A 51435-nucleotide genomic window follows, 5' to 3' on the forward strand; every position below is an offset into this window, starting at 1 on the left:
ATCGCGGTTTTAATTCTTCAAAGGGGGTGCCGCCGCGCGGCTGTACCGCATCGGCCAGAGGGTCGGTAAAAGAGAATGAATGTCCGTCGTACTGCCGCAGGACCGCCGCCGGCATCGCGGGCCGGCACGCCGCGTACAACGCCCGCGCATAAAAAAACGCCCGCTGCAAGCAGCGGGCGCGAATCCCAGTCAAGGAGGTGTCACACGAACTACGGGCTCAGGATAAGAGCATCGGCGGCGGCGAACAACGAAGCGATTGTGATATCGATATCGCACGTGCCTCGATGAGCTTGCGCGCGCGCCAGCCAACTCGTTCCCGATGAAAAAACGGCGCGCCGCCTGCGTGGCGGAGCGCCGTCGTGCTGCGTGTCGAGACGGACACCGGGCCGCGCCGGCCGGGCCGCCCCGCCGATCACGGTTCGTGACGCAGATACCCCTCCTTGCTCGGATCGCGCATCCGCCACGATACGATCAGCGAGATCGCGCACAGCGCGGTCACGTACCAGTAGAAGGTTTCCTCGCTGCCGATCGACTTGAACCACAACGCGACGTACTCGGCCGAACCGCCGAAGATCGCGTTCGCCACCGCATACGACAGGCCGACGCCCATCGCGCGCACTTCCGGCGGGAACATCTCGGCCTTGATGAGACCGCTGATCGACGTGTAGAAGCTGACGATCGCCAGCGCCACCGTGATCAGCACGAACGCGGCCACCGGGCTCGTCACGTCCTTCAGCGCATGCATCAGCGGCACCGTGCCGATCACCGCGAACGCACCGAACAGGATCATCGACGTGCGGCGGCCGATCTTGTCGGACAGCGCGCCGAACACCGGCTGCATCAGCATGTAGACGAGCAGCGCCACCGTCATCACGTTGCTGGCCGTCTTCGCATGCATGCCGGCCGTGTTCACGAGGTACTTCTGCATGTACGTCGTGAACGTATAGAAGATCAACGAGCCGCCGGCCGTGAAGCCGACCACCGTGAAGAACGCGCCCTTGTGCTGCCACACGCCGCGGATCGTGCCGGCGTCCTTCTTGTCGCGCGATGCGCTCGTCGACGTCTCGTCGAGCGATTTGCGCAGGTACAGCGAGATCAGCGCGGCCGCCGCGCCGACCACGAACGGAATGCGCCAGCCCCACGCCTTCAGTTCGCCGGCCGACAGCGTCTGCTGCAGGATCACGAGCACCAGCAGCGCACACAGCTGGCCGCCGATCAGCGTCACGTACTGGAACGACGCGAAGAAGCCGCGACGGCCCTTCAGCGCGACTTCACTCATGTAGGTCGCGCTCGTCCCGTACTCGCCGCCCACCGACAGCCCCTGGAACAGGCGCGCGACCAGCAGCAGCGCCGGCGCGAGCGCACCGATCTGCGCATAGGTCGGCAGCACCGCGATCACGAGCGACCCGCCGCACATCATCAGCACCGAGATCATCATCGCCGTGCGACGGCCGTGACGGTCGGCGATACGGCCGAACAGCCAGCCGCCGATCGGACGCATCAGGAAACCGGCCGCGAACACGCCGGCCGTGTTCAGCAGTTGCGTCGTCGTGTTGCCGCTCGGGAAGAACGCCGGCGCGAAGTACAGCGCGCAGAACGAGTAGATGTAGAAGTCGAACCACTCGACGAGGTTGCCCGACGAGGCGCCGACAATGGCGAACACGCGCCGCCGGGTGTCATGCGCGGACAGCGCAGCTTGGTCGGTCTGGACGTCCATGGATTGGTCTGTTCCTTTTAGTGCTTTCTGGGCGAGACGGCTGGAGCCGCCGCGTGCGGTCGCGCGTGGCACCGGTTCCGGCGCACGGCGCTACGGGATTTTAGCGAAATGTAAAGTAACGAGCGCTCCGGGTTCGTCCCGATGTAGAAAATTTTTCTCCCGCCTTGCGCGCGTCATATGAAAACGCCAGCCCTCCGGCTGGCGTCCGATGCAAACATTTTTCAAGCCGCGACGATCACACACGCACCTCGGGCGGCACGTAGCGGCACTCGTAGCGCTTGCGAACGGTACCGGCCTCGTCGACGCTTTCCAGGTACACGTCGAACTGCCAGAGCCGCGCCATGTGCTTGAGCACTTCGTCGCTGTCGTTGGACAGGTGGCGGTTGTCGGTCATGAAGTGACGCAGCGTGAGGCTACGGTCGCCGCGCGTGTTGACGGCCCACACCTGGATGTTCGGCTCGCGGTGATGGATGTCGTACTGCCGCGACAACGCCTGCCGCACGTACTGGTAGCCTGAATCGTCGTGGATCGCCGATACCTCGAGCGAATCGCGCATGTCGTCGTCGAGCACCGAGAAGAGCCGCATCTCGCGGATCAGGTTCGGCGACAGGTACTGCGCGATGAAACTCTCGTCCTTGAAGTTGCGCATCGCGTAGTGCATCGCCGGCAGCCACGGCGTGCCCGCGATCTCCGGAAACCACTTGTAGTCTTCCTCCGTCGGCGCTTCGCAGATCCTTCGGATGTCGCTCATCATCGAGAAACCGAGCGCATACGGGTTGATCCCGCTGTAGTACGGCTTCGTGACGGGCGGCTGGTAGACCACGTTGCTGTGCGAGTGCAGGAACTCCATCATGAAGCCGTCTTCCAGCTTCCCCTGGTTGTACAGCGTGTTGAGCAGCGTGTAGTGCCAGAACGTCGCCCAGCCTTCGTTCATCACCTGCGTTTGCCGCTGCGGGTAGAAATACTGGCCGATCTTGCGCACGATGCGGATCACTTCCCGCTCCCACGGTTCGAGCAGCGGCGCATTCTTCTCCGCGAAATACAGCAGGTTCTCCTGCGGCTCGGGCGGATAGCGGTCTTCCTGCTCTTCCATCAGCTCCGGCTTCTTGCCCGGCAGCGTGCGCCACAGTTCGTTCACCTGCGACTGCAGGTACGCCTCGCGCTCGCGCCGCAGCGCCGCTTCCTTCGACAGCGACGGTTTCTGCGGCCGCTTGTAGCGATCGACGCCGTAATTCATCAGCGCATGGCACGAGTCGAGCAGCTCCTCGACGCGGTCGAGCCCGTAACGCTCCTCGCATTCCGCGACGTAGTTCTTCGCGTACACGAGATAGTCGATGATCGCGTGCGCGTCGGTCCACAGCCGGAACAGGTAGTTGCCCTTGAAGAACGAGTTGTGCCCGTACGCCGCGTGCGCGATGACGAGCGCCTGCATCGTCATCGTGTTCTCTTCCATCAGATACGCGATGCACGGGTTCGAATTGATGACGATTTCGTAAGCCAGGCCCATCTGGCCGCGGCGATAGCTCTTCTCGGTCGCGAGGAAGTGCTTGCCGAACGACCAGTGACGGTAGTTGACGGGCATCCCGACCGACGCGTACGCATCCATCATCTGCTCGGCGCTGATCAGCTCGAGCTGGATCGGGTAGATGTCGAGCTCGTATTGTTCGGCGACCTGCGAGATGTGCGTGTCGTATTCCTCGAGCAATTCGAACGTCCAGTCGGACGGGCACGGCAGTGGCTTGCGTTCGGCAACGTTCATACGCGCTTCCTTTTGCCCGGAACCGGGCAAGTCGGCGGCCGGCGGCGGCGGTTCGGCCTGCCCGCGTTGCTGCGGTGCGGCAGGGCCGGCCGTGTCGTCGCCGGAAGGGCGCGGCTCGTAGCCGCGCGACTCGTTGTGCAGATGGCGGGTCGTCATGACATTTCCACCTGCTTTTCGAACAATTCGCGAAACACCGGGTAAATGTCCGCAGCCGATTCCACTTTTTTCATCGCGAGATGCGGTTGCGACAAGGCCAGTTGCGCGTATTCCAGCCACAGATTCTGCTCTTCCGGCGCGACCTGGATATACGCGAAGTAACGCGTCTTGGTGAGGATATCCTCTTCCAGGATTTTGCGACACTTGGGCGAATCGTCGGTCCAGTTGTCGCCGTCGGACGCCTGCGCGCCGTAGATGTTCCACTCGGTCGGCGAGTAGCGCTCGTCCATCACCTTGCGCATCAGTTCGAGCGCGCTCGACACGACCGTGCCGCCGCTTTCGGTCGAATGGAAGAAGGTATCCTCGTCGACTTCCTCGGCGCGCGTGTGGTGCCGGATGAACACGACTTCGATGCGCTCGTAGTTGCGCTTGAGGAACAGGTACAGCAGGATGAAGAAGCGCTTCGCGAGATCCTTGCGCTGCTCGTCCATCGAGCCCGACACGTCCATCAGGCAGAACATCACGGCCTGGCTCGACGGTTGCGGCTGCTTCACGCGGTTGATGTAGCGCAGGTCGAACGGATCGATGAACGGAATCCGCCAGATGCGCCCTTTCAGATGATGGATCTCGGCCTCGAGCGTCGCGATTTCCGCGCGGCGGTCTTCGGGGTCGTTCTTCAGCGCTTCCAGCTGCGCCTCGAGCTCGCGCAGCTCGTTGACGAGCGGCGAGCCGAGCGCGATGCGCCGGCCGAGCGCGCTGCGCAGCGAACGCACCACGTCGATGTTGTTCGGCGTGCCTTCCGCCGACCAGCCCGCGCGCACGTTTTTCCAGCTCGGCACGGTCAGCAGGTGCGTCTTCACGAGGCGCGGCAGTTCGAGATCGTCGAAGAAATACTGCATGAACTCGTCGCGCGACAGCTCGAACACGAAGTCGTCCTGCCCTTCGCCCTCGTTGCTCGCCTGGCTCCCGCCGCCGCCCGAGCCGCCCTGCGGACGCGGAATCTTGTCGCCGCGCACGTAGTCCTCGTTGCCGGGGTGCACGTACTCGCGACGCCCGCCCGGCGCGTGCCGGAAATTCGGCTCCGCGATGTCCTTGCGCGGGATCGTGATGCTCTGCGTGCTCTGGATATCCTTGATGCTACGGTCGCGCACCGCGTCGGACACGGCACGACGAATGTAGTTCTTGACGCGACGCAGAAAGCGTTCGCGATTGGCGATGCTCTTGTTCTTGCCGGCCAGCCTGCGGTCGATGATTTGATGAAGCACTCCCGGTCTCCCGCTCGAAAGTCGATCTGCCGGGGCACTCGCCGCGCATGCTGTCTGCCGTCATGCGGGCGGCGCCTCTGAAAGCGCCCGTACGGACTCGCCATACGGGCACGATACCGCGCGTGTCATGACGACTTGCGCACGCGCAGGTACCAGTCGCAAAGCAGCCTCACCTGCTTCGGCGTATAGCCCTTCGCGACCATCCGGTTCACAAAGTCCTCATGCTTGCGCTGCTCCTCCGCCGAGCCCTTCGCGTTGAACGAAATGACCGGCAACAGTTCCTCGGTATTCGAGAACATCTTCTTCTCGATCACGACGCGCAACTTCTCGTAGCTCGTCCACACCGGGTTCTTGCCGGCGTTCGCCGCCCGTGCGCGCAACACGAAGTTCACGATCTCGTTGCGGAAATCCTTCGGATTGCTGATCCCGGCCGGCTTCTCGATCTTCTCCAGCTCCGCGTTCAGCGCGGCCCGGTCGAAGCTCTCGCCCGTGTCGTGATCGCGGAATTCCTGGTCCTGGATCCAGAAGTCCGCATACGTGACGTAGCGATCGAAGATGTTCTGACCGTATTCCGAATACGACTCGAGGTAGGCCGTCTGAATCTCCTTGCCGATGAATTCCGCGTAGCGCGACGCGAGCACGTCCTTCACGAACGACAGGTACTTCTGCTCCGTTTCCGGCGGGAACTGCTCGCGTTCGATCTGCTGCTCGAGCACGTACATCAGATGCACCGGGTTCGCCGCGACCTCGCTCGTGTCGAAGTTGAACACGCGCGACAGGATCTTGAACGCGAAGCGCGTCGACACGCCCGTCATCCCTTCGTCCACGCCCGCGTAGTCGCGATACTCCTGGTACGACTTCGCCTTCGGATCGGTGTCCTTCAGGTTTTCGCCGTCGTACACCTGCATCTTCGAGAACAGGCTCGAATTCTCCGGCTCGTGCAGGCGCGACAGCACCGAGAACTGCGACATCATCTTCAGCGTGCCCGGCGCGCACACGGCCTCGGCCAGCGACGAATTGCGGATCAGCTTCTCGTAGATCTTGATCTCTTCCGACACGCGCAGGCAGTACGGCACCTTCACGACGAAGATCCGGTCGAGCAGTGCCTCGTTGTTGCGGTTGTTGCGGAAGGCCTTCCACTCCGACTCGTTCGAGTGCGCAAGAATCACGCCGTCGAACGGAATCGCGCCGAAACCTTCGGTACCCTTGAAGTTGCCTTCCTGCGTGGCGGTCAGCAGCGGGTGCAGCACCTTGATCGGCGCCTTGAACATTTCGACGAATTCGAGCAGGCCCTGGTTCGCGAGACACAGGCCGCCCGAGTAGCTGTACGCGTCGGCATCGTCCTGCGCGTACTGTTCGAGCTTGCGGATATCGACCTTGCCGACCAGCGACGAGATGTCCTGATTGTTCTCGTCGCCCGGCTCCGTCTTCGCGATGCCGACCTGCCGCAGGATCGACGGATAGCGGCGCACCACGCGGAACTGGCGAATGTCGCCGTTGTATTCGTGCAGGCGCTTCACGGCCCACGGACTCAGGATGCTTTTCAGGTAGCGGCGCGGAATGCCGTACTGTTCCTCGAGGATCGGACCATCCTCGTCGTAGTCGAACAGCCCGAGCGGCGATTCGTTGACGGGCGAACCCTTCAGCGAATAGAACGGCACGCGCTCCATCAGTTGCTTCAGGCGCTCGGCGATCGACGACTTGCCGCCGCCCACCGGGCCCAGCAGATAGAGGATCTGCTTCTTCTCTTCAAGGCCTTGCGCAGCGTGGCGGAAGTACGCCACCACCTGCTCGATCACCTCCTCCATTCCGTAGAACTCACGGAATGCCGGATACACCTTGATGACCTTGTTCGCGAAGATCCGCGACAGGCGCGGGTCGTTGCGGGTATCGATCTGTTCAGGTTCCCCGATTGCTGCCAGCATGCGTTCACCAGCCGTCGCGTACGCGGATGGATCGTTCTTGCAGAGCGCGAGATACTCCTCCAGCGAGAGCTCTTCCTCTCGCGTTTTTTCGAAGCGGTTCGCGAAGCTGCTGTAAATATCCATGCTACCTCCCTCGCCTGAGTCTGAAGACGGGCCTGCCTTCGTATGACTGCGCAGAAGCAAGCGCGTTCGAATTCATCCTAAACCCTTTCTTATTTTTTTTCACGAACTCTTCGTATGAAGTTCGTCATTCTCGACAACACCGCTTGGACAACGCATTTCGCCGTTTTACAATCGATCTCCCGGGCCGCAGAAACTGCATCCGCCGCGTCTCGTCGAACATCGAAACCTCTCGTGCGTTGGACACCTCCGACGTCGCCGCTTCCCCCCTTCATCCCTATACGCTCGAGCGAGCGCGTGCGATGACACGCCGCGCGCACCGTTACAAATTTTTTTCGCCGCCCCTTACGGACATACCCGTACGACGAACGCAGGAACGCGACGTGCACGCGGCGCTTCTCCGCGTGTCCGTCGGAGCGCGACACGCGACACGGATCGCGATGCGCGATCGATCGTCCGCGTTGTCACATTTCGTCCGTCGCGCAAACGACGACGCCCGCGCAGCGCGGGCGTCGTTCTTCACCTCTTCACCAAATGGGGATAGATACGCGGCGCGCGCGGATCAGAACGTCTCCCAGTCGTCGCCGCCGGCGGTCGCGGCCGCCGGCGCGGGGGCGGCCGATACGGCGGCAGGCTTGCGCGGCGGCACCGCGGCGCCCGCGCGTTTCGGCGCGGCCTCGCGTTCGACGCGCGCCGCAGCCGGTGCGGGCGCCGCCGGCGGCGTGGAAGATGCATGACGCGCTGCAACCGCAACGGCGGTGCCCGCGCGTGCCGCTTCGTCGTCGAGCTGGAATACCGCCGCCGTTTCGCGCAGGCGCGTCGCCTGTTCGTCGAGCGCTTGCGCGGCGGCCGCGGCTTCCTCGACGAGCGCGGCATTCTGCTGCGTGACCTCGTCCATTTGCGCGACCGCGCGCGCCACCTGGTCGATCCCGCCGCTCTGTTCCTCGGAGGCCGCCGCGATCTCGCCCATGATGTCCGTCACGCGCTGGACCGCGCCGATCACGTCGCTCATCGTGCGCCCGGCTTCGTCGACCAGTGTGGAGCCCGTCCGGATGCGCTCCACCGACGCGTCGATCAGCGCCTTGATTTCCTTCGCCGCGCTCGACGAACGCTGCGCGAGGCTGCGCACTTCGCCCGCGACGACCGCGAAGCCGCGGCCTTCCTCGCCCGCCCGCGCGGCTTCGACCGCCGCATTCAGCGCAAGAATGTTGGTCTGGAACGCGATTCCCTCGATGATCGCGATGATGTCCGCGATTTTCGCCGAACTGTCGTTGATTTCGCCCATCGTGCCGACCACCTGGCCGACCACCGTATTCCCCTTGTTTGCAATTTCGGACGCATTCGCGGCCAGCGAGCTTGCCTGGCGCGCATTGTCCGCGTTCTGCTTCACGGTGCCCGTCAGTTGCTCCATGCTCGACGCGGTTTCCTGCAGCGCAGCCGCCTGTTCCTCCGTGCGCGACGACAGGTCGATGTTACCGGCCGCGATCTGGCGGGCCGCGGTCGCGATCGACTCGCTGCCGCCGCGCACGGTGCGCACCGTATCGACGAGTCCGCGCTGCATCCGCCCGAGCCCTTCCAGCAACTGGCCCATCTCGTCGCGCCGGTTCACGACGATCGGCCGGCGCAGGTCGCCTGCGGCGATCGCGTCGAAATGCGACAGCGCGTCGGCAATCGGGCGTCCGATCGCGCGGCTCAGCGTCAGCCACGACAGCACCGCGGCGCCGATGCCGGCCAGCAGCACGACGATCGACAGCATGCGCATCGTCTCGAACACCGACTCCGCCCGATCGAAGCCCGCCTGCGCATCGGTGAACTGGAAGTTGCGCAGCGCTTCGCCGGCCACGGCCAAATCGTTGAAGCGTGCCTGAAGCTGCTTCGCACCCTCGCCGATCCGGTCGTGATCGCCGGCCCCGATCGCACTCGCGAACGCGTCGCAACTGTCCTGCAGCGCCTTGCGCCGGGCGGCGACGTCCTGTGCGAGCCGATCCTCGTCGGCGCCGCGCGGCAGGGCGAGGTATTTCTGCCACCACGCGTCCGACTGCGTACGCATCGCGCGGCTGCGCTCCACGGCCGCCGCCGAGTCGGGTGTGCCGGCCAGCAACGCGGCCCGGTCGAGTGCGAGGCGCTCGCGCGCGGCGAACATTTCGGCGACCGCCACGTCGACCGCGCTCGGCATCTGGTTCGTGAAAATTTCGCGCGTCGAATCATTCGAACGCGTCATCCCGTACAGACCGAGCACGCCGGTGACACCCAGCAGTACCGCCAGAAACGCCATCGTCAAACCGATGCGCGCACGAATCGTCAGGTTCCTGAACACCATCATCCACCCTGTGTTGCGTCGTCATGAACGGGCCCGGCCCGTTGGCTCGAAGCATTGCTTCACTCGGTGCATTTACGACCGTGTGACGCATAACTTGATGGTTTTGCCGCCATTATTTCGAATTATTCGTCTGTTTATTACAGATTACTGAATAATTGACGCAATTCGGGTCGGGACGGAGAAACAGCAGGAAAGAGATGTCGGCAGCCGATGCACTGCCCACCGCGCGACCGCGCCGCCTCGTACGGCTGGCCGGCCACGCGGTGGCGTCGGAAACCGGTGATCCGGCCCTAGTCGGCCAGCTCGGCGCGTGTCGGAATCGACGGCTGCGCGCCCGCGCGCGTGACCGACAGCGCCGCCGCCCGTTGCGCGAAGCGGATGGCCGTGTCGACGTCCGCGCCGGCCGCAAGTCGCGCGGAGAAGCCGCCGATGAAGGTGTCGCCGGCCGCCGTCGTGTCGACGGCCTGCACGAGCGGCGCCGGATAGTGGCGCGCGGTGCCGTCGGCCGTCAGCGCGAGCACGCCGCGCGCGCCGAGCGTGACCAGCACGTTGCGCGCGCCGCCGGCCTGGAGCGCCCGTGCGGCGGTTTCGGCTTCCACGGGGTCGCGCACGGGCAACCCGGTCAGCGCAGCCGCCTCGACTTCATTCGGAATCAGGTAGTCGACGAGCGGCAGCCAGCCGTCCGGCAGCGGCGCGACGGCCGGGGCCGGATTGAGCACCACCGTGCGGCCGAGCCGGCGCCCGGCCGACAGTGCCGCGAACACCGCGGCCGGTGGCGTCTCGAGCTGGCAGATCAGCACGTCGGCCGCCGCCAGCGCGGCTTCGTGCCGCGCAATCGTGTCGGTCGTGACCTCGCCGTTGCCGCCTGCAACGATCACGATCGCGTTCTGGCTCGCATCGTCGACGACGATCAGCGCGACGCCGGTCGACGCCGACGCGCTCGTCGCGAGCCCCGTGCAGTCGATTCCCTCGGCCTCGAGGCCCGCGCGCAGCGCCGTGCCGTGCGCATCCGCGCCGACGCATCCGATCATCGCGACCTGCGCGCCGAGCCGGGCGGCGGCGACGGCCTGGTTGCCGCCCTTGCCGCCCGCCGCTTGCGCAAACGCATGCCCGGCGAGCGTTTCGCCCGGCAGCGGCAGCCGCGGCGCCCGCACGACGAGATCCATGTTGAGGCTGCCGACCACCGTCACGCGGCCGGCGCCCTTTGCCGTCGCCGTCATGCGCGGCCGCCCGGTGCGGCCGGTTCGCGATAGACCGCCGTCGATTCGCGCAGCACGAGGCGCGGCGACACGACGCGGCGACGGCTCGGCACGGCACGGCGGCCGAACCGCCGCCGATCCGTTCGATCAGCGTCTGCGCGGCCATTTCGCCGAGCGCGCGCACCGATTGGCCCACCGTCGACAGCGCCGGATACGTGTAGCGGGAAAACTCGATGTCGTCGAAGCCGATGATCGAACAGTCGTCGGGCACCCGCAGCCCGCGCTCGGCCGCCGCGCGCAGCGCGCCGACGCCCATCAGGTCGTTGCCCGCGAAGATCGCGCTCGGCCGCACCGATTCGAACAGCCGCGACGCCGCGTGATAGCCGCCCAGGCACGAGAAATCGCTTTCGGCGATCGCGCCCGGCACGATGTCGACGCCGCGCTCGGCCATCGCGCGGATGAAGCCGTGCACGCGCATCGCGCTGACGGCGGTGTCGGTCGGCCCGGTGATGCAGCCGATCTTCGCGTGCCCGAGTTCGAGCAGGTGGCGCGTCGCCAGATACGCGCCGCGCTCGTGGTCGATCTGCACGAGATCGGCCGCGAGCCCCTCGATGTTGCGGTCGACGACGACGAGCGGCGCGTGCGTGTCGGCCAGCGTCTGCGCGAGCACCGCATCCTCGCCCGCCGACGCGACGATCAGTCCGTCGATGCGCTTTTCCTGCAACACGCGCAGGTAGTTGCGCTGCTTCACGGGATCGTCGTCCGAATTGCAGAAGAACACGCAATAGCCGTTGGCCGCGCACTGATCCTCGATGCCGCGCGCAAGCTCCGCGAAGTACGGATTCGTGCTGTTCGGCACGACAAGGCCGATCGTTGCCGTCGCCCGCGCCTTCAGCGAGCGCGCCACGGCCGATGGCACGTAGTTCAGCTCGCGGATCGCGCCCTCGACCTTCGCACGCACATCCGCGGACACCGGCCGCGAATTGTTCACCACGTGCGAGACGGTCGTAAACGACACGCCCGCCATGGCCGCCACATCCTTGATCGTCGCCATTTCCCGTTTCTCTCTGGTCTGTTATGTCTGTCTTGCTACCGCGCGCGTGCGCGCCGGCTGCGATACGTATCGAGCACGACCGCCACCACGATCACCGCGCCCGTGATGATCCGTTTGGTCGGCTCGTTCGCACCGATCTGCGCCAGCCCCGCGGCCAGCACGGAGATGATCAACACGCCGAAGAACGTGCTGATCACCGAGCCGCGCCCGCCCATCAGGCTCGTGCCGCCGATCACGACGGCGGCGATGACCTGCAGTTCGAGGCCCGCGCCCGCGTTCGGATCGGCCGCCTCGAGCCGCGAAATCTGGAACAGCGACGCCAGGCCCGCGAGCGCGCCCATCAGTGCGAATACGAGGATTTTATACGGCCTCGGGTTAACCCCTGCAAGTCGCACCGCTTCCTCGTTCGTGCCGATGCCGACCAGATAGCGCCCGAACACGGTGCGCGTGAGGACGAACTGGGCCGCGATCATCACCGCGACCGCGATCAGGAATGCCGGCGAGATGCCGAGCGCGATCGGGTTCGACAGGAAATCGAACGCGTCGCCGATATACGCGGTGCGCGAATTCGTCAGCTGGTACGCGAGGCCGCGCGCGGCTTCCAGCACGCCGAGCGACACGATGAACGACGGAATCCGCCAGCCGACCGTGACCGCGCCGGTCAGCGTGCCCGTCGCGGTCGCGACCGCGATCCCGATCAGCGCGGCGGGCAGCGGCCCCCACTGCCATTTCAGCGCGGCGACGCTGACCATCGACGCGGCGAGCGCGAGCACCGAGCCGACCGACAGGTCGATCCCGGCGATGATCAGCACGAAGGTCATCCCGACCGACATCACGACGAGATCGGGAATCTGGTTCGCGATCGTGCTGAACGTGTCGTAGGTCAGGAAATGCGAGCTCAGTACCGAGAACAGCGCGATCATCGCGGCCAGCGCGCCGGCGAGCCCGAGATAGTTCGACAGGCCGAGCCGGGTGCCGGACAGCGTGCGCGCGCGGCGCCCCGTCACGTCCTGCTGCGCGCCTGCGTCGGTCGGGGATACGGGAGGCTGGGTCATTGCTGTCGTCCTGTCGTCGAAGTGCCCGGAGCGGCGCCGCGCGCCTGCTCCGTGTCGGGATGCCGCATCGCCTCGGCCGGCGTCTCGCGGCCGAAGCCGGCGAACGCCGCGGCCAGCAGCGCATCCTGGGTCCAGTTGCCGCGCTCGAACACGGCGGTCATGCGGCCGGCCGACATCACGCCGATCCGGTCGCAGATCAGCATCAGCTCGCGCAGGTCGCTCGATACGACCACCAGCGCGCGGCCTTCGCGCGCGAGCGCGCCCATCAAAGTGTAGATCTCGAATTTGGCGCCGACGTCGATCCCGCGCGTCGGCTCGTCGAACAGCAGCACGCCCATGTCGCGCGCGAGCCAGCGGCCGATCACGACCTTCTGCTGATTGCCGCCCGACAATTCGCCGACCGGCTGCGCCGCCCCGTTCGTACGAATCCGCAGCGCGTCGATCTGCTGCTCGGCGAGCGCCGTTTCGCGTGCGGAATCGACGATGCCGCCGCGCGCGAGCCGCTCGAGCTGGCCGAGCGACACGTTCGCGGTGATCGACTGCGACAGCAGCAGCCCTTCGCCCTTGCGATCCTCGGTGATCAGCGCGATGCCCAGCTTCACCGCATCGACGGGCGACGCGATCCGCGCCGGCTTCAGCGGCTGGCCGACCGCGATCGTCCCGGCATCCGGTGTATCGGCGCCGTAGATCAGCCGCAGCAGCTCCGTGCGCCCCGCGCCGATCAGCCCCGAGATGCCGAAGATTTCGCCCGCGCGCACCTCGAGCGACACGTCGCGCACGGCCGTGCCGCGCGTGAGGCCCGATACGGCGAGCCGCGGCGCGCCGAAACGGCGCTCGCCGAGATCGATGTGCTCGCCGACCTCGCGCCCGACCATCAGCGTGACCAGCCCGTCGGACGTCGTCGCCGCCATGTCGCCAGCATGCACGAGCCGGCCGTCGCGCAGCACCGCGACGCGCTCGGCGACGCGTGCGAGCTCTTCGAGCCGGTGCGAGATGTAGACGATCGCGACGCCGCGCGCCTTCAGCCGGTCGATCTGCTCGAACAGCAGCTCGACTTCGCGCGCGGTCAGCATCGCGGTCGGCTCGTCGAGAATCAGTACGCGACAGTCGCCGATCAGGTTGCGCGCGATCTCGACCATCTGCTGATGGCCGATGCCGAGCGCGCCGACCGGCGTATCGGGATCGACCGCGTCGAGCCCGACCTGCGCCATCGCCGCGCGTGCGTCATCGCGCAACCGCGCGCGATCGATGATCCCGAAGCGCCGCGGCAGGCGGTTCAGGAACAGGTTTTCGGCGACGCTCAGCGTCGGCAGCAGGTTCAGTTCCTGCATCACCATGCGCACGCCGAGCGCCTCGGCCTGCGTACGGCTCGCGGGCGCATAGGCCTGGCCGCCGAGCTGCATCGTGCCGGCGGTCGGGTCGACGAGCCCGCCGATGATCTTCGACAGCGTGCTCTTGCCGGCGCCGTTCTCGCCCGTCAGCGCGAGCGCCTGGCCCGCGTCGAGCGTGAGCGTGACGTCGGCGAGCACGGGTTCGGCATAGGTCTTGCCGATGCCGGATACGGACAGCACGGGATGGGCTGAACGGGAGGGTTGGAAGGTCGGTTCCATCGCGATCCTGGTTGCGGCCGCGCGCCCGGGGCGCGCGGGTATGACGCTCACAAGTGCATGTGCATGCAGTGGCCGTGATCGCGCTCACACCGGATAACGGCCGCCGCGCCGGATTCTTGAGCGCGGCGGCCGGACCGGTGCGGCGTCTTACTTCGTCACGAGGTCCACCGGCGTCTCGACCACGCCGGACATGTCGGCCTGCTTGCGATGCTCGGCGATCGCCTTGAGCGCCGTGTCGATGCCGAACACGGCCTGCTTCGCCGCGTACTGGTCGGCGGTCGCAAGCACGCGGCCGTCCTTCAGCATCGGCTTGATCGCGTTGATGTTGTCGTAGCCGACCACGAACACCTTGCCCTGCTTGCCAGCCGCGCGCACGGCGGACACGGCGCCGATCGCCATGTTGTCGTTGCCGCACAGCAGCGCCTTCAGGTTCGGGTATTCGTTGAGCATCGCGGCGGCCACCGCATTGCCCTTGTCGATCTCCCATTCGCCCGACTGCACCGACACGACCTTCATTCCGCCCGCCTTCATCGCGTCCTCGAAGCCGGCCGTGCGTTGCTGCGCGTTGGTCGTCGTCGACACGCCTTCGACGATGCCGACCTGGTCGCCCGCCTTCAGCCGCTTCGCGAGGTAATCGCCGATCTTGCGCGCGCCCTTGCGGTTGTCCGGGCCGACGAACGGCACGTTCAGGTTCTTCGACTTCAGCACGTCGGGATCGAGCCGGTTGTCGATGTTCACGACGATGATGCCGGCGTCGACCGCCTTCTTCACGACCGGCACGAGCGCCTTCGAATCGGCCGGCGCGAGCACGATCGCGTCGACCTTCGAGACGATCATCTGCTCGACGATGCGGATCTGGTTCGCGGTGTCGGTCTCGTCCTTGATGCCGTTGGTGACCAGGTCGAACTGGTTCGCGTTGTGTTTCTGGTATTCCTTCGCGCCCGTTTCCATGGTCAGGAAGAACTCGTTGGCGAGCGACTTCATCACGAGCGCGACCTTCGGCTTGGCCGCGGATTGCGCGTGGACGGCCGGTGCGGCGGCCACCGCGACGGCGGCGAGCGCGGCGGTCAGGAAGCGACGGCGAAAGCGGACATTCATACACATCTCCTGGCGACTGGCCCGAAGGGCCGATTGTTGTTTGACTGTTGTTTTAATGTGAGCAAACGTTTGCGCCACACTACCCGGGCAATGGCCATCGATGCTGCTGTCGGTACCGCGGAATGGAAGCGAGGCAGACGGCCGACTGCCTGGCGCGTGCTGTCGTCGACGCGCCGCCGCCGGCGGGACGCCGGCGGGGTGGAGGCTATGCTGTACCGATTCGCTTCGGCGCGCAACCTGTCTGATCAATATTTAAGGGTTTATTCGGAGCGCGCGAGCGTACTTCACGACGCGCAAAAGCGACACTCGCGATGCCGGCGGCGGTTCGCCGAAGCGCTGCGCAGGTTCGGCGTGGCCGGTCGTTCTTGTTTTTATGTCGGCACGGAAAGGCAGGTCGATCGTCGCCTGATGCGACGCACCCGATCGGGCGCCTCCGCTGACGCTTCAAGCGCGACGGCGAAAATCCGCCACCGGTGCAGCGTACGGCAAGGTATGCGTGGCGCATGTCGCGTGCCGTCCGCGGCATCTGCCCGGACGGCGCGCGCCACGCGGGGGTCAAACGGCTTCGCGCAACAGCCCCGCGATTTCCGCCTCGTTCAGGTGCGGCGCGAACATTTCGATCAGCCGGTACGCATACGCGCGCAGGAACGCGCCCTTGCGCAGCCCGACCCGCGTCGTGCTCGCCTCGAACAGGTGCTGCGTGTCGAGCGCGACGAGCCCCGTGTCGCGCTGCGGATCGTAGGCCATCGCCGCGACCACGCCGATCCCCATCCCGAGTTCGACGTAGGTCTTGATCACGTCCGCGTCGATCGCGGTCAGCACGACGTCGGGCACGGCGCCCGCCTGAGCGAACGCCTGGTCGATGTGCGAGCGGCCCGTGAAGTCCTGGTCGTACGTGATGATCGGGTATTCGGCGATTTCCTCGAGCGTCAGGTTCTCGCGCCCGACGAGCGGATGGCCCTTCGGCACGACGACCGTGTGGTGCCACGAATAGCACGGGAACGTGACGATGTCCGGATAGCGGTCGAGCGCCTCGGTCGAGATGCCGAGATCGGCCTCGCCGTTCAGGATCATCTGCGCGATCTGTTGCGGGCTGCCCTGGCGCAATGCGAGATGCACCTTCGGGAACACGTCGGTGAACTGCCGGATCACCTTCGGCAGCGCGTAGCGCGCCTGCGTGTGCGTCGTCGCGACGACGAGGTGGCCGCTGTCCTGATCGGCGAACTGGCGCGCGACGCGGCGCAGGTTCTCGGCATCGAGCAGCATCCGCTCGATCAGCTGGTGCACGGCCTTGCCGGGCTCCGTGAGCCCCGTCAGCCGCTTGCCGCGCCGGATGAAGATGTCGACGCCCAGCTCGTCTTCCAGATCCTTGATCTGCTTCGACACGCCCGACTGCGACGTGTACAGCACGTTCGCGACTTCCGTCAGGTTCATGTTCTGGCGCACCGCTTCGCGCACGAACCGCAATTGCTGAAAATTCATGGGTATGCCTCTTAGGCTGTCGTTGTTTGATTGTCGAACCGCAGCGAATCCCGCCCGCTGCCCTGCATGGTGTCGTCAACGCGCGGGGAACACCCGCACGGCGCGCGGCACGGCCGTCGCGCCGTCGCCGACCTGCAGCGAAAGCGCCCGCCACGCATCGCGGTCGAGTTCCGCCTCGAGCGCGCCGCCCGCGCGCGCCTCGAGCTCCACGCGCACCGAGCCGCCGAGCGGAATCACGCGCCGCACGTCGACCGCGATACCGTCGCGGTGCCCGTCGCCCGCCGGCCACAGCTGCAGATCGTGCGGCCGCACGTACGCGTTCGCGGGGCCCGCGAAATCCGCGTCGACCTCGATCGGCGCGGCCGCGCCCTCCGCAACGAAGCCGCGCCCGGCAACCGTGCCCGGCAGCCGGTTCGCCGCGCCGAGGAATTCGTACACGAACGCACTTTGCGGATGATCGTAGACGTCCTGCGGGCTGCCGACCTGCTCGACGTGGCCGCGATTCAGCACGACGATGCGATCGGCCACTTCGAGCGCCTCTTCCTGGTCGTGCGTGACGAAGATCGTCGAGATGTGCAGGTCGTCGTGCAGGCGACGCAGCCAGCCGCGCAGCTCCTTGCGGACCTTCGCGTCGAGCGCGCCGAACGGTTCGTCGAGCAGCAGCACCTTCGGCTCGACCGCGAGCGCGCGGGCAAGCGCGATGCGCTGGCGCTGGCCGCCGGACAGCTCGGACGGATAACGCTGCGCGAGCCAGTCGAGCTGCACGAGCTTGAGCAGCTCGTGCACCTTCTCGCGAATCGCGGCTTCCGACGGCCGTTCGCGGCGCGGCTTCACGCGCAGCCCGAACGCGACGTTTTCGAACACCGTCATGTGGCGGAACAACGCGTAGTGCTGGAACACGAAGCCGACCTGGCGGTCGCGCGCGCCGACCGACGCGACGTCGAGCCCCTGCAGCACGACCTGGCCGGCGTCCGCGTGCTCGAGGCCCGCGATCACGCGCAGCAGCGTGGTCTTGCCGCAGCCGGACGGCCCGAGCAGCGCGACCAGTTCGCCGGGCGGAAAGTCGAGCGACACGTTGTCGAGCGCCGTGAAATCGCCGAAGCGCTTCTGAAGGTTACGGACGGTGATACCCATTCTGGTTGCCTCTTTACGATTTCGACGAAACGGCGCCGACAGGGCCGGCATGTGCGGGAACGGCGTCGGCCAGTTCGGCGGCGAGGTGACGCTCGGCGATCAGCTTCAGCGCGAGCGTGACGAGCGCGAGCAACGCCAGCACCGACGCCACCGCGAACGCCGCCGCGAAGTTGTATTCGTTGTACAGGATCTCGACGTGCAGCGGCATCGTGTCGGTCACGCCGCGGATGTGGCCGGACACGACCGACACCGCGCCGAACTCGCCCATCGCGCGCGCATTGCACAGGATCACGCCGTACAGCAGGCCCCACTTCACGTTCGGCAGCGTCACGCGGCGGAAGATCTGCCAGCCCGACGCGCCGAGCACGCGCGCGGCTTCTTCCTCGTCGGTGCCTTGCGCCTGCATCAGCGGAATCAGCTCGCGCGCGACGAACGGGAACGTGACGAAAATCGTCGCGAGCACGATGCCCGGCACCGCGAAGATGATCTGCACGTCGTGATCCTGCAGCCAGGGGCCCAGCCAGCCCTGTGCGCCGAACAGCAGCACGTATACGAGGCCCGAGATCACCGGCGACACCGAGAACGGCAGGTCGATCAGCGTGGTGAGCAGCGCCTTGCCGCGGAATTCGAACTTCGCGATCGCCCACGATGCGCACACGCCGAACACGAGGTTCAGCGGCACGGCGATCACGGCGACGGTCAGCGTCAGCTTGATCGCCGACCATGCGTCGGGATCGGCCAGCGATTCGAGATAGAAGCCGACGCCCTTGCGCAGCGCCTCGACGAACACCGCGGCGAGCGGTACGACGAGGAAGCACGCGAGGAACGCCAGCGCGATGCCCGTGAGCAGCCAGCGCACGACGCGCGACTCGCTGACGGGGTCGAGCCGCTTCGCGGCACGCGCGGCCGGCGACGGGGTTTTCAGCACGACGGTGGCCTCCTGGCTCATTGCTGGCCTCCTGCTGCTGCGGCGTTGACGGTGACGGGCGCCGGACCGCTCGCGCCCTTGCTCGTACGACGCTGCAGATACCACTGCAGCGTGTTGATCAGCAGCAGCATCAGGAACGACACGACCAGCATCACGACCGCCAGCGCGGTCGCGCCCGCATAGTCGTACTGCTCGAGCTTCGTGATGATCAGGAGCGACGTGATCTCGGACTTCATCGGCACGTTGCCGGCGATGAAGATCACCGACCCGTACTCGCCGAGCGCGCGCGCGAACGCGAGCGCGAAACCGGTGAGCAGCGCGGGCAGCACGGCCGGCAGCACGACGCGACGGAACGTCAGCCAGCGCGATGCGCCGAGGCACGCGGCGGCTTCCTCCTGCTCGCGCTCGAAATCCTCGAGCACCGGCTGCACGGTGCGCACGACGAACGGCAGCCCGATGAAGGTCAGCGCGACCAGCACGCCGGCCGGCGTGAACGCGATCTTGATGCCGAGCGGCGCCAGATACTGGCCGACCCAGCCGTTGGTCGCGTAGACGGCCGCGAGCGAGATGCCGGCCACCGACGTCGGCAGCGCGAACGGCAGGTCGACGATCGCATCGACGAGGCGCTTGAACGGGAACGTGTAGCGCACCAGCACCCACGCGACGAGGAAGCCGAACACGGCGTTGATCAGCGCGCCGCCGAGCGCGGCCGAGAACGTCAGCCGGTACGACGCGAGCACGCGCGGCGACGTGACGGCGGTGACGAACTGGTCCCACGACAGCGTCGCGGTCTTCAGGAACGTGGCGGCGAGCGGAATCAGCACCACGAGGCTCAAATAGGCCACCGTGATGCCGAGTGTCACGCCGAAACCGGGCAGCGCGCTCGGCTTGCGAAAGATGTACGTCGTCATCGGATGCTCTTGCTGGGTCGATCCTGCTCACGGGTCCGACGCAAACGCCGGCGCAGTGAATCGCGCCGGCGGCCCGTCGGGGAGGCGACGCGCTGTCGTGGCGCGCCGCTTGTCGTTATGGTGTGACTGCGTGCGTTACTGCGGCTTGTAGATCGAGTCGAACACGCCGCCGTCCGCGAAATGCGTCTTCTGCGCATTCGTCCAGCCGCCGAACGTGTCGTCGACCGTGTACAGCTTCAGCTTCGGGAACTGCTTGGTCAGCTCCGCCGGCACGTTCTTCGAACGCGGCCGATAGTAGTTGCGCGCCGCGATCTCCTGGCCCTGCGGGCTGTACAGGAAGTTCAGGTAGGCCTCGGCCAGCTTGCGCGTGCCCTTCTTGTCGACCACCTTGTCGACCACCGCGACGGGCGGCTCGGCCAGGATGCTCACCGACGGCACGACGATCTCGAACTTGTCGGTACCGAACTCCTTGACCGACAGGAACGCCTCGTTTTCCCATGCGATCAGCACGTCGCCGATCCCGCGTTGCACGAAGCTCGTCGTCGCGCCCCGCGCGCCCGAATCGAGCACGCCGGCGTTCTTGTAGAGCTTCGTGACGAATTCCTTCGCCGTCTGCTCGTTGCCGCCCGGCTTGTGCAGCGCATATGCCCATGCGGCGAGGTAGTTCCAGCGCGCGCCGCCCGAGGTCTTCGGGTTCGGCGTGACGATCGAGATGCCCGGCTTGGTCAGGTCGTCCCAGTCCTTGATCCCCTTCGGATTGCCCTTGCGCACCAGGAACACGATCGTCGACGTGTACGGCGATGCGTTGTCGGGCAGGCGTTTTTGCCAATCCTTGTTCACGAGCCCCTTGTTCGCGAGCGCGTCGATGTCGTACGCGAGCGCCAGCGTGACGACGTCGGCCTGCAGGCCGTCGAGCACCGAGCGCGCCTGCGCGCCCGAGCCGCCGTGCGACTGCTTGAAGTTGACCGTCTCGCCCGTCTTCGCCTTCCACTCCTTGCCGAACGCCTGGTTGAAATCCTGGTACAGCTCGCGCGTCGGGTCGTACGACACGTTCAGGAACGTCGTATCGGCCTGGGCATGCGTCGCGACGCCCAGCGCCGCCGCCGCGCCCAGCGCGAGTGTTGCGATCAGGCGGCCCACGCCGCCCGCCAGCCCCGTATTGCGTTTCGCCATCCTTGGTTCTCCAGTGTTGTCGGTATTGCGATGTCGGGCCAGTCTATCGAACGGGTTACATGATTAAAAATAATCGTTCCTCATTTTTTAATACTCAAAAGTGCTAACGCAGACGGGATGGACGGTTGCGGCGGACAAACCGGCGTCCGGGCGTCGCGAAATCACGTCGGAACCGGCGCGATCGCGTCGAACCTCAAGTAACACTTGAAATTCACCAAGTACTGTATAAAAATACAGCTCACTGTCTATCCATACAGTTGAGCCATGACCAAACTCACCGCCCGTCAGCAGCAAGTGTTCGACTTGATCCGTCGCGCGATCGAGCGCTCCGGATTCCCGCCCACCCGTGCCGAGATCGCGGCCGAACTGGGCTTCAGCTCGCCGAATGCGGCCGAGGAACACCTGCGCGCGCTGGCGCGCAAGGGCGTGATCGAGCTGGCCGCCGGCGCCTCGCGCGGCATCCGGCTGCTCGGCGTCGACGACATCCCGCACCAGTTCACGCTGCCGCACGCCGGACTGATGCAACTGTCGCTGCCGCTCGTCGGCCGCGTCGCGGCCGGTAGCCCGATCCTCGCGCAGGAGCACATCTCGCAGCACTACGCGTGCGATCCCGCGCTGTTCACCAGCAAGCCCGACTACCTGTTGAAGGTGCGCGGGCTGTCGATGCGCGACGCCGGCATTCTCGACGGCGACCTCCTCGCCGTGCAGAAGCGCACCGAAGCGAAGGACGGCCAGATCATCGTCGCGCGTCTCGGCGACGACGTCACGGTCAAGCGTCTGATGCGCCGGCCCGGCGGCCTCGAGCTGATCGCGGAGAACCCGGATTACGAAAACATCTTCGTCAAGGCCGGCAGCGCGGATTTCGCGCTGGAAGGCATCGCCGTCGGGCTGATCCGCTCGGGCGAACTCTGACATTCCGTCTCGCTGAGGAGAACATCATGGAACGCCTTGCCCGTCTGCTGCCTTTCCGTCAATTCGGTCGCCTGCGTCATCTGCGCGGCCGCACGCCCTGCGCACCGCTGTCCGCGGCGGCGCCTGTGGAACAAGAAGTCGCAGTCGAACGGCAGGCGTCCCTGCTGCCGTCAGCGCTCCCCGCATTCGCGCGGGTATCGCTGAACGCCGGCCTCAATCACGCGGAACCCGCGCGCCGCGCGCCGGTGCGCGTCTATCACGGCCGGTCGCGCCTGATCATGGTCGGCACGATCGATGCCGTGTGCCGGATGATCGATCGCTGCATCGCAGAGGAACGATCGGCCACGCCGGGCAGTCTCTGATTGCGGGACCTTCCCGTACCGGAGGCAACGTGACTGGATCGTCGCGCCTTGCATGGCGACTCAAGCCCCTGCTGATCGTCGCGCTCGTCGTCGCCGTCATGGCGGCGCTCGGTTATGCATACGCGTCGCCGTATGTCGCGCTCGGTCGCCTGAAATCGGCGATCGATGCGCGCGATGCGCAGGCGATCAGCGAGTATGTCGACTTTCCGTCGCTGCGCATCAGCCTGAAACAACAGGTCACGGAAGAATTGATGCGCCGGATCGACGCAGTGAAGAAGGACAATCCGTTCGCGGTGCTTGGCGCGCTGATCGGGTCCGCGTTGATCGGCCCGCTGGTCGATGCGTACGCGACCCCGGAAGGCGTCGCCGCGCTGATGAGCGGATTGCCGCCGCGCGGCAATCCGGGCGAACGCCCACCCGAATGGTCGAATCAACCGTCGGCAGGCAATGCACCTGGCAACACGCCGGCCGCACCGCCCACCCATCCGGCGTCGGCAAGCGCGGGCGGTCCGGGCGGCAATGCGGCCGCATCGGGTGCCTCGTCGCCGGCATCCACCCCGGCCAGCCCGAGCGAAGCCGCGCCTGCGCCGCACCAGCAGCAAACCAGCGCGGGATACCGCAATATCGATGAATTCGTCGTCACGTATCAGCGCAGCGCCGACGGCACGCGCTATGCGGCGATCTTCCACCGCTTCGGGCTGTTCTCGTGGAAGTTGTCCGGAATCGACCTGCATGCCTAGCACGCCGCGCTCCACGCCCGCTCTGCCAATGCCGTGCAATGCCTGACCGGCACACATCGCCGGTCAGACGGTCGTCCAGTCTTCAGGTCATGTGCCGTTCGCGATGGCCGCCTCGCGCTCGCGCGCGATCTCGGCCTTCTGCTCTTCCGCCGACGAACACGCAACCAGAATGCTGCAGTTCACGCGATCGAGCAGTTGCGTATTGCCCGACCCCATCCACCATCTCGACAATCCGCTGCGGCACCGATGGCCGACGACGACGAGATCGACCTTCAGTTCCGACGCCAGATTCGCGATTTCGTCGATCGGATAACCGAACGCGAAATGGCCTTCGGCCTGCACACCGCGCTCACGCAGCCAGTTCACCCCCTCCTGCAGAATCTCGCGCGCGGTTTCCTCGAATCGGCCGCATGCGACATCGGTCAGCAGGCCTGCGCTCTGCGCAATGCTCGAACGCATGTCGACGACCGACAGCAAGTGCGTTTCAGCCTTCAGGTCCATTGCGAGATTGGCCCCGCAGCGTAGTGCCTTGCGCCCTTCGAGCGTGCCGTCGTAACACAGCAAAATCTTGTTGTAGCTAGCCATGAAACCTCCCTATCGCGACAACGAGCCTACGCATTCATCATGGTGCGCCGCAATTCAGGACGCAAGGGATGGAAAACGCTGATTCGCCCCGCGCGGCGCGTACGCGATGATGCGGTGCACGATCGGCACGCAGTTGCATCGCACCGGGCAGACATGCGCTGAAGCGATGCAGCCGATGCACTAGAATGGCCCGTTCGCCCTTCAGCGGGCCGCCGCGCGCCGGCGTCGAGCGCTTCGGTCATGCCCGTGTGACACGCCTGCGCCCGATCCGTTCGCACACCGGCGCGCATCCGGGCAGCAGAGCATGCCTACTTACAACGACAACCCGCCCATGTCCGTTGCACCGATCGATTTCCGCAACGTCGAAAAGCGCTACGGCGACAAGCTCGTCGTCAACGGCCTGTCCTTCAATGTGAAGGCAGGCGAATGCTATGGCCTGCTCGGGCCGAACGGCGCCGGCAAGACCACGACGCTGAAGATGCTGCTGGGCCTCGCGCACCCCGATGCAGGCACCATTTCGCTGTGCGGCGAACCGGTTCCATCGCGTGCGCGACACGCACGCCAGCGGGTCGGCGTCGTCCCGCAGTTCGACAATCTCGATCCCGACTTCACGGTCCGCGAAAACCTGCTCGTGTTCAGCCGCTATTTCGGGATGTCGGCGCAGGCCGCACGCGCGCTCGTGCCGCCGCTGCTCGAATTCGCGAAGCTGGAAAACAAGGCCGATGCGAAGGTCGGCGAGCTGTCGGGCGGCATGAAGCGCCGTCTCACGCTCGCCCGCGCGCTCGTCAACGATCCCGATGTGCTCGTGCTCGACGAACCGACGACAGGCCTCGACCCGCAGGCGCGGCACCTGATGTGGGAGCGGCTGCGCTCGCTGCTCGCGCGCGGCAAGACGATCCTGATCACCACGCATTTCATGGAAGAAGCCGAGCGCCTGTGCGATCGGCTGTGCGTGATCGAGGAAGGCCGCAAGATCGCCGAAGGCGCGCCGCACGCACTGATCGAATCGGAGATCGGTTGCGACGTGATCGAGATCTACGGGCCCGATCCGGCCGCGCTGCGTGACGAGTTGTCGGCGGAGTTGCCGGCATTCGCGAAGCACACCGAGATCAGCGGGGAGACACTGTTCTGCTATGTGACCGACCCCGAACCGCTCAGCGCACGGCTCAAGGGTCGGACGGGGTTGCGCTATCTGCATCGCCCGGCCAATCTGGAGGATGTGTTCCTGCGGCTCACGGGCCGCGAGATGCAGGATTGATCGACATGGACGTCCGCAACTATTCCGCGACCACGCCGTCGGCCCCGCCACGCGAATCACGCTTCGCGATCGCGATGCCGGCGAACGCGAGCAACTGGGTCGCCGTCTGGCGGCGCAACTATCTCGTGTGGCGCAAGCTCGCGCTCGCGTCGATGTTCGGCAATCTTGCCGATCCGATGATCTATCTGTTCGGGCTGGGTTTCGGGCTCGGCCTGATGCTCGGCCACGTCGACGGCGTGTCGTACATCGCGTTCCTCGCGGCCGGCACGGTCGGCTCGAGCGTGATGATGTCCGCGAGCTTCGAGTCGATGTATTCGGGTTTCTCGCGGATGCACGTGCAGCGCACGTGGGAAGCGATCATGCATACACCGCTCGCGCTCGGCGACATCGTGCTCGGCGAGATCGTCTGGGCGGCCAGCAAGGCGATGCTGTCGGGCGGCGCGATCATGTTCGTCGCGGGTGTGCTCGGCTACGCGCGGTTTCCGTCGATGCTCGCGGTGCTGCCCGTGATCGCGCTGGCCGGCCTCGCGTTCGCCAGCATCGCGATGATCGTCACGGCGCTCGCGCCGTCCTACGATTTCTTCATGTTTTATCAGACACTCGTGCTGACGCCGATGCTGCTGCTGTCGGGCGTGTTCTTCCCGATCACGCAGTTGCCGCCGCTTGCACGGCACGCGGCGCAGGCGCTGCCGCTCGCGAACGCGGTCGAGCTGATCCGGCCCGCGATGCTCGGCCGGCCGGCGACCGACATCGCGTTGCACGTCGCGGTGCTCGCCGGCTACGCCGTGGGCGGATTCCTGCTGTCCGCGTGGCTGTTCCGGCGGCGGATGATGCGTTGACGGCCGACGCACCGGGCGCCGGCTTCATGCGACGACGTTACTCGTCGTCGTCGCTCCACGGAATCTCGACGTCGGTCAGGAACGCGACGGTCGCGAGCGGGCCGCCTTCGTGGCGGCCGAGCTTGCCGTCCGCGCGATGCCATTCGACGCGGAATTGCGTGCCCGGATCGTCGGCCACCAGATAGACCGTGCGCAGCTCTTCCTTGTCGGCTTCGGCCACCGGGCCGTCGAACGACACCAGCATCTTCTGCGGCCACAGGCCGTTGACGGGATCGTAAATTCGATCGCCTTGCGGAATGTCGATGCTGGCCTCGACGCCGATCGTCGCGGAGGCCTCGATGATCATCGTGCCGAGTGCGTGCAGCACGGCAGTCGCCCGCGCGGAATTGGCCTGGCGGATCGCGAGATCGCCGCGCGTCAGCGCCTTTTCGAGTCGAGGATGAATCTTCGGTTGGGTCATGCGTTTTCCTGTTTGCTTCTTGTAAAGGGCGCCGCACACGTGAAGCGGCGGCGCCGGATGAATACGACGACGGCGTGCGCACGGCGCGCCGTGCGCGTGCGTCAGAACCCGAACGCGATCGCGAGCAAGCCGCTCGCGATTCCGAACACGACGACGAGCGTCGCGACGATCGCCAGCATGTAAGGCTTGAACGAACGCGCGAGCATCGCGAGCGACGGCACGCTGATCGGCGGCAACGTCATCAGCAGCGCGGCGGCCGGACCGACGCCCATGCCGAGCGACAGCATCGCCTGGATGATCGGCACCTCGCCGGCCGTCGGGATCACGAACAGCATGCCGGCGACCGCGAATGCGACGATCCAGCCGAGATGATTGCCGATGTCCGGGCCGATATGGGGAAACAGCCATGCGCGTGCGGCGCCGAGCAGCAGCACGAGCACGATGTATTCGGGTACGAGCCGCACGGCCATGCGCGCGAGCAGCGTCATCCAGCGGACGAAGGGATTGCCCGCCGCGGCCTGCTCGGCCGCCAGCGCGGCGAGTTGCGCATCGTCGATGCCGCGGTCTTCGGGACGCGCGATGCGGTTCAGCAGATAGCCGATCCCGAACACCATCGCGATGCCGAGCACGAGGCGCAGCGCACTCCAGTGCCAGCCGAGCACGAAGCCCATGAATACCAGCGCCGCCGGGTTCAGCACGGTGTTGCCGAGCCAGAACGCGACCGCACCGCCCGGCGACGCGTGGCGCGCACGCAGCCCCGCGACGACCGGCGCCGCGCAGCACGTACACATCATCCCGGGCAGCGACAGCAGCCCGCCCGCGGCGACGCTGCCGAATCCCGTGCGACCGAGCACGCGCGCCACCCAGTGCGCGGGCAGCAGTGCCTGCACGGCCGAGCCGAGCAGCAGGCCGAGCACCATCGCCTGCCAGATCGCCTTGCCGTATGCCCACGCGTAGTCGAGCGCCGCCTTCAGCGACGGCTCGGGTGCGGCCGCCGACGTGCCCATCAGGATCGACTGGCCGATCGAATGGTGCTCGGCGGCAACGAACGCCTTGTTGTAGTACGGGAACCATTTCACGTAGAACAGTCCCGCGACCGCGATCAGCAGGAAGGTCATCCAGCCAAGGGCCGGACTGGGTTGGGTGCGTGTGGTCGTCATCGTGTGGTGGTGGTGGTCGATTGATCTTGGTCGGTTTCGGATGCCGCGCCGGCGGCAAGCGCGGCCGATGTGGGCAACCCGGCTCGCGCGAGTTCGGCCAGCAGCGTGCGCGCCTGATCGCGCACGTCGGCCGCGTTGGGCCGGAACGTGAACGTCAGCGCACGGTTCGGCTTGTTGTACGTCGCGCGGTAAGTGCGCGCATAGGCGGGATCGTAATGCCTGTCGATCAGCTCGGCGAACAATTCGGCCCGCGCGCCGGCGTCGATCAGCCCCTTCCAGCGCGTCACCTGTTCGCGGCTGTGCAGGCCGATCAGCCGATGAAGCTGCGCCTTGAACGCGTCCGGTTCGTCGAACAGGTGCACGTAATCGTCGAGCAGGAACGCGATCCGCTCGTCGTGGGCCGCTTCGACCTGCACCCACGGCCCCGCGTGAAACGCCTCGATCAGCGCGATCGGCAACTGCACGAGCCCGATCCTGCGGCTTTCCGATTCGACGAACACCGGCCATTGGGGGTCGAAACGCCCGAGCGTCTCGACGAGTCCCGAATCGAACCCCTTCTGCGCCGGTTGCGGCTTGCCCGGCAACGCACCGAGCAGCGAGCCGCGATGGCACGCGAGCGCCTCCAGGTCGAGCGTCTGCGCGCCGACGTCGCGCAACGCGTTCAGCAGGCGCGTCTTGCCGCAGCCCGTATGGCCCACGAGCGCGATGTAGCGAAAGCGTGTCGGCAGCGATGCGAGCGTCGCACACACCGACTGGCGGTACGCCTTGTAGCCGCCGTCGAGCTGGCGCGCCTTCCAGCCGATCAGGTTGAACCAGGTCGTCATCGAGCCCGAACGCTTGCCGCCGCGCCAGCAGTAGATCAGCGGCCGCCAGTTGCGCGGCCGGTCGGCGAACGTCGTGTCGAGATGGCGCGCGATGTTGCGCGCGACGATCGCCGCGCCGACGCGCGTCGCCTCGTACGGCGACACCTGCCGGTACATCGTGCCGACGAGCACGCGCTCCTCGTTGCTGAGCACGGGCGCGTTCAACGCGCCGGGGATATGGTCCTCGGCGAACTCGAGCGGCGTGCGCACGTCGATGATCTCGTCGAACTCGCCGGCGCGATCGAGGGTAACAATCAGGTTCTTCAATTTGGCGTCGAACAGGGGCGATGCGGCTCGAGAAGCCGCATGGGCGCGGAAGGCGGATTGACGATTATCTCACGGGCCGGCGTCCCGGGCCGCGCGCGGCAGTCGGCGGCGGCGAGGCGGCCCGCATCGCGTCGATCAGGTGGTCGCGGAATGCGCGCACCGACGCGGGCAGATCGCGCCCCGCCATCGTCTGCACCTGGATGCTGCGTTCGCGCAGTTGCGGGTTCGTCACGGGCACGACGACGAAGCCGTCCGCGTCGGAGCGGTCGCGCACCGATAGCAGACCCGTGAACATCACCGCGCCCGTGCGCCGCGCGTAGCCGTACATCGCCGCGGTGTTGTTGCTCGTCAGCTCGGGCTCGAGCAGCAGCCCGTCGAGCGCGCATGCGATATCGATCAGTTGCCGCACCGTCGTGCCGGCTTCGGGCAGCACGTGCGCGTGCCGCGCGACATCGGCGAGCGACACCGCGTCGCGCGCCGCGAGCGGATGATCGTGCCGGACCAGCGCGAAGACCGGCGCGCGCTCGGTGTGATCGACGCGCACGCCCTTCTCCGGCGCGAGGCTGAAGGTCAATGCGATGTCCGCGTCTCCGTCGCGCACGCGCCGGGTCGCGTCCGCCGGCGACACGACCCACACGGTGAAATCGACGCCCGGGTGACGCGCCTTGAAGCTCGCGAGCACGGCAGGCAGGAAGTCGATCGCGAACCCTTCCGAGCATGCGATCTTCAGCAGGCTGCCGTGCAGCGCGTCGAGCCCGCCGATGTCCTTCATCACGTGCTCGGCCTCCAGCAGGCTGCGCTGCGCGAACGCCAGCAGCCGCTCCCCGGCCTCCGACAACGCCATCCCGCGCGGGCGCCGCTCGAACAGCGGCGCCCCGAGCTCGCTCTCCAGCTTCGCGATCTGGCGGCTGATCGCCGACACGGCCACGTGCAGCCGCGCGGACGCGTCGCTGATCGACCCGGTACGCGCCACCTCGACGAAATATCGCAACGCCAGGCCATGCAGGAAAGCCGCCATCGTTCTGTCTCCGCGCCGCATTCGGCCGCGCTGCTTTGCCTTTTCGGCAAAGAAAGGTTCGAAATTCGATCATTGTGACAAAAAAACCGGCTTTCTAGAATCGATCGCACTTCACGTTGCCTGCGCGGCCCGCGCGCCGCGAACCTGTCAGAGGAGACCCGATTTGACCCGTACCGCTGCCATCCAGCACGCGCTGAACCAGTTCGAATCCGGGGCGTTCTTCGCGACCCTGAGGCGCCGCGTCGGCCTGCGCACCGAAAGCCAGGAAAGCGGCAGCGAAGCCGCGCTGCACGCCTATCTGACCGACGAGATCGCGCCCGAGGCCGCCCGGCTCGGCTTCGCGTCGCGGATCGTCGCCAACCCCGTCGACGGCGGCGGGCCGTTCCTGCTCGCGTCGCGCCAAGAAGACGACGCGCTGCCGACCGTGCTGATCTACGGCCACGGCGACGTCGTGCGCGGCTACGACGCGCAGTGGCGCGCGCCGCTGTCGCCGTGGACGCTCACGGCCGACGGCGACCGCTGGTACGGCCGCGGCAGCGCCGACAACAAGGGCCAGCACACGATCAACCTGGCCGCGCTGGCGAGCGTGCTCGACGCGCGCGGCGGCCGGCTCGGCTTCAACGCGAAGCTGCTGATCGAGATGGGCGAGGAAACCGGCTCGCCGGGCCTCGACGCGCTGTGCCGCCAGGAGCGCGACGCGCTCTCGGCCGACGTGCTGATCGCCTCCGACGGCCCGCGCATCGCCGCCGCGCGCCCGACGGTATTCCTCGGCTCGCGCGGCTCGGTCAATTTCAAGCTGAGCCTGCGCGCCCGCGACGGCGCGCATCACTCCGGCAACTGGGGCGGATTGCTGCGCAACCCCGCGATCGTGCTCGCGCACGCGCTCGCCAGTCTGGTCGACGCGCGCGGCGCGATTCGTGTCGCCGGGTTGCGCCCGCCGCCGATCCCGGCCGCGGTGCGCGACGCGCTTGCCGATCTTTCCGTCGGCGGCGGGCCCGGCGACCCCGCGCTCGACGCCGGCTGGGGCGAGCCCGGCCTGTCCGCGGCCGAGCGCGTGTTCGGCTGGAACACGTTCGAGATCCTCGCGTTCAAGGCCGGCAACCCGGAGCATCCCGTCAACGCGATCCCGCCCGCCGCGTATGCGCACTGCCAGTTGCGCTTCGTCGTCGGCACCGACTGGGAAGCGCTGCATGCGCACCTGCGCGCGCACCTCGATGCGCACGGCTTCGCGGACATCGAGATCGACGTCGAACGCGGCGCACCGGCGACGCGCGTGCCGCCGGACGATCCGTGGGTCCGCTGGGCCGTCGCGTCGCTCGCGCGCACCACCGGCAAGAAGCCCGCGGTCCTGCCGAATCTCGGCGGCACGCTACCGAACGAGGTATTTGCCGACACGCTCGGGCTGCCGACGCTGTGGGTGCCGCACTCGTACCCGGCGTGCTCTCAGCACGCGCCCGACGAGCACCTGCTCGCGAGCGTCGTCAGCGAGGGGCTGCAGATGATGGCCGGCCTCTTCTGGGATCTCGGCGACGACGCGCCGCCCGTTCGCCGCGCGGCATCCGCCGCGGCCGGCGCCGCCCTGTAACACGCTTCGCCCCTTTCACGGGACCTGCACACACGATGAATACGACCACCCTGACCTCGCAGGACGCCGCGCGCCCCGGCGCCGCGAAGATCCGGCGCATCATCTTCGCAGCGTCGATCGGCAACGCTCTCGAATGGTTCGACCTGATCGTCTACGGCTTCTTCGCGGTCACGATCGCCAAGCTGTTCTTCCCCGCCACGAGCGAAGCGACGTCGCTGATGCTGACGCTCGGCACGTTCGGGCTGTCCTACCTGATCCGGCCGATCGGCGGCTTCGTGCTCGGCGCGTACGCCGACCGCGCGGGCCGCAAGGCGTCGCTGCTGCTGTCGATCGCGATGATGATGGCTGGCACGCTGCTGATCGCGCTGATGCCGACCTATGCATCGATCGGCATGCTCGCGCCGCTCGGGATCATGCTGTCGCGGCTGATGCAGGGGTTTTCCGCCGGCGGCGAATTCGCGAGTTCGACCGCGTTTCTCGTCGAGCACGCGCCGCAGCGGCGCGGCTTCATGTCGAGCTGGCAGTTCGCGAGCCAGGGCCTCGCGACGTTGCTCGCCTCGGGCTTCGGTGCGCTGCTGACGGCCACGCTGACCTCCGCGCAACTCGAAAGCTGGGGCTGGCGCGTGCCGTTCCTGTTCGGTCTCGCGATCGGTCCTGTCGGGCTGTACATCCGCCGCTACGTCGACGAAGGCGTCGAGTTCAAGACGCAGGCGCGCGCCGAAGCGCCGGTGCGCGAGCTGTTCGCGGGCCAGAAGTTGCGGCTGTTGCTGTCGATCGGCGCGCTCGTGATCTCGACCGCGATCAACTACATGATCCTGTACATGCCGACCTACGCGATCAAGCAGCTCGGGCTGCCCGCATCGACCGGCTTCGCGGCGACGCTCGCGACCGGTTTCGTGCTGACGCTCGTCACGCCGGTCGTCGGCCACCTGTCCGATCGCACCGGGCGGATCCGCATGATGGCGGCCGCGGCCGTGCTGATGCTCCTGACCGTCTGGCCGACGTTCGCGTGGCTCACGCGTCATGCGTCGTTCGCGACGATGCTCGCCGCACTGGTCTGGATCGGCGCGCTGAAGGCGATGTACTGCGGCGCGCTGCCGGCGCTGATGGCCGAACTATTCCCGCCGCAGACGCGCGCCACCGGGCTCGCGGTCAGCTACAACACCGGCGTCACGCTGTTCGGCGGTTTCGCGCCGTTCGTCATCACCTGGCTGATCAGCACGACCGGCAACCGGCTGTCTCCGGCGCTCTATCTGATCGGGTGTGCGCTGCTGAGCCTCGCCGCGCTGTTCGTCGCGCGCACGCGGCTGAAGATGCGTTGACACGGGAAAGCGCGGCGCCGCGATGCGCCGCCGACGCGGCCCGTCGTGGCATCGCCGCCGCGCGGGCCGCGCGCCGTTTACGGCGCCGGATTCGGCTGCAGTTCGTGCAGCGCGTCGATCTCGGCGAGGATCTCGTCGGACAGCTTCACGTCGATGCTGCCGATGTTCTCCTTCAACTGCTCGAGCGACGTCGCACCGATCAGGTTGCTGCGCACGAACGGGCGGCTGTTGACGAACGCGAGCGCCAGTTGCGCGGGCGACAGCCCGTGACGCTGTGCGAGCGCGACGTAACGCGACGTCGCTGCCACGGCCTGCGGCTTGCTGTAGCGCTGGAAGCGCTCGAACAGCGTGATGCGCGCACCGGGCGGACGTGCGCCGTTCTCGTACTTGCCGGACAGCCAGCCGAACGCGAGCGGCGAATACGCGAGCAGGCCGATGCCGTCGCGATGCGTGAACTCCGACAGCCCGTTTTCGAACGTGCGGTTGAGCAGGCTGTACGGATTCTGGATGCTCGCGATGCGCGGCAGCCCGAGTTTCTCGGCCGCGCGCAGGAATTGCGCGACGCCCCACGGCGTTTCGTTCGACACGCCGATCGCGCGGATCTTGCCTGCCTTCACGAATTCCGCGAGGACGCCCAACGTTTCCTCGATCGGCACCGTGTACGCATCGTCGACCCACGGATAGGCGGTGCGGCCGAACGTGGTCGTGCTGCGATCGGGCCAATGCAGCTGGTAGAGATCGACGTAGTCGGTCTGCAGGCGCTTGAGGCTGCCGTCGAGCGCTTCGGTCAGGTTCTTGCGGTCGAACTGGTTGCCCTCGCCGCGAATATGGCGCGGATTGTGCGGCTGCCGCGCCGGCCCGGCGATCTTCGTCGCGAGCACGATGCGCTCGCGCTGCGCGCGATGCTGCGCGATCCAGGTGCCGATGTATTGCTCGGTGCGCCCCTGCGTGTCGGGTTTCGGCGGCACCGGATACATCTCCGCGGCGTCGATCAGCGTCACGCCCTGCCCGAGCGCGTAGTCGATCTGCTCGTGCGCGTCGCGCTCCGAATTCTGTTCGCCCCACGTCATCGTACCGAGACCGATCAGGCTGACCTCGATGCCCGAATCGCCGAGTGTGCGGTATTCCATGCTGTTCCTGTCGCGTCGGTGGAAAGCAGGAACGCTATCACATCGAAGCGACTGCTTCAGACGGGCGCCGCGCACGCTTACAAGCGGCCTTCGGCGCTGCCCCGCGCGTTCGCGCCCGCTCGGGCGGGGGTGTGACCGGCCTCCTTCACTGCGGCCGCTGGATGAAGCAGGTCGCCGACGCATGCGCGACGATCTTGTCGTCCGGCGTCTTCAGCGTGCCCTCCGCGACGCCCAGCGAACGCGACAGATGAATCACGCGCCCTTCCGCGATCAGGTCGACGTCGCGCGGCACGGGCCGCAGCATCTTCACGTGCAGATCGACGGTGCCATATCCGATGCCCGCGTCGAGCATCGAATGCACCGCGCACCCGGTGACCGAATCGAGCACCGTCGCGGCGAACCCGCCGTGCACGCCGCCCAGCGGGTTCAGATGCCGGCCGTCCGCCCGCGCCGAAAACTTCACGTAACCGAGCTCGACGTCGAGCGGACGCATCGGGATCGTCTCGGAAATCGATGCAAGGGGTACATCGCCCGACGCGGCGGCACGCAGCAGGTCGAGGCCAGACAGGGAAAGCGGATTCATCGGGTTGTCTCCGGGTTGAAAGCACGTCGCCGCGCTAGTACGTTCTAAATTGGAACTCATTATCGTCAGCGATGCCGGCCGTTGTCAACGCGGCTGCGCCCGTTGCGACCGAAGGCGGGTTCTATAATCGAACCCGCTATTTCGCTGAACCGCCGCACGACCGCCGCAAGAGGCAAGAGATTCGACGATGAAATGGGATGACATCGGCACGCTGAACTGTTCGGTCGCGCGCACGCTCGCCGTGCTCGGCGACCGCTGGACCATGCTGATCCTCCGCAACGCATTCCTCGGCTGCCGCCGCTTCGATGCGTTCCAGGCCCAGCTTGGCCTGACGCGCCACGTGCTGGCCGAACGGCTCGCACGGCTCGTCGACGAAGGCGTGCTCGTCAAGCGCGCGTATCAGGAGCGTCCGCCGCGCTTCGAATACCGGCTGACCGAAAAGGGCCTCGACCTCTACCCGGCCCTGCTCGCGATGATGGCGTGGGGCGATCGCTGGAAGGACGACGGCCAGGGGCCGCCGATGCAATTGCGCCACCGGACCTGCGGGCAACTGATGCATGCGGTGGCCGTATGCTCGGCCTGTGGCGAACCGCTCGACGCGCACGACGTACAGCCCGAGCCCGGGCCCGGATGGATCGCGTCAGACGAGGCCGGAGCGTCTGCCGCGGAAGATTGACGATGCGCTGACCGACTGACGCGCCCGGCGCGCATACGGCTTCGGCCACCGGACGCAGCGCGTGCGAGGCCGTCCGACCGGACGCGCGCATCGCTCGTACGCAAGCACCCGGCAACGGCGAACACTCTCGCGCGTCATCACCCGCCCTCTCCCCGATCCGTTGATCGCCCGCTCGCACACACGGGCTCCACAACGCAACCGTGCGTCGCCGTGCCCCCCCTGCCGATCAGCACGCGGACCATTGCTTCGCATTCGCACGTGGCCGGGCCGCCACGCGTGCGTTACACTCACGGCCCGCTGTCTCGAAATTATCCGCTGTCCAAGATGTTGTCGCGCAATCGCCTCGCTGCCGCCTGTCTCGCTGCTTCCCTGCTCGCCACACCCTTCGCCGCCCTCGGCAAGACACAAAGCGAATCGCTGCTCCAGCAAGCGATCGATCTCGTGTCGCGATGGCTGCCGGCCCCCACTCACGAAGCACCCGCGACCCAGGTGGTCGAATCGGCATTCTCGCCCGACGGCGGCGCCGAAGCGCTCGTGCTGAAAGCGATCGGCGCGGCGCGCAGCTCGATCCGGGTTGCCGCCTACTCGTTCACGTCGCCGCCCGTCACGCGTGCACTGCTTGCCGCCAAGCGCCGCGGCGTCAATGTCGCAGTGGTCGTCGACGACAAGGGCAACCGCGCGAAGAGCAGCAAGCAGGCACTGAACCTGCTCGTCAACGCGGGCATCCCGACGCGCACGATCGACGCCTATACGATTCATCACGACAAGTACCTCGTGATCGACGCCGAACACGTCGAAACGGGTTCGTTCAACTACAGTGCGTCGGCGGCCAGCCGCAATTCCGAGAACGTCGTCGTGGTCTGGAACAATCCGCAACTCGCGGCGCGCTACCTCACGCACTGGCAAAGCCGCTTCGATCAGGGCACGCCGTACCGCTCCAGCTACTGACGTGCGACATGCGTTTTCGCCCGACGCTCGACCGCTCGCATGCACGCCACCGTGGTGCCGATGATCGGCGAGCGCGGCGCGATGTTCAATTCGGCCGAATGGCCAGCATGCCGCCTTGCGAAGCGTCCGTCACGCGCGGCGCCGCCGTGCTCGATCGATTTCAGGCTCCCCGCCCGGCCGCGATGCCGACATGCGCGTTCGGCACACAGCGGTTCGCGTGCCCGTCCGCATCGCTTGCCGAATTCGCCGACAGCCCAAGGGCGCCCATCGGCAGCGCGCTGCGCACGCAATCGGTACTGAACGTCAGCGTGTTCTGCACCAACGGGTAAAGGAGATACAGCGCAAACGCGAGATAGCCCGCGTACAGAATTCGAATCATGATGGGATGGGATGGGATGGGATGGGATGCGATGAACGGTTGGACTCGTCCTGTTTACGGCATCGCGACGCGCACCTTGAGGTATCGCCTGTCCAGCGCTGCATCGGGACGAAACATGGGCCGATGACGCGCGCTTCGTCCTGCATCTCCTCCGTCCCCGCCGCCACGCCATCACACCGTCGCCGAGCTACTTGTATCGGAAGATCGCCGGATGGACGAACACCAGCCGCGCGGCGAGACGGCCGGCGCATGACCGCGAACGGGCCAGGCGGGCGCGGGCGGGATCGAGCCGCCGCGCCCGCACAGCCGCTTTGCCGCGATCGTGCGACGGTGTCGGTTCAGCTGCCGCAGGGCGGCGCGCTCGCCATTGCGTCCGCGATCTGCTCGGGTGTCAGGTCGCGCTGATGCGTCGCCAGCGACCAGCGATGCCCGAACGGATCCTCGACCTGCCCGTAACGATCGCCCCAGAACATGTCGGCGGCCGGAATCGTCACCGTCGCGCCGGCCGCGACCGCCTTCGCGATCGCCGCATCGGTGTCCGGCACGTACAGATGCAGGCAGACGGGCGTACCTTTCAGCGCTTTCGGCCCCAGCGCACCGTGCTCGGGCATTTCATCCACCAGCATCAGCGTCGAATCGCCAATCGCGAGGCACGCATGCGCGAGCCGGCCGTCGGGCATCGCGAGGCGAAACCGTTCGGTCGCATCGAATGCGCGCTTGTAGAAATCGATGGCTGCGGTCGCGCCTGCACAGATCAGGTGCGGGGTCAGCGTGCGCATCCCTTCCGGGATCGGCTTGACGGATGTGGGCATGATGTCGCTCCTTCAGTCGGTTGTCGTATCGAAAATCGGGACGGACGCGCGATGCGCACGCCTCCGATGCTACGACGGACGACTCCGACGGAAATCGACACGGCGCCCAGGATTTTTGTTTGCTCGAATGGCGGTGCGCAGGACGCCGCGTCGCCCTCATCTGCCCGTCCGGTCGGCCGGTTCGTCCGGGCGGCCGAACCGACGGCGGCAGGCCTCGAGCAACTCGGCTACCGCGTCGAGCGGAAGACCGGCAGCATCACGCCACCCGGCACCTTCGGGCGCGACGAATGGGCGGAGCACGGGTACCCGATGTAATGATTACCGGCGACGCTGACGATCCGGAATTCCGTCACGTCGTGCCATGGTGTGGCGGGTTTCTCGCGCGCGGAGCCGATCAGCCGGAAGCCCGTCTCGGCGATCCGCAGCGCCATCCTGCGCCGCGACGAGACGAACAATGCAGCACCGGCCAGCCCCAACAATACGGCGAGCGCCGCCACCGGCCAGAGCGCCAAGGCGGCCGCGTAACCGCACAGGGTCGCCGCGGCCAGCGCCGCGCACACGGCCGCCCGGCTTTTCAGGCTCCGGCTGTCGACTGCCAGCGTGATCGGCAACGAGCCGGCGAGCGCTCCCGCGACGGAATCGACGTGCCGGCCGGAATCCGTCGTTTCGCGTTCGTCGTTCATGACATGCGGGTGCGTGTCGACACCCGCCGGCTCATCGACGCGGGCGGCATGTCAGGATTCCAGTCCCGTTTGCGCGAATCGCGCGCCATTGCACCGATGTCGGTCAATTGCATACCTTGACGGTACCGTTGGTCGTGCATTGACCGATGGCCCAGTGGCTCTGCCCTGCCAGACGCGGTACGACGCCGATCCCGCGAATCGGCGCGGCCGGCGGCGACGATCCGGGAACGGTCGCCGACGCGGTCTCGGGCGACGGCTGCACGGGCGCCGGCGCGGACGCGGTCTGGCAGGCGGCAAGCGCCAGACACAGCGTGAATGCCAGCGGGGCGATGGCGGATCTGTACAGGGTCATGGGCACGCTCGCGCGATTCGTTTTGGGCAACGGCCCGCAGTCAGATCTGCGGCAGATCGCGCAACGTGCGCGACTCGCTCGTTGCATCGATGTCGAGCTCGATGCCTTCCGACGCGTCGCGATACAGCACGCGTTTCAGCCTGGGCCCGATTGCGGTGGTATCCGACGCCGAGAAGATCGCGCGGACATCGTTACCGGACGCGAGCGCGCGCGCCACATCCGCCACCGGCGCCTCACGGGGCGTCGCCGCCCACGAGCGATCGGCCGGGTTCACGGCCGCCCAGCGCACGTGCGTCACGCGCGCGCTGAGCGGATCGATTCGGACACCATTCACGGCAAACGTCGACATCGGCATCTCCCTGGAATTCTTGCTGCTCCATGCAGCGACGGCTGCGAACGGCCCGCCCCTCGCCTGCGCGGCGCGCACGGCCCGCGTTCCTGTGCGCGGCTGCGGCCAACCCGATTTTCGATGATACATTGGGACGCTTTGCAACCGTCAACAGACGATCGTGTACGGGAGAAACACATGAGCGACGCCTGGGGAACCTTCCCTGCCCGAATGGGCGACCATCAGGCTTTCATCAGCTTCAACCACGACTTTGCGGAAATCGCGGAAGGCGATCCGCGCGCGTCGCTGCTCAGCGTGCGCGTCCCCTTCGTGCATCCGTCGCCCGAAGGCCTGCCGATCGGCGACGAATTCGCCGCTCTCGCGAAGATCGAGGATCTGCTCGACGCCGCGATCACCGCGAAAGGCGGCGTGCAGGTCGGCCGCATCACCGTCGACGGCAACCGCGATTTTCTTTTCTACGTGCCGTTCGACGAAGCGGCAGCTGCGGAAATCATCGACGCGCTGGACGACCAGACGACCTATGCGCTTCAGTACGCCCATCAGGACGATCCGGACAAGACGACGTACTGGCAGACGCTCTACCCGACGGACGACGACTGGCAGATCATGCGCGACATGCGCACGCTGGATACGCTGCGGCAGCAAGGCGACGTCCCCGACGTGAGCCGGCGCGTGATGCACTGGGCGTACTTCGCCGACCCGAGCGACGCGCATCAGTTCGCGGACTGGGCCGAAGCGAAAGGCTACCCGGTCGAATCGGTCGCGCCGACCGAAGACGGCAAGTCGGCCGTGCATTTTTCGCACGAAGGCACGATGGCGCTCGCCGACATCACGCGCCATACGATCGCGCTCAATCGCGAGGTGCGCGCGCTCGGCGGGAACTACGACGGATGGGAAACCAGCGTCGAACAGGCAGGGTGAACGGCGCGCGATGTCCGTGACGCGTGACGTGACGTCGGCATGCGACGCAAAAAACATCCCGGCGGCGTGGTTGCACGCCGCCGGGATCAAGGCATCGCCGGCAAAAACCGGCGATGGGCCTGAGGGTTCGCTCAGGCACGAGGAAAGCGATTCGAACGGATCAGGCGGGATGTCAGGTGCGAACGCGTGCCGTTGCGCTGCCCGCCGAACGCCTGTCCGGTTCCGCCGACGCAGCCTTCCGGCGTCGGGGGGCAAAAAGCCCCCGCTCCTGCGCGAGCGAGCGGGGAAATGGTTGACCGGGCCGGGGAAGAACGGTCAACCGGTCAAATTGTGATCGCGGGTCATGCAACGGTCTGTGCGGCAACTCACCCTTTAGTGACAACATGACGGCACCGGCATGCTCGCGTATCGCCGAGTATCGTCATGATTCAAGCGCGGTGCGTGGCTTGCCGGCCTCGCCGACAAGGCCAGCCACAGCATTCGCCTTTTCATTCCAGCGTTTTATTTTGTTTTAATTCAAGTCGATTTTTCAGATCCGGACGGGGCGCAGTTTCCGGCAATTCACGGATATTGTCAAAGCAGGATTATTCTATTTTTTTGGCACAAGGCGATTTCCGCCTCATTTTTTCGCGCGGAATTTCGCGCACACAATGATCTGCGTCACGAAAACACGCGTTTTCGCTACAACGAACTACTGGAAAACCAGTCGGCAACGATATCGATCCAGTCGAGATTGCCGACGATTTCGATCGCAACATCGCCGACGATTTCGGCTGTCGGTGAATCTGCCGCCACCGCGCCGGTTGCCGCCGCACTCGCCTTCGCAATCCCGGTCGATGCGACGGGCCGCGGATCGGCAAGCCGCTCCAGCCACTCGACGATATTGGCGCGCGCGTCTTCCTCGTCGGCGAAATCGTTCCGCTCGAGAAAACGATCGAACACGATCCACCCGAGCGTCTTGCTTCGCACCTCGGATTCGAGCTGTCTGTCGACAACGGCGACACGACCGGACGCCGTGATTTCCAGCGTTGCGGTGAAACGGTAATCGAGATATTCAATCTCCAATTTCGACGGCATGGCTTCTCCGCTCAATCTGCCCTCTCAATTTGATGAGGCTCCGCGCCTGACCGGCTTCACGACACAGTATGAATCTTGCGTGAATTTCGCTCGGGCTGCCGTCCTCGTCGGCAATATCGCGATATTCTCGCGGCCTGTCGATATCGACCTGCTCCGAGGCCGTCATCGCGCTGCTAAACTCGGATCACAACGACCGCTCGCGCCACCAGAGGAAACAATGACGCTCGCTCACGCACGGGAAGGCGGCGTAGACGTCTGGATCGTCCGGCTTCCCGGGCACGCCCCCTATGCCTACACGCACCTCAAGCGGATATTCTCGTCCGACGACTCTCGACATCGGGTCGTGACGATCGACCTGCAGAAACTGCTCGCCTGCGCGGATCGCGACACCACCGACTATGTGCTGCCGTCGGTTCAGTACTGGGCGCCCGGAAAAGCCGCGGGCATTCGCGAATTCCTCGATCCGAGCCGGGAGCGGATTCCGGACATGCCGTTCATCACGTTTCGCGAGACGAGAACCCGAACGTGGCTCGGCATTCCCGGCCTGTCGAAAGTCGGCGTCGCATCGTTCCGTAACGGCCAGCATCGCGCGCGCTATCTCGCATATGCCGGTGCGGCGACGTTACCCGTCGAAGTCCACGAAACCGAAGCCGATTTGCTCGTGCGCTATTGCGGCGAGTGACGACTGGCGTGGCTGTGCTGCGTGCTGCCGCTCGCGTCGATGCCGGCCAGCGTTCAAGCCCGGATCGCGTAAATCCGGTCGGTGACTTCCGTTTGTCCGATGCGGCTCGTTTCGACACCGGCCAATTGCCAGCCGTTGTGTTCGTAGAACCCGATCGCACGCACGTTGCCCTCCAGCACCTGCAGATGGACCCGGTCCACACCGATCGACCGGGCCCATGCGCGAACGGCTTCGATCATGCGCTTGCCCGTGCCGCCGCCGTGATGCGAAGGATGGACGTGCAGGCAGTCGAGCAATACGCCACGCGCCGGATCGACGGGGCGCTCGGCGCTGACGAAGCCGACGGGCTCGCCATTCGCCTCCGCAATCAGCACGAGCCCCCACTCGCTCTCGTTGCGCTCGAGATACTTGCGCCATCGCAGCGCGTGTTCCGTCGGCAGCTCGTCGGACAGGTAGCTGGCCGGAAGGATGTGGCTATAGGCGGTTTGCCAGCTCAGCGTGTGCAGGCGGGCAATGTGGTGCGCGTCGCGGGCCGTCGCGGCGCGCAGCGTGGTCCGGCTATCCGGCATCGGTAGCAACTCCTTCTGCTGGTTCGCTTGATCGGCATGGGTCTTCGCAAAATATACCGTGCTTTGCGAGATGCCTCTCGCAGGACTCGTCGTCGGATGCTCGGCACGCGGGCAAAAAAAATCCCGACGCCTTCATCGGTCATCGGGATCGAACGGCCCTGCAAAGCAAGAGGGCACGAGGAAGGTCACACATTACACGCATGTAAGACTGTTGCGCTTTGTCGGTTCGCGCCAAGACCCTGTTCGATTCCGCCAATCAGCCGCTCATGAGCGGCCGTAAACGAAAAAAGCCTGCTCGCGTTTGGCGCGAGCAGGCAAGAAAACGGATCAGCATTCGAGGCACGAGGGCTGTCCATAAAAGATAACGGCACGGCGCGCAGGAACCTTAGGCAAAATTGGAACGTTGCAGAGAACCGGCCCGAACGTTGTCATCGCAACGACACGAAAACGCGACACGAAGCACGCCGCGCCTGCTTCGCCCCCTCCGCCATCCATGAACCTGCGGCGCTATCGGTCCATACCGCGCACGATGCGCGCCCGAGTTCGACACCCGTTCGTCTCGCCTCGTCCGAGGTCCGATATTCGGTAGCGAAGTCATCTCGCCGGAGCGAGTCGTCTCGGTGCGCTTTACGCAATCGTTCTTTTGAAGCGCGAGGCCTAGACGGGATCCAGTTGATTCATTGAATACGCGGATACCCTTCGCCACGGACGCGCCGACTAAAACACATTGGCTGTGTTCGAACGCGAGAAAGCAAAAAGCCCGGCTCAATGAACCGGGCTTTTTGCTTGAATTTGTTGGGGTGGCTGATGGGACTCGAACCCACGACGACAGGAATCACAATCCTTATACATTTTTCTTATATTTCATGGGGTTGGAGAAGAACATTGGAATATGTGGTGTCGCGAGAGCCTTGTCTGGCGTAGCGAAAATTCCTCATCTTCCAGAGAACTTCACCTCATTCCGCTCCCGCCGGCTCGGCCGCCATGTCGTCCGCCGGCTAAAGCTGCAGCAGCCTCGCATGCGTGGCCTAGACGTCCGACGGCGGCGCCGCCGCCCAGCTTGGCTTCGCGCTCCTCATCGACGCGAATCCGCGCCGACTACATCGAGAACTAGAACACGTTTCAATCAAATATGCTGGACGATTCGGCGATTTTTCTTGTGAATTCAATTGGTTGAGTGCACATTTTGGCGGGAAAGTACCCGCCAGAGTGTGCATCTTGCCGCCATAACAATCAAGCACTTACCTATGTGTTCTGAACAGCCTTCGACGGCTGAGTCATCGCCGTCTCGTGAATCCGGATCTGAGCTTCGGTTGAAACCTCCGACACGAGTCAAACAACATAGTTGTAGTATTTGCTCGTTTCGTAGTCGTACAACAAAATCGAGTTCCCGTTGACCGTACCACTGAAGTGCCTCCCAGAATCGTAGTCGTACCCATCGAAGCTGCTGTTCTTCAGGTTCAGTTGTACATGCTTCGAGTTGTGGTAGTCGTAAAAATCCAGCGAGGTACCACTACTTCCCGTGAAGTAACTTGACGTCGTGTAGTCATACCCGTTCAGGGAGCCATTTCCCACACTGGCAGAAATGCTCTTATATCCTCCTGACGAATAGTCGTAGACCGATGTCACGTTTTTCCGAAGCGCCGCAGCTCCCACTGCCGCAGCAACGCGCGCGCGTGTAGTGTCTTTCATGATCTTCCCCGGTCATTTGATCCTGAGTGTTCGACTTGTGTTGGTAGCGCATTTGAATACTCGATGTTGCTTGCGCTCGCCTGCCCGAAACACTACGCTTGGATGGGAGGAATGTCACTACGGATCCGATCGGGACACGGTCCCGTCAGTCGGATAACGCTTCAGTATGGCCCGACAGTCCGCATCTCGCGTGTCAGCCACCGACCTCAGCTCTGAGTGGCCATGTCGCCTCACAAAACTACATAACGCCGACCACGCCTGCCATCATCTTCGACGCGCTAATTGCACCTTAAATGCGAGCCGAGTGTCAACACTGCCGCCCGTTGGTTGTTTGCGACGCACCGATGCTAAACTGAACGGCGAAAATCAGACGCAGCGACGTAATATCGACCTTGCTGAACGGGGATGGAGAGCCATGGGCGAAGCCAAGTATAGAAAACTGAACGACCCGACGTTCGGGCATATTCCAAAAAACGCTCAATCTCAGTCACGCGGAATCGTAATTTCTTGTCCTATGGAAGTTCGAGAGGGACATGTCTTGACTAAGAGTTCGATGCTCGACCCCCAAGAATTGAGGTTCGCACTTTTGTTTTGGGAGAAATTGGCATGGCCCACTACCAGGGCCGTCAGTTTCCCAGGTGGGCCGGACGCAGAATTTCTCGAAGGAGCAGGAGTTCTATCGAGACCGATGTACGAATTCAATGGGGCCATTGGCGACGTACTGGCGCGGGCCCAGATGCAAGCGCTTGCTGATCTCAACGATCGGGACCCGGGTGCGTGGGCAATTGCTCAAGGCGAAAACTCCCTGATTCTAACGGCGTCGACCATGCAGGTCGGCAACGGAGCATATGTCGAATTACACCGCGCGATTCCTATCCCCACTGTAGACGTCCCGCTAAATGAGATCTTGGAATTCAGGGAAAGGCGTCGCGACGAATTATTGGTTCTTCGCCGCGAGCTGGACACATTTGTGTCGGACATTGAATCCGCCGAAGATCATGCCGTGGCCTTGGCAAAACACATCGCATCAATAGATTCTGCATGCGCCGACCTACTCAAACTTGGGCGTGAATGGCGGTTCCCGGTGCTCCTATCAAATATCAAGGCGTCTGTCAGCCTTGGCATGCGAACCCTTGTGCCGGCGTTTGGAGCCGGATGGGCTGCTGGAATCTCTTATGGAATGCCAGCAGCAATTGTTGCGGCAGGAGTTGCAGGCGCCGCCTGCTCGTTGGAATTGAAGGCGGATCTTTCACTTCGCACGATTAAGCGGCCGATGAGCCCATTCCGATACGCCTATCGCGCCCATGAGGAGCTTCGATAGCCTATTTATTTTGGCTCGGCCGCCATATCGTCCGCCGGGTATAGCTGCAGCATCACCCTCGCCGCCTCGACGTTAGACGTGGTGAGCCATTCCTCCCAGTCGTCGGGCCGCAAGATGACGACCGACCGCTTCTCGTCGCCTGGCCGATGCATGTGCTTCATGATCGGGTGCTCATCGCCATTGACCGTGATCATCGCCATGGTGTGCTGGTCGGTACCGTCCGGGCGCTGTAGCGTGCGCCAGATGCCAGCGACACACAGCGGCCGCCAGCCGGCCAGCCCGATCCGGTACCGCACGTGCTTGCCCGTCTCCCAGTTCGGCTCGTAGATCCATTTCGCCGGAATCAGGCACCGCCGCCCGGCGCGCCACGCGGGCCCGTACAGCGGCGACTTGCCGAGGTTGTCGTCGCGCACATTCATCGTGCTGCGCATGATCGGCGGCTTGCGGCCCTGCTCCTTCGCCTTCTCGACGTTGGCCTTCTGGAGCGCGCGCGGCCAGAAGCCGAAATTGGCGATCAGCGGCGTGAACTGCCCGTCGACGTAGCCGACGATCGGCGCGTCGTAGTCCTGGTAGATCTCGGGCTTCCACGGCCTCCAGCGATACAGGTCGCGGAAGCTATTGATCTTGAGCTCACTCAGACCCGGATCCTCGCCCGGCGCGACGTAATTCGTGCACATCTCGGAGATGCCCTCCAATGATACGTGCTGTGCTCAGTGGCGCCTTTGGGCAAGACACCCCCACCCGTCATACTCCAGACCGTAGAGCATGCTCAGGCATGCCATGAAACCGGAAACGGACAAGATATTGTGCTGTTGGATCGGCATATTAATCACCACCAAGACGCGATAAATTTCTCCTGATTGATGATCGGCGGACGCGCGGCCGTACTGGTGGTCATTGATGAAGCTAGCAACGAGCGATGTCTTCTCCGCCGATGTACCGCGCAGCAGAAATTCAACGTCCCGAGGAATGCTGAAATCGTCCCCGTCGGCGTCCAGCACACGCAGGAGCTCTACGTCGGCCACGGCAGTATCCATCAGCGTTGCGATAGTCGACATGGTCGAGGCCCCATTTTCTCGAATCGAATCTGATCGTATCACCCTCGACCGAAACATCCGCTCCCTATTTCTGCGGCTTGACTTTGCCTCCTCACGGCAGGATACACTGTGTTTTTATACAGTATTTCTGCCGTGATCAAGCCGCAGTGGGCCTACATCTGGGAGTACGGATTCCAGGGCGAGAAGAACCGCCTGAGGACCCCGATCGAGCTCACGAAACGTGAATTTGAGTTCTGGATCGACAAGGACCCGCGGTCGGTGTTCCTCAGTACATCCGCACCCATCGAGGCGACCAGGATCGATCGCAACCGCGTCCCACTGACGGATCCGCGGTTCAAACTGCGGCCTGCGGTGCCCGAATTCGATGCCCCGACCGACGCCGAGCTGCGCGCCCTATGGCGCGAGTACACGGACCTTCAGGTACGGTGGTTAATCCTCGAAATCCGTGCGCTGAGGAAGTCGCTCGAGCGCATCGAGGAGTGGTACCTCTATACCGACAAGAACGTCGCAAACAAAGGCGATCTTGCCGGCGCGCAGGGTGAGTTGCATCGGCTGATGCATCTGCTGCGCGAGGAGATGCGGCGGGCCGGGATGCGGTAGTACGGGGCTTTAAGAGGCTGGGACGATTTCGCGACCGTTCCGACCTAGCGACGCGCCTGTGGCATTCTGGACGCTCGCCGCACTGGAGATCGACATGCGCACGATTCAGGAAGAATTCAGCGATTCAGACGACGACTGGTTTGGGTTCGCCTCGGCGCAGGACCGGAAGGACGGCCATTCGCTGCGGGCCTACCTGCTGCGTTACGCGGACCGCATCCCGGAACACCATGTCGTCGTGAACGTCGAGCTCGTACTACGCTCGGAGTATCCGCCTCGCGGCATTCGTCCGCCGTACCTGAGCGTCACCCACTTCGATCCTGGGCACTCGACTGATTTGCCGCTCACGTGGAAGCGCAACATAGAGGAACTCCGGTTCGATTCCAAGACGACGTACGTCGAATGCGGATACGACATTTTCGACTCGTTCAGCGACGTCACGATGGATCTGACGGCGCGCGGGTTCTACATCGAACCGCCCAACTAGCCCCCGACCGGGCGTCTGAGCGCCTTCACTTCGGCGCCGTCAGCGCGTCGTAGTCGCGCTCGCACTGCTGGCCGGCGATGCGGGCACGGTCAGCGTATTCTGCCAGCTCGCCCGCGCGCTCGTCAGCCCGGCCGAGCACGTCGGCAAGCAGATCGAGGGCGTCGCCGGTTGCCGCGCTTCCGGCGGCAGCGGCGGGATGGTGGGCGGCTGCGACGAGCTGGTCGACACGCTGCTGCAGGCTGCCAGCGGCAGCGCGAGCAGCAAAAGCATCCGCGAGCGCGGCAGTGCGTTGTTGGTTCGCATCGTTTGCAATCTCCGATTGCGCCGCGGTGCGGCGTTGTTCTTCCGTGCGCGCGGCCGCGACGGCGTCGAGCTGCGCCTTCTGCGCTGCGGCGGTAGTCGTACGCACGCCGTCGGCGTGCCCCTTGAAGTAACCGCCGGCCAGGCCAACGATGGCCGCCACGATGACGGCGAGCCAGACACGGGGATCGAACCAGGTCATTTCCGCTCCTTCGCATGCAGCTGCTTCAACTCGTCCGGCGAGTAGACGAAGCCCGGCAGCAGGAACGCCTGAACGCTCCAGACCGGATCGCTTTCCTCGTGTCGGCCGTGGTCCTTGCCCCGGTGATGGAGCGCGCACAGCAGCAGTTGGTTGTAGGTCGAGTCGACGAATGCTTCCGGCCGGGCCGGGTCGAACGCCTCCCAGTCGAAGCCCTGCGTCAGCTTGATCACGTCCCAGATCGGGTGCTGGCGCGGGATCGGCACGACGCGCTGCAGCTTGTGGCTGAACATCGTGTCCACCTGGTTCAGCGCGACGCCGCGGATCCACTTCCAGTCGATCGCATGCGAGAACGCCCACTCGAAGAACCGGTGATGCGACTCGACGGCCTTGTCGTCGCCGCATACCGCGCAGACGTAGCCGCCGGCCGCCTTCATCGCACGCTTGCTCGCGCGGAAGGTCGGCGATTCGGCGCGCGGCTCGTGATCGGGGTAGAAAACGTCCTCGGCGAGCGTGCGTCGCGTTTCGTGTGTTTTCGTGGTCGTCATAGGCCGCGCTCGCATAGGGCACGCTCTTCAGCGCGACGTTTCACCAGGCCGGGCAGCACGCGGCCGCCGGCGGTCACCCACTGCGGCCGGCCGTTGTCCGCTTCGTTCATCGCGCGGCAAGCGCCCTTCCAGTCGCCCGCGTTGAATCGGCGCGCCGTAGTGCTGCCGCAGTACGCGCCCGCGCCGACGTTGTAGGCGAAGCTCACCGCGGCCGCGAGCTGGTACGTGTGGCCCTTCAGACCGGGCGTGCACTTCAGCACCGGCTCGGCGTGCTCGATCAGCCGTTGCTCGAGGCGCGCGCGGCACTCGTCGGGCGTGAAGCGCTGGCCAGCGCGCACGTCCTTCGTGTCGCCGTAGCACGCGGTGATAATCCCGATCGGGTCGGGCCGCGCGACGAGCTCGAGCCCCTCGAACTTCGGGACCATGGAAAAAAGAAGGGCTGCCGCAGCAGCCCCCACAACACCCGCCAGTGTCTTCTTCGGTACGTTAGCCATCGAGCAATGCCCTCTTCCCTTTGTTCTTGACCAGGTAGTACGCCTGCAGCCCGATGTACGCGATCGTCGCGACGGCTACCCACCAGTTGATGTCGTGGCCGGTCAGCCACAGCCAGAAATTGCTTCCCACCGCCGGCGCCGCCTTGGCAGCGCTCACCGCGAGATCGTTCTTCATCGAGTCCCCGAAATGAAAATGCGCCCGAAGGCGCCTTAAATTGTTGCGAACGCATTGCACGTCATTCGCCAATGATGGCCCTCGTCACCAACCTACTGCCACGGCTAAAAGCGAACCGGAAATGCATTACGGTAAGATCACTGTTGCAAAAGAACGAATTCGAGGCGTCCATGGTCGAAACCATTCAAATCCATCCTAACGACGACATGTTCCACGGCTCTACCGAGCACTATCATTCGGTCGGAGAACAGCTGTCAGATCTCGCATGCGAGGCTGCCGTATTGAGCGGTGCTCCGTCGCCCCAAGTGCTTGAGCTGCCGTGCGGATACGGCCGCGTAACGCGACAGCTCGTGAAGCACTTCGCCCCTGAATCGATCCTTGTCGCAGACATCATGGTTCCGGCTGTCGACTACTGCGTCTCGACCTTCGGCGTGCGCGGTGCCTACGTGACTGATCCGGTCTACGAGTTCGCTAACATCGAACCGCACTGCTTCGACGTCGCGCTTCTCGGATCGCTCGTCACGCATTTATCTCAGATCAATGCTCGCACCGTCATGCGCAACTTCTTCGCGAAGCTACGCACCGGCGGTGTTGCCGTCGTCACGACGCATGGAGAAAGATCGCGCGAACTGCTTGGGGCCGGCGATTGTTATCAGGTCGGTGATGAGGCGCGTGAGCACTTGATCGGCTCATATGACGCTGGGAACTACGGCTTCGTGAACTACCGCGACGATCATTCGCTCGAGGCGAAGACGGTCGACTATATCGGCAACAGCTACGGCATAGCGATGATCCCCACGAGCTGGGTGCATGACGTTTGCCGCGAGAACGATCTCACGATCATCGAGCACCGCCCTGGTGGCTGGGACAACCACCAGGATGTCTTCCTGATTAAACGCTAGTCGGTTTACTCTCCGGCGCAGGGAAATTCGGCTGGTCGACCGTGGGAATCGTTGCATAAAACGCCACCCACCTTGCGTCGCTCGCATCGACGGTCCCTTGATTGGGAAAGGTCGCCTCATCTTGCGGCGACCCGAAATATCCGACGATCTTGTTCTCGGTGCTGTCGGAGTACTGCACGTAGATGGAAGCCATTGTTAGATCTCGTAGCTTGAAATGTAGACGATGTAGCTGCACGTGCCGGCAGAGATCGAGAGCAATGCGTACTGCATGGTTTGCGCAGCACTCAAATCAAGCCCGCTGAACCCAAAGAGGTTACCGCCGCTGCCCGTGGTATTTATCGAATACTGTTGCGGGCCGGCTCCGGAACTTGTCGCATAGAAAACCCACACCGAGTTGGCGGCCGTCGAGTTGCTCAGCGAAAGGCTGCCGCCAACGCGCTTCGCGTTTCGCGGAACGCCTCCCGCGATCGAGAGCGCCGTATTCGTGAACCCTGACGACGAGCTGCTGCTCAGAGCGGTGTATTGCAGGATGTTTACCTTCCGATCCTGAACAAACACGGGAGCGAATTGGCTGCTCGAATTCGTCGGCACGACGGTCAGCAGCGCACTCGCCGTGTATCCGCTCGGCATGCTGCCGCCACCGTACACGCTCGGCGCCAAGGCCGACGCTGCGTTCGTTGCCAGCAGCGCCGACGTTTGCGTCGTCGGGTTGTAGATCGCATACAGCGCAACAAAGCCTGACGTCGGGGCACTGCCCGTGTCCATGCCACCCGCGCCGGTCGTGGCCAGGTTGATTGTCTTGTTGAACCCAGCCAGCCGGAAGAACCCGCCGCCAAGCGTCGTTTCGACAACGATCTCGTCGGCCGTGAACGTTGCCAACGCGCTCGCTGACGACACGTTCATGCTCGCGTTTCGAACTTCCCCAACTACGCCTCCGGATGCGCGCTGCGCGAATGCCGTGGTTGCAAGACGAGTGCTGCTATCGAACTGCGCAGCGGTAACGCCGCGGGCTTGCGTGAATTGAATAGCTGCCGTACCACCTGCAACGTCCCATTCAGTACTATTGCGCGAAGCCAGTACGAGCGAGTCTCCGACCTGCAATGTCACGGGCTGGACATTCCCGGCGGACCAGATGAAATCAGATCCCTGAGTTGCTACGGTGATCGGCCCACTTCCAAAATTCACGAATGTCAAAGCGCCGCCGCTAGGCATCGTCGATCCGAAAGGAAGCGTAATCACTCCACCGGATGCCCCGTACCACTGAATAAGCTGACCGGCGTAGAAGGCGGTCAGAGTCGTGTTTGCATTGAACGCGGAAAATCCGCTGAAATTACCAAGCGCACGCTGCGTAAACGCCGTCGTTGCGAGCCTGGTCGAACTGTCGAACTGTGCCGCAGTTGTGAAATTCGGACCAGACATTACGGAGGCGTACGGGAGTTGAGCCGCACCAGTCGCAGTCCATTGCGAGCTGTTGTTGACGCCGGTCAGCAGAACCGAATCACCCGGGCCAAGCGTCAGGCTCGTGACTGTCGACGCACCGACAATGATCGTGTCAGATCCCGACCGATTGATCGCCAACGTTGCCGACGAAATGTTCTGGATCAAAAACGCCCCGCCAGCAGGAACTCCCGATTCGGCCGGAAGATTGAACGTCCCGGTCGAGGATCCGAAATACACGATGAAGCTACCCGCCTGAGCGGCCGTCAGGTTTTGCGGGGTCGTGTTGAACGAATAGAAGGCTTGGAAATTGCCAAGCGCCCGTTGAACGAAGGCGGTCGTCGCTTGCTTGATGCTGCTGTCGAACTGCGGGGCCGTGATCCCTGCAGCATTGATCGCGGCCTGAAGGTTTGTCAGAAGCGTCGCCGTCGAGCCGTCGTCGACTGAGTTCTGGCCGGAGAAGTTCGCCGTGAACTGTGCGAGCACGGCAGCCATGATCGAGCTCTGGCGCCACACCTTGTTGAGCTGCGCCGACAACGCGGTGCCGGATTGAAATCCAGATAGACGGGCCGACAGCGCCGCGTACGTCGCCTGGTCGATAACGTTCGGGGAGCTGCCTCCACCGAACACGAGAAAGTCGTTCGTTGCCATCAATGCTCCGAGCATAAAAAAAGGTTCATCGCAGGAAACCGTGGAGGGTTTGAGAGCAATTGCGTAACCTGACGCCTGACTTTAAGGACGTCAGGAGAGGCAATTGCTCGATCGCAAGGCACTTCAGGCACTGGGC

General features: G+C 65.1%; 51 protein-coding genes and 3 pseudogenes. 15 read left to right on the forward strand and 39 right to left on the reverse strand.

Going from position 1 to position 51435, the window contains the following annotated elements; all coding sequences use genetic code 11:
- Window positions 1-412: 412 nt before the first annotated feature.
- From HWX62_RS14755 to HWX62_RS33320, 16 genes and pseudogenes are all read right to left on the reverse strand, one after another.
- Window positions 413-1717 carry an MFS family transporter gene (locus tag HWX62_RS14755; protein WP_175929242.1) on the reverse strand — a complete coding sequence of 435 codons (1305 nt, stop codon included), beginning with the start codon at window positions 1715-1717 and terminating at the stop codon, window positions 413-415.
- A 235-nt stretch (window positions 1718-1952) separates the two neighbouring features.
- Window positions 1953-3632, reverse strand: a complete 1680-nt coding sequence (locus HWX62_RS14760; protein ID WP_175929243.1) for a SpoVR family protein — start codon at window positions 3630-3632, stop codon at window positions 1953-1955.
- Complete coding sequence (locus tag HWX62_RS14765; RefSeq protein ID WP_175929244.1) at window positions 3629-4897, reverse strand: YeaH/YhbH family protein; 1269 nt, start codon at window positions 4895-4897, stop codon at window positions 3629-3631. The genes HWX62_RS14760 and HWX62_RS14765 overlap by 4 nt, the downstream gene beginning before the upstream one ends.
- 125 nt (window positions 4898-5022) lie before the next feature.
- Complete coding sequence (locus tag HWX62_RS14770; RefSeq protein ID WP_175929245.1) at window positions 5023-6945, reverse strand: PrkA family serine protein kinase; 1923 nt, start codon at window positions 6943-6945, stop codon at window positions 5023-5025.
- Window positions 6946-7504: 559 nt separating this feature from the next.
- The gene (locus HWX62_RS14775; protein ID WP_175929294.1) at window positions 7505-9262 is read right to left on the reverse strand and encodes a methyl-accepting chemotaxis protein; all 1758 of its coding nucleotides are present in this window, start codon (window positions 9260-9262) and stop codon (window positions 7505-7507) included.
- Between the two features lie 290 nt (window positions 9263-9552).
- Entirely contained in the window at window positions 9553-10482 is a 930-nt protein-coding gene (gene rbsK, locus HWX62_RS14780) for a ribokinase (RefSeq protein ID WP_175929246.1), read from the reverse strand.
- Window positions 10479-11515 (reverse strand): annotated as a pseudogene (locus HWX62_RS14785) (LacI family DNA-binding transcriptional regulator). Before HWX62_RS14785 ends, rbsK begins: the two are co-directional and overlap by 4 nt.
- Window positions 11516-11550: 35 nt before the next feature.
- Window positions 11551-12570: an ABC transporter permease gene (locus HWX62_RS14790; RefSeq protein WP_175929248.1), complete on the reverse strand. Its 1020-nt coding sequence runs from the start codon at window positions 12568-12570 to the stop codon at window positions 11551-11553.
- Complete coding sequence (locus HWX62_RS14795) at window positions 12567-14180, reverse strand: sugar ABC transporter ATP-binding protein (RefSeq protein WP_175929249.1); 1614 nt, start codon at window positions 14178-14180, stop codon at window positions 12567-12569. Before HWX62_RS14795 ends, HWX62_RS14790 begins: the two co-directional genes overlap by 4 nt.
- Before the next feature lie 147 nt (window positions 14181-14327).
- A complete protein-coding gene (locus HWX62_RS14800; RefSeq protein WP_175929250.1) occupies window positions 14328-15278 on the reverse strand; it encodes a sugar ABC transporter substrate-binding protein in 951 nt (316 codons plus the stop codon).
- 555 nt (window positions 15279-15833) lie between these two features.
- Complete coding sequence (locus HWX62_RS14805; protein ID WP_034207252.1) at window positions 15834-16760, reverse strand: CysB family HTH-type transcriptional regulator; 927 nt, start codon at window positions 16758-16760, stop codon at window positions 15834-15836.
- 75 nt (window positions 16761-16835) lie between these two features.
- Complete coding sequence (locus HWX62_RS14810) at window positions 16836-17894, reverse strand: sulfate ABC transporter ATP-binding protein (RefSeq protein ID WP_175929251.1); 1059 nt, start codon at window positions 17892-17894, stop codon at window positions 16836-16838.
- A gap of 13 nt (window positions 17895-17907) precedes the next feature.
- Window positions 17908-18843, reverse strand: a complete 936-nt coding sequence (cysW, locus tag HWX62_RS14815; RefSeq protein ID WP_175929252.1) for a sulfate ABC transporter permease subunit CysW — start codon at window positions 18841-18843, stop codon at window positions 17908-17910.
- On the reverse strand, window positions 18840-19733 hold the full coding sequence (gene cysT / locus HWX62_RS14820) for a sulfate ABC transporter permease subunit CysT (RefSeq protein WP_175929253.1): 894 nt from the start codon (window positions 19731-19733) through the stop codon (window positions 18840-18842). The genes cysW and cysT overlap by 4 nt, the downstream gene beginning before the upstream one ends.
- A 135-nt stretch (window positions 19734-19868) precedes the next feature.
- Complete coding sequence (locus tag HWX62_RS14825) at window positions 19869-20906, reverse strand: sulfate ABC transporter substrate-binding protein (RefSeq protein ID WP_175929254.1); 1038 nt, start codon at window positions 20904-20906, stop codon at window positions 19869-19871.
- 177 nt (window positions 20907-21083) lie between these two features.
- Window positions 21084-21200: pseudogene (locus HWX62_RS33320) on the reverse strand (sodium:proton symporter); the annotation flags it as partial.
- Between HWX62_RS33320 and lexA the strand changes: the two are divergent.
- From lexA to HWX62_RS14840, 3 genes are read left to right on the forward strand one after another with little or no spacing between them, the layout of a single operon-like run.
- Window positions 21171-21818 carry a transcriptional repressor LexA gene (lexA, locus tag HWX62_RS14830; protein ID WP_175929255.1) on the forward strand — a complete coding sequence of 216 codons (648 nt, stop codon included), beginning with the start codon at window positions 21171-21173 and terminating at the stop codon, window positions 21816-21818. The pseudogene HWX62_RS33320 and the gene lexA overlap by 30 nt on opposite strands.
- Before the next feature lie 26 nt (window positions 21819-21844).
- Window positions 21845-22180: a hypothetical protein gene (locus tag HWX62_RS14835; RefSeq protein WP_175929256.1), complete on the forward strand. Its 336-nt coding sequence runs from the start codon at window positions 21845-21847 to the stop codon at window positions 22178-22180.
- Window positions 22181-22209: 29 nt separating this feature from the next.
- The gene (locus HWX62_RS14840) at window positions 22210-22920 is read left to right on the forward strand and encodes a DUF2939 domain-containing protein (RefSeq protein ID WP_175929257.1); all 711 of its coding nucleotides are present in this window, start codon (window positions 22210-22212) and stop codon (window positions 22918-22920) included.
- An 87-nt stretch (window positions 22921-23007) separates the two neighbouring features.
- Here the strand turns inward: HWX62_RS14840 and HWX62_RS14845 are convergent, their stop codons facing one another.
- The gene (locus HWX62_RS14845; RefSeq protein WP_175929258.1) at window positions 23008-23505 is read right to left on the reverse strand and encodes a universal stress protein; all 498 of its coding nucleotides are present in this window, start codon (window positions 23503-23505) and stop codon (window positions 23008-23010) included.
- Window positions 23506-23836: 331 nt separating this feature from the next.
- Here HWX62_RS14845 and nodI point away from each other — a divergent pair, with 331 nt between their 5' ends.
- Both nodI and HWX62_RS14855 read left to right on the forward strand, forming a co-directional pair.
- A complete protein-coding gene (nodI, locus tag HWX62_RS14850; RefSeq protein WP_175929259.1) occupies window positions 23837-24763 on the forward strand; it encodes a nodulation factor ABC transporter ATP-binding protein NodI in 927 nt (308 codons plus the stop codon).
- 5 nt (window positions 24764-24768) lie between these two features.
- On the forward strand, window positions 24769-25602 hold the full coding sequence (locus HWX62_RS14855; RefSeq protein WP_175929260.1) for an ABC transporter permease: 834 nt from the start codon (window positions 24769-24771) through the stop codon (window positions 25600-25602).
- A 37-nt stretch (window positions 25603-25639) separates the two neighbouring features.
- On the opposite strand, the gene HWX62_RS14860 is transcribed toward HWX62_RS14855, so the two are convergent.
- From HWX62_RS14860 to HWX62_RS14875, 4 genes are all read right to left on the reverse strand, one after another.
- Window positions 25640-26062: a hypothetical protein gene (locus HWX62_RS14860; protein WP_175929261.1), complete on the reverse strand. Its 423-nt coding sequence runs from the start codon at window positions 26060-26062 to the stop codon at window positions 25640-25642.
- A gap of 101 nt (window positions 26063-26163) precedes the next feature.
- Window positions 26164-27222, reverse strand: a complete 1059-nt coding sequence (locus tag HWX62_RS14865; protein ID WP_175929262.1) for a permease — start codon at window positions 27220-27222, stop codon at window positions 26164-26166.
- Window positions 27219-28352, reverse strand: a complete 1134-nt coding sequence (gene mnmH, locus HWX62_RS14870; protein WP_175929263.1) for a tRNA 2-selenouridine(34) synthase MnmH — start codon at window positions 28350-28352, stop codon at window positions 27219-27221. The genes HWX62_RS14865 and mnmH overlap by 4 nt, the downstream gene beginning before the upstream one ends.
- Before the next feature lie 64 nt (window positions 28353-28416).
- The gene (locus tag HWX62_RS14875; RefSeq protein WP_175929264.1) at window positions 28417-29370 is read right to left on the reverse strand and encodes a LysR substrate-binding domain-containing protein; all 954 of its coding nucleotides are present in this window, start codon (window positions 29368-29370) and stop codon (window positions 28417-28419) included.
- Window positions 29371-29533: 163 nt separating this feature from the next.
- On the opposite strand from HWX62_RS14875, the gene HWX62_RS14880 reads away from it, so the two are divergent.
- A complete protein-coding gene (locus HWX62_RS14880; RefSeq protein WP_175929265.1) occupies window positions 29534-30955 on the forward strand; it encodes a M20 family metallopeptidase in 1422 nt (473 codons plus the stop codon).
- Between the two features lie 35 nt (window positions 30956-30990).
- Window positions 30991-32277, forward strand: coding sequence for an MFS transporter (locus HWX62_RS14885; protein ID WP_175929266.1), 1287 nt, complete (start codon window positions 30991-30993; stop codon window positions 32275-32277).
- Window positions 32278-32354: 77 nt separating this feature from the next.
- Here HWX62_RS14885 and HWX62_RS14890 read toward each other — a convergent pair whose 3' ends face one another.
- Together HWX62_RS14890 and HWX62_RS14895 are read right to left on the reverse strand one after the other, a co-directional pair.
- Window positions 32355-33407, reverse strand: coding sequence for an NADP(H)-dependent aldo-keto reductase (locus HWX62_RS14890; RefSeq protein WP_175929267.1), 1053 nt, complete (start codon window positions 33405-33407; stop codon window positions 32355-32357).
- Between the two features lie 145 nt (window positions 33408-33552).
- On the reverse strand, window positions 33553-33990 hold the full coding sequence (locus HWX62_RS14895) for a PaaI family thioesterase (protein ID WP_175929268.1): 438 nt from the start codon (window positions 33988-33990) through the stop codon (window positions 33553-33555).
- Between the two features lie 187 nt (window positions 33991-34177).
- On the opposite strand from HWX62_RS14895, the gene HWX62_RS14900 reads away from it, so the two are divergent.
- Window positions 34178-34666 (forward strand): helix-turn-helix domain-containing protein, encoded by a 489-nt coding sequence (locus HWX62_RS14900; protein ID WP_175929269.1) that lies wholly within the window; start codon window positions 34178-34180, stop codon window positions 34664-34666.
- Between the two features lie 324 nt (window positions 34667-34990).
- On the forward strand, window positions 34991-35614 hold the full coding sequence (locus tag HWX62_RS14905; RefSeq protein ID WP_175929270.1) for a phospholipase D family protein: 624 nt from the start codon (window positions 34991-34993) through the stop codon (window positions 35612-35614).
- 160 nt (window positions 35615-35774) lie between these two features.
- On the opposite strand, the gene HWX62_RS14910 is transcribed toward HWX62_RS14905, so the two are convergent.
- The 5 genes and pseudogenes from HWX62_RS14910 to HWX62_RS14930 all read right to left on the reverse strand — a co-directional run bounded on the left by HWX62_RS14910 (window position 35775) and on the right by HWX62_RS14930 (window position 38189).
- On the reverse strand, window positions 35775-35993 hold the full coding sequence (locus HWX62_RS14910; protein WP_175929271.1) for a hypothetical protein: 219 nt from the start codon (window positions 35991-35993) through the stop codon (window positions 35775-35777).
- 338 nt (window positions 35994-36331) lie between these two features.
- The gene (locus HWX62_RS14915) at window positions 36332-36805 is read right to left on the reverse strand and encodes a VOC family protein (protein WP_059584167.1); all 474 of its coding nucleotides are present in this window, start codon (window positions 36803-36805) and stop codon (window positions 36332-36334) included.
- A gap of 156 nt (window positions 36806-36961) precedes the next feature.
- Window positions 36962-37488: pseudogene (locus HWX62_RS14920) on the reverse strand (aspartyl-tRNA synthetase).
- A 103-nt stretch (window positions 37489-37591) separates the two neighbouring features.
- On the reverse strand, window positions 37592-37840 hold the full coding sequence (locus HWX62_RS14925) for a hypothetical protein (protein ID WP_175929272.1): 249 nt from the start codon (window positions 37838-37840) through the stop codon (window positions 37592-37594).
- Window positions 37841-37880: 40 nt separating this feature from the next.
- Window positions 37881-38189 carry a hypothetical protein gene (locus HWX62_RS14930; protein WP_011545327.1) on the reverse strand — a complete coding sequence of 103 codons (309 nt, stop codon included), beginning with the start codon at window positions 38187-38189 and terminating at the stop codon, window positions 37881-37883.
- Between the two features lie 177 nt (window positions 38190-38366).
- Between HWX62_RS14930 and HWX62_RS14935 the strand changes: the two genes are divergently transcribed.
- Window positions 38367-39110, forward strand: coding sequence for a DUF695 domain-containing protein (locus HWX62_RS14935; protein WP_175929273.1), 744 nt, complete (start codon window positions 38367-38369; stop codon window positions 39108-39110).
- Window positions 39111-39791: 681 nt separating this feature from the next.
- On the opposite strand, the gene HWX62_RS14940 is transcribed toward HWX62_RS14935, so the two are convergent.
- Window positions 39792-40187 carry a hypothetical protein gene (locus HWX62_RS14940; RefSeq protein WP_175929274.1) on the reverse strand — a complete coding sequence of 132 codons (396 nt, stop codon included), beginning with the start codon at window positions 40185-40187 and terminating at the stop codon, window positions 39792-39794.
- 217 nt (window positions 40188-40404) lie between these two features.
- Here HWX62_RS14940 and HWX62_RS14945 point away from each other — a divergent pair, with 217 nt between their 5' ends.
- The gene (locus HWX62_RS14945) at window positions 40405-40869 is read left to right on the forward strand and encodes a hypothetical protein (RefSeq protein ID WP_175929295.1); all 465 of its coding nucleotides are present in this window, start codon (window positions 40405-40407) and stop codon (window positions 40867-40869) included.
- 53 nt (window positions 40870-40922) lie between these two features.
- On the opposite strand, the gene HWX62_RS14950 is transcribed toward HWX62_RS14945, so the two are convergent.
- Window positions 40923-41438 (reverse strand): GNAT family N-acetyltransferase, encoded by a 516-nt coding sequence (locus HWX62_RS14950; RefSeq protein WP_175929275.1) that lies wholly within the window; start codon window positions 41436-41438, stop codon window positions 40923-40925.
- 1332 nt (window positions 41439-42770) lie between these two features.
- Window positions 42771-43130, reverse strand: a complete 360-nt coding sequence (locus HWX62_RS14955) for a hypothetical protein (RefSeq protein WP_175985165.1) — start codon at window positions 43128-43130, stop codon at window positions 42771-42773.
- A gap of 415 nt (window positions 43131-43545) precedes the next feature.
- Here HWX62_RS14955 and HWX62_RS14960 point away from each other — a divergent pair, with 415 nt between their 5' ends.
- Window positions 43546-44451, forward strand: coding sequence for a DUF6236 family protein (locus tag HWX62_RS14960; RefSeq protein WP_175985166.1), 906 nt, complete (start codon window positions 43546-43548; stop codon window positions 44449-44451).
- 5 nt (window positions 44452-44456) lie between these two features.
- On the opposite strand, the gene HWX62_RS14965 is transcribed toward HWX62_RS14960, so the two are convergent.
- Both HWX62_RS14965 and HWX62_RS14970 read right to left on the reverse strand, forming a co-directional pair.
- Window positions 44457-45128 (reverse strand): SOS response-associated peptidase family protein, encoded by a 672-nt coding sequence (locus tag HWX62_RS14965; RefSeq protein WP_175932512.1) that lies wholly within the window; start codon window positions 45126-45128, stop codon window positions 44457-44459.
- Window positions 45129-45161: 33 nt separating this feature from the next.
- Window positions 45162-45509 carry a ribonuclease E inhibitor RraB gene (locus HWX62_RS14970; RefSeq protein WP_175932502.1) on the reverse strand — a complete coding sequence of 116 codons (348 nt, stop codon included), beginning with the start codon at window positions 45507-45509 and terminating at the stop codon, window positions 45162-45164.
- A gap of 108 nt (window positions 45510-45617) precedes the next feature.
- Between HWX62_RS14970 and HWX62_RS14975 the strand changes: the two genes are divergently transcribed.
- Together HWX62_RS14975 and HWX62_RS14980 are read left to right on the forward strand one after the other, a co-directional pair.
- Entirely contained in the window at window positions 45618-46109 is a 492-nt protein-coding gene (locus tag HWX62_RS14975; protein ID WP_175932501.1) for a hypothetical protein, read from the forward strand.
- A 58-nt stretch (window positions 46110-46167) separates the two neighbouring features.
- On the forward strand, window positions 46168-46593 hold the full coding sequence (locus HWX62_RS14980; protein WP_208458649.1) for a hypothetical protein: 426 nt from the start codon (window positions 46168-46170) through the stop codon (window positions 46591-46593).
- Between the two features lie 25 nt (window positions 46594-46618).
- Here HWX62_RS14980 and HWX62_RS14985 read toward each other — a convergent pair whose 3' ends face one another.
- The 4 genes from HWX62_RS14985 to HWX62_RS15000 are packed head-to-tail and all read right to left on the reverse strand — an operon-like array spanning window position 46619 to window position 48309.
- The gene (locus HWX62_RS14985) at window positions 46619-47095 is read right to left on the reverse strand and encodes a DUF2514 family protein (RefSeq protein ID WP_175932499.1); all 477 of its coding nucleotides are present in this window, start codon (window positions 47093-47095) and stop codon (window positions 46619-46621) included.
- Window positions 47092-47640 carry a hypothetical protein gene (locus HWX62_RS14990; RefSeq protein ID WP_175932498.1) on the reverse strand — a complete coding sequence of 183 codons (549 nt, stop codon included), beginning with the start codon at window positions 47638-47640 and terminating at the stop codon, window positions 47092-47094. Before HWX62_RS14990 ends, HWX62_RS14985 begins: the two co-directional genes overlap by 4 nt.
- Window positions 47637-48134, reverse strand: coding sequence for a lysozyme (locus HWX62_RS14995; RefSeq protein ID WP_175932497.1), 498 nt, complete (start codon window positions 48132-48134; stop codon window positions 47637-47639). The genes HWX62_RS14990 and HWX62_RS14995 overlap by 4 nt, the downstream gene beginning before the upstream one ends.
- Window positions 48127-48309 carry a hypothetical protein gene (locus HWX62_RS15000; RefSeq protein WP_006495243.1) on the reverse strand — a complete coding sequence of 61 codons (183 nt, stop codon included), beginning with the start codon at window positions 48307-48309 and terminating at the stop codon, window positions 48127-48129. The genes HWX62_RS14995 and HWX62_RS15000 overlap by 8 nt, the downstream gene beginning before the upstream one ends.
- A 170-nt stretch (window positions 48310-48479) precedes the next feature.
- Between HWX62_RS15000 and HWX62_RS15005 the strand changes: the two genes are divergently transcribed.
- Window positions 48480-49211 (forward strand): class I SAM-dependent methyltransferase, encoded by a 732-nt coding sequence (locus HWX62_RS15005; RefSeq protein WP_175932496.1) that lies wholly within the window; start codon window positions 48480-48482, stop codon window positions 49209-49211.
- Here HWX62_RS15005 and HWX62_RS15010 read toward each other — a convergent pair.
- Window positions 49201-49404: a hypothetical protein gene (locus HWX62_RS15010; RefSeq protein ID WP_175932495.1), complete on the reverse strand. Its 204-nt coding sequence runs from the start codon at window positions 49402-49404 to the stop codon at window positions 49201-49203. The genes HWX62_RS15005 and HWX62_RS15010 overlap by 11 nt on opposite strands.
- Window positions 49405-49406: 2 nt before the next feature.
- A complete protein-coding gene (locus HWX62_RS33085; RefSeq protein ID WP_244136043.1) occupies window positions 49407-51299 on the reverse strand; it encodes a hypothetical protein in 1893 nt (630 codons plus the stop codon).
- Window positions 51300-51435 lie beyond the last annotated feature (136 nt).

The organism is Burkholderia sp. BCC0506, from assembly GCF_902833145.1.
In the GTDB taxonomy this organism is placed as follows: domain Bacteria; phylum Pseudomonadota; class Gammaproteobacteria; order Burkholderiales; family Burkholderiaceae; genus Burkholderia.

Excerpts from the sequence above, each read along its gene's own strand:
- HWX62_RS14835 (WP_175929256.1), top strand. The coding sequence starts at position 21,845 with ATGGAACGCCTTGCCCGTCTGCTGCCTTTCCGTCAATTCGGTCGCCTG.
- cysT (WP_175929253.1), bottom strand. The coding sequence starts at position 19,733 with ATGACGACGTACATCTTTCGCAAGCCGAGCGCGCTGCCCGGTTTCGGC.
- HWX62_RS14775 (WP_175929294.1), bottom strand. The coding sequence starts at position 9,262 with ATGGTGTTCAGGAACCTGACGATTCGTGCGCGCATCGGTTTGACGATG.
- HWX62_RS14805 (WP_034207252.1), bottom strand. The coding sequence starts at position 16,760 with ATGAATTTTCAGCAATTGCGGTTCGTGCGCGAAGCGGTGCGCCAGAAC.
- HWX62_RS14930 (WP_011545327.1), bottom strand. The coding sequence starts at position 38,189 with ATGTCGACGTTTGCCGTGAATGGTGTCCGAATCGATCCGCTCAGCGCG.
- HWX62_RS14985 (WP_175932499.1), bottom strand. The coding sequence starts at position 47,095 with ATGACCTGGTTCGATCCCCGTGTCTGGCTCGCCGTCATCGTGGCGGCC.
- HWX62_RS14895 (WP_175929268.1), bottom strand. The coding sequence starts at position 33,990 with ATGAATCCGCTTTCCCTGTCTGGCCTCGACCTGCTGCGTGCCGCCGCG.
- HWX62_RS14860 (WP_175929261.1), bottom strand. The coding sequence starts at position 26,062 with ATGACCCAACCGAAGATTCATCCTCGACTCGAAAAGGCGCTGACGCGC.
- HWX62_RS14915 (WP_059584167.1), bottom strand. The coding sequence starts at position 36,805 with ATGCCCACATCCGTCAAGCCGATCCCGGAAGGGATGCGCACGCTGACC.
- HWX62_RS15005 (WP_175932496.1), top strand. The coding sequence starts at position 48,480 with ATGGTCGAAACCATTCAAATCCATCCTAACGACGACATGTTCCACGGC.
- HWX62_RS14950 (WP_175929275.1), bottom strand. The coding sequence starts at position 41,438 with ATGCCGGATAGCCGGACCACGCTGCGCGCCGCGACGGCCCGCGACGCG.
- HWX62_RS14940 (WP_175929274.1), bottom strand. The coding sequence starts at position 40,187 with ATGCCGTCGAAATTGGAGATTGAATATCTCGATTACCGTTTCACCGCA.
- HWX62_RS14900 (WP_175929269.1), top strand. The coding sequence starts at position 34,178 with ATGAAATGGGATGACATCGGCACGCTGAACTGTTCGGTCGCGCGCACG.
- HWX62_RS14890 (WP_175929267.1), bottom strand. The coding sequence starts at position 33,407 with ATGGAATACCGCACACTCGGCGATTCGGGCATCGAGGTCAGCCTGATC.
- HWX62_RS14800 (WP_175929250.1), bottom strand. The coding sequence starts at position 15,278 with ATGAATGTCCGCTTTCGCCGTCGCTTCCTGACCGCCGCGCTCGCCGCC.
- HWX62_RS14990 (WP_175932498.1), bottom strand. The coding sequence starts at position 47,640 with ATGACGACCACGAAAACACACGAAACGCGACGCACGCTCGCCGAGGAC.
- HWX62_RS14955 (WP_175985165.1), bottom strand. The coding sequence starts at position 43,130 with ATGAAAGACACTACACGCGCGCGCGTTGCTGCGGCAGTGGGAGCTGCG.
- HWX62_RS14825 (WP_175929254.1), bottom strand. The coding sequence starts at position 20,906 with ATGGCGAAACGCAATACGGGGCTGGCGGGCGGCGTGGGCCGCCTGATC.
- lexA (WP_175929255.1), top strand. The coding sequence starts at position 21,171 with ATGACCAAACTCACCGCCCGTCAGCAGCAAGTGTTCGACTTGATCCGT.
- HWX62_RS14960 (WP_175985166.1), top strand. The coding sequence starts at position 43,546 with ATGGGCGAAGCCAAGTATAGAAAACTGAACGACCCGACGTTCGGGCAT.
- HWX62_RS14790 (WP_175929248.1), bottom strand. The coding sequence starts at position 12,570 with ATGACCCAGCCTCCCGTATCCCCGACCGACGCAGGCGCGCAGCAGGAC.
- HWX62_RS14760 (WP_175929243.1), bottom strand. The coding sequence starts at position 3,632 with ATGACGACCCGCCATCTGCACAACGAGTCGCGCGGCTACGAGCCGCGC.
- rbsK (WP_175929246.1), bottom strand. The coding sequence starts at position 10,482 with ATGACGGCGACGGCAAAGGGCGCCGGCCGCGTGACGGTGGTCGGCAGC.
- HWX62_RS14845 (WP_175929258.1), bottom strand. The coding sequence starts at position 23,505 with ATGGCTAGCTACAACAAGATTTTGCTGTGTTACGACGGCACGCTCGAA.
- HWX62_RS15000 (WP_006495243.1), bottom strand. The coding sequence starts at position 48,309 with ATGAAGAACGATCTCGCGGTGAGCGCTGCCAAGGCGGCGCCGGCGGTG.
- HWX62_RS14755 (WP_175929242.1), bottom strand. The coding sequence starts at position 1,717 with ATGGACGTCCAGACCGACCAAGCTGCGCTGTCCGCGCATGACACCCGG.
- HWX62_RS14945 (WP_175929295.1), top strand. The coding sequence starts at position 40,405 with ATGACGCTCGCTCACGCACGGGAAGGCGGCGTAGACGTCTGGATCGTC.
- HWX62_RS14965 (WP_175932512.1), bottom strand. The coding sequence starts at position 45,128 with ATGTGCACGAATTACGTCGCGCCGGGCGAGGATCCGGGTCTGAGTGAG.
- HWX62_RS14875 (WP_175929264.1), bottom strand. The coding sequence starts at position 29,370 with ATGGCGGCTTTCCTGCATGGCCTGGCGTTGCGATATTTCGTCGAGGTG.
- HWX62_RS14970 (WP_175932502.1), bottom strand. The coding sequence starts at position 45,509 with ATGTCGACTATCGCAACGCTGATGGATACTGCCGTGGCCGACGTAGAG.
- cysW (WP_175929252.1), bottom strand. The coding sequence starts at position 18,843 with ATGAGCCAGGAGGCCACCGTCGTGCTGAAAACCCCGTCGCCGGCCGCG.
- HWX62_RS33085 (WP_244136043.1), bottom strand. The coding sequence starts at position 51,299 with ATGGCAACGAACGACTTTCTCGTGTTCGGTGGAGGCAGCTCCCCGAAC.
- HWX62_RS14810 (WP_175929251.1), bottom strand. The coding sequence starts at position 17,894 with ATGGGTATCACCGTCCGTAACCTTCAGAAGCGCTTCGGCGATTTCACG.
- HWX62_RS14935 (WP_175929273.1), top strand. The coding sequence starts at position 38,367 with ATGAGCGACGCCTGGGGAACCTTCCCTGCCCGAATGGGCGACCATCAG.
- HWX62_RS14855 (WP_175929260.1), top strand. The coding sequence starts at position 24,769 with ATGGACGTCCGCAACTATTCCGCGACCACGCCGTCGGCCCCGCCACGC.
- nodI (WP_175929259.1), top strand. The coding sequence starts at position 23,837 with ATGTCCGTTGCACCGATCGATTTCCGCAACGTCGAAAAGCGCTACGGC.
- HWX62_RS14925 (WP_175929272.1), bottom strand. The coding sequence starts at position 37,840 with ATGACCCTGTACAGATCCGCCATCGCCCCGCTGGCATTCACGCTGTGT.
- HWX62_RS14865 (WP_175929262.1), bottom strand. The coding sequence starts at position 27,222 with ATGACGACCACACGCACCCAACCCAGTCCGGCCCTTGGCTGGATGACC.
- HWX62_RS14995 (WP_175932497.1), bottom strand. The coding sequence starts at position 48,134 with ATGGCTAACGTACCGAAGAAGACACTGGCGGGTGTTGTGGGGGCTGCT.
- HWX62_RS14795 (WP_175929249.1), bottom strand. The coding sequence starts at position 14,180 with ATGGAACCGACCTTCCAACCCTCCCGTTCAGCCCATCCCGTGCTGTCC.
- HWX62_RS14770 (WP_175929245.1), bottom strand. The coding sequence starts at position 6,945 with ATGGATATTTACAGCAGCTTCGCGAACCGCTTCGAAAAAACGCGAGAG.
- HWX62_RS14885 (WP_175929266.1), top strand. The coding sequence starts at position 30,991 with ATGAATACGACCACCCTGACCTCGCAGGACGCCGCGCGCCCCGGCGCC.
- HWX62_RS14905 (WP_175929270.1), top strand. The coding sequence starts at position 34,991 with ATGTTGTCGCGCAATCGCCTCGCTGCCGCCTGTCTCGCTGCTTCCCTG.
- HWX62_RS15010 (WP_175932495.1), bottom strand. The coding sequence starts at position 49,404 with ATGGCTTCCATCTACGTGCAGTACTCCGACAGCACCGAGAACAAGATC.
- HWX62_RS14910 (WP_175929271.1), bottom strand. The coding sequence starts at position 35,993 with ATGATTCGAATTCTGTACGCGGGCTATCTCGCGTTTGCGCTGTATCTC.